This is a genomic window from Actinopolyspora mzabensis (genome assembly GCF_900101095.1).
Lineage (GTDB): Bacteria > Actinomycetota > Actinomycetes > Mycobacteriales > Pseudonocardiaceae > Actinopolyspora > Actinopolyspora mzabensis.
Map to the genome: position 1 here is coordinate 1 of NZ_FNFM01000012.1, position 57,671 is coordinate 57,671.

At 67.0% G+C, this 57,671-nt stretch carries 38 protein-coding genes (1 of these 38 running past the window's edge); 22 read left to right on the forward strand and 16 right to left on the reverse strand.

All coding sequences use genetic code 11. From position 1 onward, the window contains the following. The 4 genes from trxB to BLR41_RS19175 all read right to left on the reverse strand — a co-directional run. Positions 1–1,007, reverse strand: a 1,007-nt coding sequence (trxB, locus tag BLR41_RS19160) for a thioredoxin-disulfide reductase (RefSeq protein WP_143013133.1), incomplete at its 3' end; no start/stop codon positions are given. Continuing rightward, the gene (locus BLR41_RS19165; RefSeq protein WP_092631067.1) at positions 1,004–1,423 is read right to left on the reverse strand and encodes an arsenate reductase ArsC; all 420 of its coding nucleotides are present in this window, start codon (positions 1,421–1,423) and stop codon (positions 1,004–1,006) included. The genes trxB and BLR41_RS19165, both read right to left, overlap by 4 nt. Before the next feature lie 30 nt (positions 1,424–1,453). Further along, positions 1,454–2,512, reverse strand: coding sequence for an ACR3 family arsenite efflux transporter (gene arsB / locus BLR41_RS19170; protein ID WP_092631525.1), 1,059 nt, complete (start codon positions 2,510–2,512; stop codon positions 1,454–1,456). Between the two features lie 167 nt (positions 2,513–2,679). Next, positions 2,680–3,042 (reverse strand): ArsR/SmtB family transcription factor, encoded by a 363-nt coding sequence (locus BLR41_RS19175; RefSeq protein WP_092631070.1) that lies wholly within the window; start codon positions 3,040–3,042, stop codon positions 2,680–2,682. 85 nt (positions 3,043–3,127) lie between these two features. Between BLR41_RS19175 and BLR41_RS19180 the strand changes: the two genes are divergently transcribed. From BLR41_RS19180 to BLR41_RS19235, 12 genes are all read left to right on the forward strand, one after another. Beyond that, positions 3,128–3,568: an ArsI/CadI family heavy metal resistance metalloenzyme gene (locus tag BLR41_RS19180; protein WP_092631073.1), complete on the forward strand. Its 441-nt coding sequence runs from the start codon at positions 3,128–3,130 to the stop codon at positions 3,566–3,568. Positions 3,569–3,862: 294 nt separating this feature from the next. Continuing rightward, positions 3,863–5,695 (forward strand): NB-ARC domain-containing protein, encoded by a 1,833-nt coding sequence (locus tag BLR41_RS19185; RefSeq protein ID WP_176798063.1) that lies wholly within the window; start codon positions 3,863–3,865, stop codon positions 5,693–5,695. Between the two features lie 226 nt (positions 5,696–5,921). Next, positions 5,922–7,316, forward strand: coding sequence for an alpha-amylase (locus tag BLR41_RS19190; RefSeq protein WP_092631078.1), 1,395 nt, complete (start codon positions 5,922–5,924; stop codon positions 7,314–7,316). 413 nt (positions 7,317–7,729) lie between these two features. Continuing rightward, on the forward strand, positions 7,730–8,821 hold the full coding sequence (locus BLR41_RS19195) for a Gfo/Idh/MocA family protein (protein ID WP_342745399.1): 1,092 nt from the start codon (positions 7,730–7,732) through the stop codon (positions 8,819–8,821). Continuing rightward, a complete protein-coding gene (locus BLR41_RS19200; RefSeq protein ID WP_092631081.1) occupies positions 8,818–9,738 on the forward strand; it encodes a DUF6807 domain-containing protein in 921 nt (306 codons plus the stop codon). The genes BLR41_RS19195 and BLR41_RS19200 overlap by 4 nt, the downstream gene beginning before the upstream one ends. A 9-nt stretch (positions 9,739–9,747) precedes the next feature. Further along, positions 9,748–10,491, forward strand: coding sequence for a cupin domain-containing protein (locus BLR41_RS19205; RefSeq protein WP_092631084.1), 744 nt, complete (start codon positions 9,748–9,750; stop codon positions 10,489–10,491). Further along, positions 10,491–11,798: an ABC transporter substrate-binding protein gene (locus tag BLR41_RS19210; RefSeq protein ID WP_092631088.1), complete on the forward strand. Its 1,308-nt coding sequence runs from the start codon at positions 10,491–10,493 to the stop codon at positions 11,796–11,798. The genes BLR41_RS19205 and BLR41_RS19210 overlap by 1 nt, the downstream gene beginning before the upstream one ends. Further along, positions 11,795–12,772, forward strand: coding sequence for a carbohydrate ABC transporter permease (locus BLR41_RS19215; RefSeq protein WP_092631091.1), 978 nt, complete (start codon positions 11,795–11,797; stop codon positions 12,770–12,772). Before BLR41_RS19210 ends, BLR41_RS19215 begins: the two co-directional genes overlap by 4 nt. Positions 12,773–12,774: 2 nt before the next feature. Then, complete coding sequence (locus BLR41_RS19220; RefSeq protein WP_092631094.1) at positions 12,775–13,641, forward strand: carbohydrate ABC transporter permease; 867 nt, start codon at positions 12,775–12,777, stop codon at positions 13,639–13,641. Between the two features lie 7 nt (positions 13,642–13,648). After that, positions 13,649–14,260, forward strand: coding sequence for a hypothetical protein (locus BLR41_RS19225; RefSeq protein WP_092631097.1), 612 nt, complete (start codon positions 13,649–13,651; stop codon positions 14,258–14,260). A 72-nt stretch (positions 14,261–14,332) separates the two neighbouring features. Beyond that, positions 14,333–15,484: a Gfo/Idh/MocA family protein gene (locus BLR41_RS19230; protein ID WP_092631100.1), complete on the forward strand. Its 1,152-nt coding sequence runs from the start codon at positions 14,333–14,335 to the stop codon at positions 15,482–15,484. 40 nt (positions 15,485–15,524) lie between these two features. Continuing rightward, positions 15,525–16,613, forward strand: a complete 1,089-nt coding sequence (locus BLR41_RS19235) for an ABC transporter ATP-binding protein (protein WP_092631103.1) — start codon at positions 15,525–15,527, stop codon at positions 16,611–16,613. A 421-nt stretch (positions 16,614–17,034) separates the two neighbouring features. Here BLR41_RS19235 and BLR41_RS19240 read toward each other — a convergent pair whose 3' ends face one another. After that, a complete protein-coding gene (locus BLR41_RS19240; protein ID WP_092631106.1) occupies positions 17,035–18,066 on the reverse strand; it encodes a LacI family DNA-binding transcriptional regulator in 1,032 nt (343 codons plus the stop codon). Between the two features lie 255 nt (positions 18,067–18,321). Between BLR41_RS19240 and BLR41_RS19245 the strand changes: the two genes are divergently transcribed. The 3 genes from BLR41_RS19245 (at position 18,322) to BLR41_RS19255 (ending at position 21,649) form a co-directional block, all read left to right on the forward strand. Further along, entirely contained in the window at positions 18,322–19,485 is a 1,164-nt protein-coding gene (locus tag BLR41_RS19245; protein ID WP_218120255.1) for a dihydrodipicolinate synthase family protein, read from the forward strand. Next, complete coding sequence (locus BLR41_RS19250) at positions 19,482–20,309, forward strand: sugar phosphate isomerase/epimerase family protein (protein WP_092631112.1); 828 nt, start codon at positions 19,482–19,484, stop codon at positions 20,307–20,309. The genes BLR41_RS19245 and BLR41_RS19250 overlap by 4 nt, the downstream gene beginning before the upstream one ends. A gap of 329 nt (positions 20,310–20,638) precedes the next feature. Continuing rightward, positions 20,639–21,649, forward strand: coding sequence for a glycerate kinase (locus BLR41_RS19255; protein WP_176798064.1), 1,011 nt, complete (start codon positions 20,639–20,641; stop codon positions 21,647–21,649). A 163-nt stretch (positions 21,650–21,812) separates the two neighbouring features. On the opposite strand, the gene BLR41_RS19260 is transcribed toward BLR41_RS19255, so the two are convergent. Continuing rightward, entirely contained in the window at positions 21,813–24,554 is a 2,742-nt protein-coding gene (locus BLR41_RS19260) for an exo-rhamnogalacturonan lyase family protein (protein WP_092631119.1), read from the reverse strand. A gap of 437 nt (positions 24,555–24,991) precedes the next feature. Beyond that, positions 24,992–26,038 carry a substrate-binding domain-containing protein gene (locus BLR41_RS19265; RefSeq protein ID WP_092631121.1) on the reverse strand — a complete coding sequence of 349 codons (1,047 nt, stop codon included), beginning with the start codon at positions 26,036–26,038 and terminating at the stop codon, positions 24,992–24,994. Between the two features lie 487 nt (positions 26,039–26,525). On the opposite strand from BLR41_RS19265, the gene BLR41_RS19270 reads away from it, so the two are divergent. The 7 genes from BLR41_RS19270 to BLR41_RS19300 all read left to right on the forward strand — a co-directional run bounded on the left by BLR41_RS19270 (position 26,526) and on the right by BLR41_RS19300 (position 35,450). Beyond that, the gene (locus BLR41_RS19270) at positions 26,526–28,574 is read left to right on the forward strand and encodes a bifunctional aldolase/short-chain dehydrogenase (RefSeq protein ID WP_218120256.1); all 2,049 of its coding nucleotides are present in this window, start codon (positions 26,526–26,528) and stop codon (positions 28,572–28,574) included. Positions 28,575–28,676: 102 nt separating this feature from the next. Further along, complete coding sequence (locus tag BLR41_RS19275; protein ID WP_092631124.1) at positions 28,677–30,173, forward strand: rhamnulokinase; 1,497 nt, start codon at positions 28,677–28,679, stop codon at positions 30,171–30,173. Between the two features lie 154 nt (positions 30,174–30,327). After that, positions 30,328–31,065, forward strand: coding sequence for a (Fe-S)-binding protein (locus BLR41_RS19280; protein WP_092631127.1), 738 nt, complete (start codon positions 30,328–30,330; stop codon positions 31,063–31,065). Beyond that, positions 31,062–32,516, forward strand: coding sequence for a LutB/LldF family L-lactate oxidation iron-sulfur protein (locus BLR41_RS19285; protein ID WP_092631130.1), 1,455 nt, complete (start codon positions 31,062–31,064; stop codon positions 32,514–32,516). The genes BLR41_RS19280 and BLR41_RS19285 overlap by 4 nt, the downstream gene beginning before the upstream one ends. Beyond that, positions 32,513–33,160, forward strand: a complete 648-nt coding sequence (locus BLR41_RS19290) for a LutC/YkgG family protein (RefSeq protein ID WP_092631133.1) — start codon at positions 32,513–32,515, stop codon at positions 33,158–33,160. Before BLR41_RS19285 ends, BLR41_RS19290 begins: the two co-directional genes overlap by 4 nt. Positions 33,161–33,517: 357 nt before the next feature. After that, complete coding sequence (locus BLR41_RS19295; RefSeq protein WP_092631136.1) at positions 33,518–34,753, forward strand: hypothetical protein; 1,236 nt, start codon at positions 33,518–33,520, stop codon at positions 34,751–34,753. A 295-nt stretch (positions 34,754–35,048) separates the two neighbouring features. Continuing rightward, entirely contained in the window at positions 35,049–35,450 is a 402-nt protein-coding gene (locus BLR41_RS19300; protein WP_176798065.1) for a DUF4405 domain-containing protein, read from the forward strand. A gap of 17 nt (positions 35,451–35,467) precedes the next feature. Here BLR41_RS19300 and BLR41_RS19305 read toward each other — a convergent pair whose 3' ends face one another. The 9 genes in view from BLR41_RS19305 to BLR41_RS19345 are tightly spaced (at most 37 nt apart) and all read right to left on the reverse strand, a layout consistent with a single transcriptional unit that may run on beyond the window. Next, a complete protein-coding gene (locus BLR41_RS19305; protein ID WP_092631142.1) occupies positions 35,468–37,003 on the reverse strand; it encodes an MFS transporter in 1,536 nt (511 codons plus the stop codon). 37 nt (positions 37,004–37,040) lie between these two features. Continuing rightward, positions 37,041–37,658, reverse strand: a complete 618-nt coding sequence (locus tag BLR41_RS19310; protein ID WP_092631145.1) for a class I SAM-dependent methyltransferase — start codon at positions 37,656–37,658, stop codon at positions 37,041–37,043. Positions 37,659–37,686: 28 nt separating this feature from the next. Beyond that, positions 37,687–38,436 (reverse strand): thioesterase II family protein, encoded by a 750-nt coding sequence (locus tag BLR41_RS19315; protein ID WP_092631148.1) that lies wholly within the window; start codon positions 38,434–38,436, stop codon positions 37,687–37,689. Next, a complete protein-coding gene (locus tag BLR41_RS19320; RefSeq protein WP_092631151.1) occupies positions 38,433–39,638 on the reverse strand; it encodes an acyl-CoA dehydrogenase family protein in 1,206 nt (401 codons plus the stop codon). Before BLR41_RS19320 ends, BLR41_RS19315 begins: the two co-directional genes overlap by 4 nt. After that, positions 39,635–40,855, reverse strand: a complete 1,221-nt coding sequence (locus BLR41_RS19325; protein ID WP_143013135.1) for an FAD-dependent oxidoreductase — start codon at positions 40,853–40,855, stop codon at positions 39,635–39,637. The genes BLR41_RS19320 and BLR41_RS19325 overlap by 4 nt, the downstream gene beginning before the upstream one ends. Positions 40,856–40,860: 5 nt before the next feature. After that, positions 40,861–45,228 carry a non-ribosomal peptide synthetase gene (locus BLR41_RS19330; RefSeq protein WP_092631156.1) on the reverse strand — a complete coding sequence of 1,456 codons (4,368 nt, stop codon included), beginning with the start codon at positions 45,226–45,228 and terminating at the stop codon, positions 40,861–40,863. Beyond that, a complete protein-coding gene (locus BLR41_RS19335; protein ID WP_092631159.1) occupies positions 45,225–48,473 on the reverse strand; it encodes a non-ribosomal peptide synthetase in 3,249 nt (1,082 codons plus the stop codon). The genes BLR41_RS19330 and BLR41_RS19335 overlap by 4 nt, the downstream gene beginning before the upstream one ends. Beyond that, positions 48,470–56,050 carry a hybrid non-ribosomal peptide synthetase/type I polyketide synthase gene (locus BLR41_RS19340; protein WP_092631162.1) on the reverse strand — a complete coding sequence of 2,527 codons (7,581 nt, stop codon included), beginning with the start codon at positions 56,048–56,050 and terminating at the stop codon, positions 48,470–48,472. Before BLR41_RS19340 ends, BLR41_RS19335 begins: the two co-directional genes overlap by 4 nt. 13 nt (positions 56,051–56,063) lie before the next feature. Beyond that, on the reverse strand, positions 56,064–57,671 hold the end of the coding sequence (locus tag BLR41_RS19345) for a non-ribosomal peptide synthetase (protein ID WP_176798066.1). It continues 4,521 nt past the right edge of the window; only the last 1,608 of its 6,129 coding nucleotides appear in the window; the start codon falls outside the window, past its right edge; the stop codon is at positions 56,064–56,066.

A 57,671-nucleotide genomic window follows, 5' to 3' on the forward strand; every position in this document is an offset into this window, starting at 1 on the left:
GCTGCCGCGGTGTCGGCTTCGGTGGCGGCTCCGTAGCCACCGCCGACGAGTTCCGGTGCGACCTCGGCCGCCTCGGAGGCTTCGTGTTCGGCCAGCCAACGCTCCGCGTCGATGGCCGCCGAGCAACCCGAACCGGCAGCCGTGACAGCCTGCCGGTACGTCTTGTCCACCAGGTCACCCGCGGCGAACACACCCGGGATGTTGGTGGCGGTGGAGGGATGCCGCACCTGCACGTAGCCCTCCTCGTCCACCTCGACCTGGTCGGTGACGAGCTTGCTCCGCGGATCGTGCCCGATCGCGACGAACATGCCCGTCACCGGCAGCTGCGACTCCTGCCCGGTCACGGTGTCACGCACGGTCAGCCCGGAGACGGTCCCGTCCCCGTTGACCTCGGTGACCACGGTGTTCGTGCGCCAGTGGATCTTGTCGTTGGCCCGTGCGCGTTCCAGCATGATCTTGGAGGCGCGGAAGTCCTCGCGACGGTGCAGGATGGTCACCGAGTTCGCGAACCGGGTGAGGAAGGTGGCCTCCTCCATGGCGGAGTCACCACCGCCGACCACGGCGATGTCCTGGTCGCGGAAGAAGAACCCGTCGCAGGTGGCGCACGCCGACACACCACGCCCCAACAACCGGTCCTCACCGGGTACGCCGACGTAGCGCGCCGCCGCCCCCATCGCCAGGATCACGGCCCTGGCCCGGTACTCCACACCGCCGGAGGTGACGGTCTTGATCTCCCCGCCGAGATCGATCTCCTCGACGTCGGCGGTCTTGAGCTCCGCCCCGAAACGCTCCGCCTGCGAGCGGAACTGCTCCATGAGTTCGGGGCCCATGATCCCGTCGCGGAATCCGGGATAGTTCTCCACATCGGTCGTGGTCATGAGTTCACCGCCGTACTGGGTGCCCTCGAAGACCAACGGTCGCAGCTCCGCCCTCGCCGCATACACCGCAGCCGTGTACCCGGCAGGACCCGAGCCCACGACGATCAAATTCCGCACGTCGCCAGTCACCGGTTGGTCTCCTCTTCTCCCACGAGCTCGCCCAGCAGCTGCCGCACGCGGGTGTCGATGTCGTCCCTGATGGGGCGAATCCGTTCGGCGGTCTTGCCGGCCGGGTCGTCGAGCTGCCAGTCGAGGTAGCGCTTGCCCGGGAAGACCGGGCAGGCGTCTCCACACCCCATCGTGATGACCACGTCGGAAGCTGCCACGTCGTCGCTGGTCAGCTTGGTGGGGAACTCGCGGGAGACGTCGATGCCGAGTTCGTTCATGACCTCGACTACGGCGGGGTTGACCTCGTCGGCCGGGGTGGATCCGGCCGAGCGGACGGCCACGGCCCCCTGGGCGTGGTGATCGAGCAGGGCGGCGGCCATCTGGGACCGTCCGGCGTTGTGCACGCAGACGAACAGCACTTCGGGTGTGGCGGACACGGATCGCTCCTCTGATCGCGTTCGAGTGGGTCAGTGCTGCCGGGAAGTCCCGGCGGCGACGGACGGGATTGGCGGATCGTCGCGGAACCAGCGACGAGCGGCCAGGCTGACGTAGACCAACCCGACCAGCACGGGAACCTCGATCAGGGGGCCGACCACACCGGCCAGCGCCTGGCCGCTGGTCACACCGAAGGTGGCGATGGCCACGGCGATCGCGAGTTCGAAATTGTTGCCCGCGGCGGTGAACGCCAGCGTGGTCGAGCGTTCGTAGGACATCCGCAGTCCCTTGCCGATGGCGAAGGTTCCCGCCCACATGACCACGAAGTAGACCAGCAGCGGCAGCGCGATGCGGGCCACGTCGAGGGGTTGACTGGTGATCGCCCCGCCCTGCAACGCGAACAGCACCACGATGGTGAACAGCAGGCCGTACGGGGCCAGCGGGCCGACCCTGTTCAGGAATGTCGCCTCGTACCAGGCGCGTCCCTTGGCGCGCTCGCCGAGACGCCGCGACAGATAGCCCGCGAGCAGCGGGATGCCGAGGAAGATCAGCACGGACTGCGCGATCTGCCAGGCCGAGACGTCCAGTCCCACCTGCGCCAGGCCCAGCCAGCCGGGCAGCACACTCAGGTAGAACCAGCCGAGACCGGCGAAGGCGATGACCTGGAACACCGAGTTCAGCGCCACGAGCACGGCGGCGGCCTCCCGGTCACCACAGGCCAGGTCGTTCCAGATGATGACCATGGCGATGCAGCGCGCCAACCCGACGATGATCAGCCCGGTGCGGTACTCGGGCAGATCGGGCAGGAACGTCCAGGCCAACGCGAACATCACGGCCGGTCCCACCAGCCAGTTGATGACCAGCGAACTGACCAGCAGCCGCCGGTCGCCGGTGACGGTGTCCAGCCGGTCGTAGCGCACCTTGGCGAGCACCGGGTACATCATCACCAGAAGTCCGACGAAGATCGGCAGTGAGACTCCGGAGACCACGTGCAGTGAGTTCAACGCCGTGTTCAACCCCGGCACGAAGCGGCCTGCCAACAGTCCCAACAGCATGGCCGCACCGATCCAGAGGGGCAGGAACCGGTCCATAACCGACAACCGCCGGGCCACGGTGGTCTCGGACGATTGCTGAGCCGTGTCCGTCACGGCGTCACCTCGCAGGTATCCCGATCGTGGTCGTACTGGGAATTCGACGGCACGGTTCGCCGGGAGGCCCCGGCGGAGCCGGCCGTTCGAGAGAGTCAGCTGTTCGAGACTCAGGCCGATGTGGACACGGCAGGGGCAGGACCGAGAACCGCCGACAGCTGTTGCAGCGTCTCCGGGAGCACCCGGTAGTAGACCCAGGTGCCGCGCCGCTCACCGGTGATGGCGCCGACCTCGCGCAGCACCTTGAGGTGGTGCGAGATCGTCGGCCCGGACAGCTCGAACGCGCCGCTCAGATCGCACACGCACGCCTCCCCGCCCGTGTGGGCGGCGATCAACGACAACAGTCGCAACCGGACCGGATCGCCCAGCGCCTTGAACACCGCCGAGAGATCCGTGGCCTGCTCAGCCGACAGTGGTTCCCCGGTCACCGGGGAACAGCACCAGCGTTCCGCACCCTGCCCCTGATTTGACATGCTTCTATATTGACAGAAGTCAAATCAAGGCGCAAACTACGAGTCGTCCAACTGATTAGATAAATATCTAACCAAGGGAGGGATCATGTCCCGCCTTCAACTCGCTCTGCGTGTCGGGGACCTGCAGCGGTCGATCGACTTCTACACCAGGCTGCTCGGCACCGAGCCGGCCAAGCTGCGCCCCGGCTATGCCAACTTCGCCGTGACAGAGCCACCGCTGAAGCTCGTACTGCTGGAAGGTGAAGCGGAGCAGGACACCGTGCTGGACCACCTCGGCGTCGAGGTCGCCGACAGCGACACCGTCCACGAGGCCACGCGACGGCTGTCCGAACTCGGCCTGTTCACCCGTGTCGAGGACGACACGACCTGCTGCTACGCAACCCAGGACAAGGTGTGGGTGCACGGCCCCGGCCGGGAACCATGGGAGGTGTACACCGTCACCGACGAGTCCCCCGAGTCCGGGCACAGCGGTTCGAGCGAGGACGAAACCGTCTGCTGCGGCACCCCGGCGGAAGCAGCCGGGTGATCGAGGTTTCCGTTCACTCCTGACGGGGTGCTCGGTCGGTGGAGACCCCGATCGACACCCCTCGGGCCGCCAATCTCTCGCGAAATCCCCGAAAGCCACGCCACGTCGCCAGGGGGCGACCACGACCAGCGCAGAAGAAGATCGCACCGATTTCCGGACTCGCCGGTGGAAGTGCTTGTTCGAGACCGCCGAACACATTTACCTGAAAGGGGAGACGAACGGCGGGATTGTCCCGAGTGACCGGTTGCTCGTACGGGCGGAGTCGGATGTATGCCACGAAGTGTGGAGCCGAGCGTGACAGGGGAGATCGCCACCGGGGACATCGCTGCCCGCGGCGTTGCCAACGATGTGGCCCGTACCGGCGCCCCCGTCACGCGCCACGACGAAGCGTCGGACCAGGCCTGCACCGCCGGAGTTCTCGACAGACGTTCCCCCGCTAACCTCCCCGGCCGGCTCGACGTGGTGCCCGTCGTCGCCCATCAACTGCCGCCGCCCTCCGGACTCTTCGTGGGACGCACATCCGAACTCAACCGCATGGAGGCATGGCATCGGGAGAACTCCGAGCGCGCACTGCTCGTGGCGCTGACCGGCCCCGGCGGTATCGGGAAAACGACACTGGCCTGCCACTGGCTGCGGCAGCACGAGCGGAGGTTCCCGGACGGCCAGCTCTACGTCGACGCGGGAACCCGCTCCGCCGAGCACCCCATCGCGGCCGCGGAACTGCTCGGGCGACTGCTGCGGGCGCTGGGTGTGCCGCCCGAACGAGTTCCACTGGAGATGGCCGAACGATTGAGCTGGTATCGCTCGATCACCGCGGGACGATCCCTCTCGGTGCTGGTGGACAACGTCGTCTCGACCGCACAGGTAAGGCCGCTGTTGCCGGAATCGGCGACGAGCACGTTGCTCGTCACCAGCAGGAGTCGCCTGGTCGGCCTGACGATGGAGGGCGCCAGGTTCATGGAGCCGGCGCCGCTGAACGCCGAGGACGTGGTGCACATCCTCTCCCGCAGGCTCGGCCGGTCGCGGGTGTTGCGGGAGATGGGCAACGCCCGGCTGCTGGCCAAACTGTGCGCGGGCTCCCCGCTGGCCGCCACGGAGATATCGGCGTGGCTGGCGGCCCGGCCCAACCGGTCACTGGCCCACGCGGCCAACATGGTGCGGGAGCAGCGAAAACGGCTGACGACGCTCCCCCAGAGCGAGGACTTCGCGGCGCACGCCGTGGTCGACATCTGCTACCAGGGGCTGTCACCGCAGGCCGCCACGCTCTACCGCAGGCTGGCGCAACACCCCAGGGGAGATCTTCCCGTCGCGCTGACCCATCACCTCGCCGGGATCGAGGGCAACGATTCCGAACGGGTGCTGGCGGAGCTACGGGACGCCAAACTGCTGGGAGCCGGTGAGCAGCGGTACTGGTTCCACGACCTCGTCCTCGCGCACGCGAGGACGATGAGCCTCGGCGAGGACTCACCCGGAGTCAGGCGCCGTACACTGCACAGCGTCATCGACTGGTACATCGGCCGGGCCGTCGAAGCCGATCTGGTCATCACTCCCCGCCGCCCCAGATTCGGCCGGCACTACCCGAACCGGGCCAACGACTGGCCCGCGTGGGAAAGCCCCGAGTCGGCGCTGGACTGGTTCGAACGCGAACGCGGCAATCTGCGGGCGGTCATCATCGAAGCCCACCACAACCAGTGGGACGAACCGGTCTGGCAACTGTGCGAGGCGATGTGGGGATTCTTCTTCCACCGCAAGCACTATCGGGACTGGATCGACTCGCACCGCCTCGGCATCGAGGCCGCGGCCCGCCTGGGGCATCCGCTGGCCGAGTCGCGACTCCGGTGCCAGCTCGCCTTCGCCTACCTGGATTTGGAACACTTCGAGGAGGCCATGGACGTGTGTCTTCCGGCACCCCGGTTGCCCGAGGCCGGCTGGGACAGTGCGGAACTGGCCACGACACTGTCCGAACTCACCAGCGCGGCGCGACGGGGAAACGGTCACTACGGCGCGGATCCGAACACTTCGGACGAACGAGCCGGCAAACGGAAACTCGTTCGAATCCCTTCCGCTACGCTCTCCCGTGACCACGTGCCACGAGCCGAAACGACGGGCAGCCACCGTATCGGATGAGCACAGTTCGATGAGCCGACCTCTGCCCCACCACCGCTCGAGCCACGAGCCGACTGCACGCCGAAAAACGCACGTCAAAAAGCAAGATTCGTTCAGATCTTGACTGTTCGCGTAATCCGCTGCACCGTTTCAGTGATCTGCCACAAGATCGATTACGCAACGAATCAAGATCTTTTACGCAGCGTCGGAATCGGGGAAAACCGGTTTCCGCTGTGCCGGAGGAATCATGCTTCGAAAATCCCTGGGAGCCGCGCTCGCGTTTCTGGCGGGTACCGCCCTGGCTGTGGCCGTACCTACCCAGGCACGAGCCGAGCTACCCGGTGACAAGGACGTCACGGCCGTACTGTTCGAGTGGAAGTACGACTCGGTGGCCGAGGAATGCACGAACCGGCTCGGCCCGGCCGGATACGGCGCCGTACAGGTTTCCCCACCGCAGGAGCACATCCAGGGGTCACAGTGGTGGACCTCCTACCAACCCGTGAGTTATCGGATAGCTTCCAGGCTCGGCGACCGCACCGCCTTCGCCGACATGATCGAGACCTGCCACGCGGCCGGGGTGAAGGTCATCGCCGACGCGGTGATCAACCACATGTCCGCGGGTTCGGGCACCGGAACCGGCGGCTCCTCCTACGAGAAGTACAACTACCCCGGAATCTATTCCTCCAATGATTTCGACAACTGCATGTCCTCGATAAATCAATCGGACTACACCAGCGACAAGTGGCGGGTGCAGAACTGCGAATTGGTGAGTCTGGCCGATCTCGACACCGGCGAGGAATACGTACGTGGCCGCATAGCCGACTATCTCAACGATCTGCTGTCGCTGGGAGTGGACGGTTTCCGCATCGATGCGGCCAAGCACATGCCGGCCACCGATCTCGCCGACATCAAGTCCCGACTGAGCGATCCGGACGTCTACTGGAAGCAGGAGGTGATCTACGGTTCCGGTGAGGTCGTCTCCCCCACCGAGTATCTCGGAACCGGCGACGTCCAGGAGTTCCGCTACGCCCGCGATCTCAAACGTGTGTTCGACGAGGAGAAGCTCGCGTACCTGCACAACTACGGTGCGGGCTGGAATTACATGGAATCCACCCAGGCGGCCGTCTTCGTCGACAACCACGACACCGAACGTGAGGGCGACACGCTCAACTACAAGGACGGAGCCAACTACACGCTGGCCAGCGTCTTCATGCTGGCCTGGCCCTACGGATCTCCTGACGTGCACTCGGGTTACGAGTTCAGCGACACCGACGCCGGTCCGCCCAACGGCGGGACGGTCAACGCGTGCTGGCAGGACGGCTGGAAATGTCAGCACGCCTGGCCGGAGATCGAGTCGATGGTCGCCTTCCGCAACGCCACCCACGGCACGGCGGTCACCGACTGGTGGGACAACGGCAACGACGCCATCGCCTTCGGGCGGGGCAGCAGTGGGTTCGTGGCCATCAACCACGAGACCACCTCGCTGAGCCGGACCTTCCAGACCTCGCTGCCCGCGGGCGAGTACTGCGACGTGCAGCGCGACACCACCGTCACGGTCGACTCCTCCGGCCGGTTCACGGCCACCCTCGGGGCGAACACGGCACTCGCGTTGCACGTGAACGCACGGACCTGCGGGAGCTGACCGGGTTTTTCTCCGGTTGGCCATACCGCTTCAGTAGAGCCGGGGCTCACGCACCGTTCACGCGGACGGACGTGAGCCCCGGCTCTTGCTTTCGTGGCGAGTCCCATCCGACCGCTACCGCGACATCGAACGCCTGCCACGCGGCGCGTATTCACGGAGACGACCGGTCGCGTCGAAGCCTGCGAAGCACTCCCCGAGAGGTTCTCCCCGCACCGCAGGCCAACTCCCAGCGTGACGACGGAGCCTGCCCCTTCCGCGAAATTCAACGCTCCCCTTGTGGTCGGCGTTACAGCCGGGTTAATGTCTCGCAACACAAGAAAGCGCTTTCCAACTTTCCGTTCGAGGTGACAGGGCCTCGACACACCAGAGAGGAGAAAGCCACGTCCCCCGCCGACCACCGCTTACGGGCCGCGATCATCGGAACCGGCGCCGTAGCCGCGCACCACTTGTCCGCAATGTCCGAACACGACGACATCGAAACCGTGGCAGCCGTCGACGTCGAACCCGAACGGCTGCACGCCTTCTGCCGTTCCGGCGAACACGAGCTGCGTGGCTACACCGATGTCGACGAGATGCTCTCGGCCGAACGCCCCGATCTCGTCTCGGTCTGTACCCCACCCGCCTCACACGTGGAGCTCGTCACCAGCGCCCTGCGCAGCGGTGCCTGGGTGTGGTGCGAGAAACCACCCTGCCTGTCACTTGCGGGTTACGAGGAGATGACCGCGGCGCAGGGAACCGACGGCCCCTACGTCTCCTTCGTCTTCCAACAACGATTCGGTTCGGGAGCACGGCACGCCCGTGAACTGCTGGCAACGCGGGAGCTTGGCACTCCGCTGGTCGCGCACTGCCAAACCACCTGGTACCGCGATTCCGAATACTTCGCCGCCCCGTGGCGCGGGAAGTGGGAAACCGAGGGCGGCGGCCCGGCCATGGGTCACGGGATCCACCAGCTCGACCTGCTGCTGCATCTGCTCGGACCGTGGCTCGAAGTGCGTGCCATGACCGGACGGCTCTGGCACGAGGTGGACACCGAGGACGTCTCGACCGCGTTGGTGCGGTTCGAGTCCGGGGCGATGGCCACCGTGGTCAACAGCCTGCTCTCCCCCGACGAGATGAGCAGGATCCGCCTGGACTGCTCCGAGGCCACCGTCGAGCTCACCCACCTCTACGGCCACCGCAACGAGGACTGGCGCTACACCCCGGCCCCGCACGTCACCGACGAGGGGCGGATCGAACGCTGGCGCAACCCGGAACACGACGAACCCAGCTCCCACGGCGCCATGCTGCGGGAACTGGTCACCGCGATGCGCGAGGGCGCACGCCCGCCCTGCGACGAACGGGAGGGCCGCAGAATTCTGGAACTGGTCACCGCGCTGTACAAGTCCGCGGCCACCGGCCGGGAGGTGCGCTCGGGCGAGATCGGCCCGGACGACCCGTTCCACACCGTGATCCACGGCGGTTTCCCCGAGAGACTGACCGGCGACGGAGAGACGAAACGAGCATGAGCCATCCGATCACCGTGACCCATCGGCACGGCGAGAACATCACGGTCGCCACTGCGGGGACCGAGATATTGAACTACGTGTACAAACCGGACCCGGTCGAGTACGAATCGCGGAAACCGTACGTACACCCGCTGCGCACCCTCGCCGGAAACACCGTCACCGGATACCGGCCGAACGACCATCGCTGGCACAAGGGTCTGCAACTGACGGCCAGTCACGTTTCGGGCCAGAACTTCTGGGGCGGGCACAGCTACGTCACCGGTGAGGGCTACCGGGAACTGCCGGAACGGATCGGCTCGATGCGCCACGACGAGTTCGAATCGTTCGAGGTCGAGCCCGACGAGCTGCGGTTCACCGAACGGTTGCACTGGCTGCACAACGACGGAACACCCTGGGGACGAGAGCACCGCAGCATCAGGGTGCACTCCGTCGAGCCGGCACGGGGCAGCTGGGCGCTCGACTGGTCGATCCGCCTGGTCAACGTGCGCGAGCAGCCGCTGCGTTTCGGCAGCCCGACCACCGCCGGACGCGAGATGGCGGGCTACACCGGGCTGCACTGGCGTGGCCCGCGCGAGTTCACCGGGGGCGACGTACTCGGCCCGGACGGGTTTTCCGGCGAGGACGGGATGATGGGCCGCCAGGCGCGTTGGCTGGGATTCGTCGGGGAGCACGACGAGGTCGACCGCTGTTCCACGGTGGTCTTCGAGCACGCTCCCGCGAACGAACACGCCATTCACGAGTCCCACTGGTTCGTGCGCTCGGAACCCACCCCCGCGGTGGCACTCTCCTGGGCCTTTTTCGAGGAGTTCGAACTTCGGCCGGGCGCGGACTTCTCCTACACCTATCGAATCCTGCTGGCAGACGGAGCCAGGGATCACGAACAGATCGAACGAGAACTCGACGAGCACTCCTGGTAGGAGGTCGGCATGACCGAGGACCGGCCGATACCGCTTCCCGGAGCGATCGGCATTTCCCATGTGGACTGCTACGACTGGCCCGCGGCGGATGGGCTCGGCGGTGGCAGTCCGCACATGCACCTGGCCTGCACGGAGGCCTATGTGGTCATCGAAGGCAGTGGCGTGGTGCAGACCCTGAGTTCTGCCGGTTACCGCGAGGACGAGCTCACAGCCGGAGCGGTCGCGTGGTTCGAACCGGGAACGGTACACCGCATGGTGGGGCACGAAAAGCTGCGCGTGACGGTTTTGATGCAGAACAGCGGGCTGCCGGAGGCAGGTGACGCGGTGTTCACCTTCCCCCCGGAAATCCTGGCCGATCGGGAGGCCTACGCCGCGGCCGCGACACTGCCTCGGGATTCGGACCCCGAGGACGCGGCCCGCCGTCGCAGGGATCTGGCGGTCTCCGGCTACCTGCCGCTGCGGGACGCGCTGCATGCCGGGGACCCCGAACCGTTGCGCGAGTTCCATCGCGCGGCCGCGGCACTGGTCGCGCCCAGGGTGGACCACTGGAAGAAGCTGTGGCGCGACGGCGCGCGGGCCGCCGCCGAGCTCACCGGCGCCCGGCTCCACGCGCTCGCCGAGGGCGACGCGGCAGAGCTGGCGAACTCGCGGGTGCGGCTGGCCCATCCGTCCAGGCAGGGCGGATACGGCATGTGCGGCAGACGCGACGAGTACGAGATTCCCGGCACGACCGTCGCGTACGGAGGCGAGTGATGCGGCAGCGAGCGAGGAGAGCCCCGAAGCCGACACCGGTCGGTAAGATCCCCGTGCTGACGACGGCGGTACTGCTGTTGTGCGGCCTGCTCGCCGGTTGTGGCGCGAGCGCCGACGGCGCGGCGGGCGGCAAGGTCGAACTGCAGTTCAGCTGGTGGGGAAACGCCGACCGGGCCGAGGTCACCAACGAGGCCGTCGAGCTGTTCGAGCAGCGCAACCCCGACATCGAGGTGCAGACCTCGTTCTCCAGCTACAACTCCTACATCCAGAAGCTGGCCACCCAGGCGGCCGGTGGCAACGCACCCGACGTGATGCAGCTGGACTACCGGCAGATCAGCCAGTACGCCTCGGCGGGACTGCTGCTCGACCTGGACGAGCAGTCCGCCATCAGCACCGAGAACGTCACCTCGGCGATGCTGCGCACCGGCCAGTCGAGCGGCGAGCAGTACGCCATTCCGATGGGTCGGACCTCGCAGGTGCTGGTCTACGACTCCGCCGCGTGGCAGCGGGCCGGGGTCGCGGAGCCGGAGTACGGCTGGACCTGGCAGGACTGGAGCCGCGCGATGCGCAAGCTGGGCGAGGCCACCGACGAGACGGGAGCCACCGATCCGGGGTGGAGCGAGGACTGGTTCGAGGTGTGGCTGCGTGGCCGCGGCAAGGGCCTCTACACCGACAGCGGGAAGCTGAACTACGACGCGGCGGATCTCGCCCGGTTCTGGCGCACCACGAACGAGCTCAGCCAGCAGGGCGCGGTCAGTCCGGCTCGGCAGACAACCCAGATCGACGGTTCCGCGGCGAACATGCCGTTCGGGCGGGGCAACGCGCTGTCCGGGTTCACCTGGGACTCGGCGGTGGGCGGTTTCCAGGCCCTGATCGGTGACAGCCTGCGGCTGGCTCCGCTGCCGGTCGGCCCGGACGGCACACCCGGGCAGTACTTCAAGCCTTCCATGCTGATCGGCGCCTCGGCCAACAGCCCGCACCCGGAGGCCGCCTCGAAACTCGTCGACTTTCTGATCAACGATCCCCGGGCGGGCGAGATCCTGGGAGTGAGCCGGGGGCTGCCCGTCAACCGGACGATCCGCGAGAACATCACCCCCACCCTGACCGGGTTGGACAAACGCATCGCCGAGTTCCAGGAAAGCCTGGACGGCAAACTGCTGGCACCGCCGAGCGCGCCCCCGCAGGGAGATCTGGCGCTGCAAACCGCATTCCAGCGCGACTACGACCATGTCGGATTCGAACTGCAGTCACCGCGAAGAACGGCTGAGCAGTTCCTCACCAACGCGAGATCGGAGCTGCAGCGATGAACGTCGAAGCACCTGATCAACAGGTGAGTCCACCACGCGAGAGACCGGGTTCCGAGTCCGCCGCGGCGGACTCCGCCACCCAGCGGAACCGTCCACGACGGCGTGAGGGGCCCGCCTGGGTCTTCCTGTCACCGTGGCTGTTGGGAGCGGCGGTACTGACGCTGACCCCGATGCTGGTCTCGCTGTACCTGTCTTTCACCCAGTACGACCTGTTCACCGCACCGGAGTGGGTGGGGCTGGACAACTACGTCCACATGTTCACCTCCGATCCCCGCTACTGGAGATCGGCGCTGAACACCCTAATCTACGTACTGGTGGCGGTACCGCTGCAGCTGGCGGTGGCGCTGGCCGTGGCCTTGGCACTGAACTCCATGGGACGCGGCAAGGGATTCTACCGCTCGGCGTTCTACGCCCCCTCGTTGCTGGGCGCGAGCATGAGTATCGCCCTGGTCTGGCGCGCGCTGTTCAACGACGGCGGCACGGTCGATGACATGCTGTCGACGTTCGGCATCGACATGGGCGGGTGGGTGAACCAACCGGGCTGGGCACTGCTGGTGGTCGCGTTGCTGACGATCTGGCAGTTCGGTGCCCCGATGGTGATCTTCCTGGCAGGCCTGCAGCAGGTGCCGCACGAGCTGTACGAAGCGGCCGAGGTGGACGGAGCGGGACGGGTCAGGCGGTTCCTGTCGGTCACGCTGCCGATGCTCTCGCCGGTGCTGTTCTTCAATCTGGTGCTGCAGACCATCCAGGCGTTCCAGGTGTTCACCCCGGCGTTCACGGTCAGCGGCGGTCGCGGTGGCCCCGCCGACTCGACGCTGTTCTACACGCTCTACCTGTACGACCGCGGATTCACCGCCTCGCACATGGGCTACGCCTCGGCGATGGCCTGGGTGCTGCTCGTGGTCATCGGAATCGTGACCGCGCTGCTGTTCCGCAGCTCGCGCTCCTGGGTCTTCTACAACGATAAGGGGTGACGATGGTAGCCGTCCGAGAATCCGCGCCGAGACGCCACATCGACTGGGGGCGCGTCGGGCTGCACGTCGGGTGTCTGGCCGTGTTGCTGGTCATGCTCTACCCGCTGGCCTGGCTGATCGCGACCTCGTTCAAACCCGCCGACGAGGTGATATCGAGCCTGCGGCTGCTGCCGAGCAGGCTTGCGATGAGCAACTACACCACCGCGCTGGAAGGTGTGGGCGGGGTGAGTGTGCTGCGGCTGATCGGCAACTCGCTGGTCATCTCCACGGGGGCGGTGTTGGGCAACGTGATCAGTTGCTCCCTCGCCGCTTACGCCTTCGCCCGACTGCGCTTCACGCTGCGGGGACCACTGTTCGCGCTGATGTTGGCCACGATCATGCTGCCGCAGCACGCGGTGCTGATTCCGCAGTACATCGTGTTCAACCAGCTGGGGATGGTCAACACCTTCTGGCCGCTGGTGCTGCCGAAATTCCTGGCCACCGACGCGTTCTTCGTGTTCCTGACCGTGCAGTTCATGCGCGGCATCCCCAAGGAGCTCGACGAGGCGGCCACGCTCGACGGATGCGGGCCGTTCCGAACCTTCTTCCGGATCATCCTGCCGCTGAGCAGGCCGGCACTGATCACCACCGCGATATTCACCTTCATCTGGACCTGGAACGACTTCTTCCTGCAGCTGATCTACCTGTTCGAGCCGGAGAAGTTCACGATCACACTGGCACTGCGCTCCTTCGTGGACACCTCCAGCCAGTCCGCCTACGGTCCGATGTTCGCCATGTCGGTGATCGCGCTGCTTCCCATCGTGCTGTTCTTCATGGCCTTCCAGCGATTCCTGGTGGAGGGCATGGCCAGCTCCGGGGTGAAGGGGTGAGCACCGAATGACAGCCACCGATGCGGGCGGACAGCGCGGGCCGTTCGGCGCGGGGTTCGAACTGTTCGCCGACATGCTGGCCATCGGCGTGGCCACCACGCTGGCCTCACTACCGGTGATCACCGCTCCCGCCGCGGTGTCCACCGGCTGCGGACAGTTGCGAGCACGTTCCGAGGGACGCCGCGCCCCCGACGAGGGCGGCTACTTCCGCACGTTGGCACGACGGCTGGGGAGCACACGGGGTCCCGCCGACCTGACAGCGGGTCTGGTGATGACGCTGCTCGGTGCGATGTTGGTCCTCGACCTACTACTGGTACGCGGCACGCAAGGGATTCCCGGCGCCGGAATCGTCACGGTGATACTCATGCTGCTGCTGGCGATGCTCGCGGCCGTCTGCCTGCGAGCGGTCGCGCTGCCCGAATCCGAGCACGGCTGGCTGGCGGCACTGCGCACCTCCGTACGGGCGAGTGTGCTGGATCCGCTGGGCAGCGTACTGCTGGTGGCAGCCGTGGCGGTGGCGGCACTGTGCGTGTGGATGATGCCCGTGCTCGCCGTGCTGATGCTCGGGCCGCTGATCCTGGCGGCCACGGCGGTCCGGGCACGCGTTCCGGCCCACTGACTTCGTCGCCCCGCGGGCCCCTCGGCCATACCCCCGAACACTCTCCGTTCCAGACAAGCAGAGGAAGAATTCATGTCGCGGAAAACACTGCGTATCGCGCTCAACGGCGTCACCGGGCGAATGGGGTACCGCCAACACCTGTTGCGTTCCATCCTGGAGCTGCGTGATCAGGGCGGCATCGAGATCGCCGACGGCGAACGGGTGATGCTGGAACCGGTGTTGGTGGGCCGCAACTCCGCCAAACTCGCCGAGATAGCCCAACAACACTCGATCGAGGAGTGGAGCACCGAACTCGACACCGTGCTCTCCGACGACTCGGTGGACGTCTACTTCGACTCCCAGATCACTTCGGCCAGGGAACAGGGGATCCGGGCAGCCGTCGCGGCGGGCAAACACGTCTACTCCGAGAAACCGGTCGCCGAGACCTCGGCCGGCGCCATGGAACTGGCCAGGCTCGCCGAACGGGCCGGGATCCGGCACGGCGTGGTGCACGACAAGCTGTTCCTGCCCGGACTGTTGAAGCTGCGCAGGCTGCTCGACGGCGGATTCTTCGGGCAGGTGCTGTCGGTACGCGGCGAATTCGGGTACTGGGTCTTCGAGGGCGACTGGCAGAGCTCGCAACGGCCGAGCTGGAACTACCGCAGCGAGGACGGGGGCGGGATCGTCTCGGACATGTTCTGTCACTGGCACTACGTGCTGGAGAACCTGTTCGGACGCGTGGAGTCGGTTACGGCAAGGGCCACCACCCACATCCCCCGTCGCTGGGACGAGCAGGGCAACGCCTACGAGGCCACCGCCGACGACTCCGCCTACGGGATCTTCGAACTCGCCGACGGGGTGATAGCACAGATCAACTCGTCGTGGGCGGTTCGGGTCAACCGGGACGAACTGGTGGAGTTCCAGGTCGACGGTACCGAGGGAAGCGCCGTGGCCGGGTTGCGCGGCTGCCGGGTGCAGCACCGGTCGATGACGCCGAAACCGGTGTGGAACCCCGATCTGCCCACCGGAGAACGTTTCCGCGAGCAGTGGTCGCAGGTTCCGGACAACGAGGAGTTCGGCAACGGTTTCAAGGCCCAGTGGGAGCGGTTCCTACACGACGTCCTGCGGGACAGGCCCCACCCGTACGACTTCTTCGCGGGTGCACGCGGCATCCAGCTGGCCGAAGCGGGGCTGCGTTCCTCCAGCACCGGACAACGGATCCGACTGGACAACCTCGAGCAGTGACGTCGAACAACCGCCAAACACACCCCGAAAAGGACGATCGATGTCGCGAGTGACCTATCACGACGCCGCACGTGTGTTCACCGGTAACTCTCCTGTCCGCGCGGTCGACAACCTGCGGCTGACCGTCGACGACGGCGAGTTCCTGGTGCTGGTCGGACCGTCCGGCTCCGGCAAGTCCACCGCGCTGCGCATGCTGGCGGGTCTGGAGGAGATCGACGAGGGCAGCGTGCACATCGGCGACACCGACGTGACCTCGATGCCACCCAAGTCCCGTGACATCGCGATGGTCTTTCAGTCCTACGCGCTGTACCCGCACATGACCGTGGCCGAGAACATGGGGTTCGCGCTGAAACTGCGCCGGATTCCCAAGCAGGACGTGCGGCAGCGCGTGGCGGAGGCGGCCGAGCTGCTGGACCTGACCGAGTATCTGGACCGCAAGCCCAGAGCGCTGTCCGGCGGGCAACGACAACGTGTCGCCATGGGCAGGGCCATCGTGCGGGAGCCCTCGGTGTTCCTGATGGACGAGCCACTGTCGAACCTGGACGCCAAGCTGCGGGTGGAGACCCGAGCCAACATCGCCGCGCTGCAGCGCAGGCTCGGCACGACCACCATCTACGTCACCCACGACCAGACCGAGGCCATGACGATGGGACACCGCGTAGCGGTGCTGGCGGACGGAGTGCTGCAACAGTGTGACACTCCCAGGGAGCTCTACGAACGCCCTGCCAACGCCTTCGTGGCGGGCTTCATCGGCTCACCCGCGATGAACCTGGAGACCGTGCCGCTGACCGCCGAGGGGGCCCGACTGGACGAGGTGACCCTGCCGATCCCCCGCGGAGCGATGGACTCCCTGGGCGGTGGCTCGGAGGTCACCGTCGGAATCAGGCCCGAATCACTGCGGCTGGTCTCCGACGAACAACCGGACAGCCTCGCACTGCACGTGGAGCTCGTCGAGGAGTTGGGAGCCGACTGCCTGATTCACGGCCGGACCGCTGTGGACGGCAAACGGCTGATCGTGCGTGCCGACGGGCGCAGGCCACCGGCACTGGGCGACACGGTGCACGTGGTGGTGCGCGACCCCGAGGAAATCCACCTGTTCGACGCCGGAAGCGGCAACCGAACAGCGTAGAACCTCGCGCTCCGCGAGCGCGACAGCCCCGGGCCGGTGACCAACGTGCTCCGTGGTCACCGGCCACGACACCCGCACTTCACCGGTACGGTTGTCCGGGCCCGTACCGCTGAGCGACCGTCTTGGAACTGCCACTCCGCACGCCCCCTTTCCTGGGCAGGGGCCCCGGGAAAGCCCCTCGTCGACGCCGAATGAGTTCACTGGTGCTTTCCTGTCGTGTCGTCGACCGGAAAGGGTTTTCTCCGGTTCCGACACGTCGAAAGCCACGTCACCAACACCCCCCGCGCGGGTCTCCAGTGCGCTCTCGCGAGGACTCCGGAGACGTGGCGCCGTACCTACTCGATGTCTCCGGACCCGCTCACGAGACGTGCGAGAGGTTCCGCCGAACGAGCGACCCGACAACCCGGGTGGAAAACTTCGATCAGCTCACCGGTGGTGTGCTGGCGCGAACTACCACCTCACCGCTGAACCGGCGGGTGCGGGAACGTTCGGCGGGCTCGTCGAGCAGGAAGCCCAGTGCCTGCTCACCGAGACGTTCCAGCGGGATCCGCACCGTCGTCAACGACGGCCACACGTCCCGCAGGCTGGCGATGTCGTCGAAACCCGCCACGGCCAGCTCGTCCGGCAACCGCACTCCCCGATCACGGAACGCCGACAGTGCCCCCACCGCCATGACGTCGTTGACCGCGAACACGCATTCGGGAGCACGCTCGCGTTCGAGCAGTTCCGAGGCCGCCTCGTAGCCACCGTCGCGGGTGAACTCCCCGTTGATCACGTCTCGCCCCGCCACCTCGATCCCGTGCCGACGCAGCCCTTCTCGGAAACCCGCCAGCCGGTCACGGGCGGTGAGCAGATCGGCGGGCCCGGCGAGAACGGCGAACCTGCGGTAGCCAAGGTTCACGAGTTCCTCGGCCAACGCGCGGGCCCCGCTCTGGTTCTCGACGATCACGGTGTCCGCGGGCAGGATGTGCTGCCCGATGGCAGCGGCCCGCCCGCCCGCGGCGGTGTACGCGTCCAGCTCGGCCCGCAACGCCTCCAGCTGCTCCTCATTGGTGGTACGACTACCCACCAGGACGACGCCGCGTGCCTGTTGACTGCGCAGTGAGGCGACGTACTCGGCCTCGCGCTCGAAGCGACGCTCCGTACTGGCCAGGGTAATGATCAGGCCGTGCGGCTCCGCGTGCCGAACGACGCTGGCGGCGATGGTGGAAAAGTACGGATCGGAGATGTCCGGAACCACCAGACCGACGACATCGGTGCCACCCCGCGCCATGGCCTGCGCGGGAGCGCTGGGCGAATAGTCCAGGTTCGCGGCGGCCTGCCGGACTCGCTCCCGCAGGTCCGCGCCGACGCTGCGCGTACTGCCGTTGAGAACTCGTGACGCGGTGGCCAACGAAACCCCGGCCTGACGCGCGACATCGACCAGGTTCACCTTGCCGGAACCACGCGGCATCGGTCCTCCCTCACCCTCGGGTGATCCGATGTTACCCGCTGGAAAACTCTTTCCAGCATGCTCCCCGAAGATTTCTTGCGTTCCCGGAGGGTTACTCCTAAGCTTCCGGAAAGCGCTTTCCTAGCTTGGTTGCTTCTTCCGGTGCCGGCCGCGACCGAGGTGCCTCGGGCGCGGCCAGTGCCGAAGCCGCTCCCCCGGCCACTGCGAGCAGAGCGCATCCCGACAACCCGACCAGAAGACTTCGACGAGGTATCCGTGTCGCGCACTATTCACCTGCCCCGCTCGGACGGTTCGCTCCACAGTCACCACCTGCACGAGCCGGTCACTCGCTCCCTTCCGACGGAACCGCCCGCCAGCCGTATCGCCTACGCCGCCGCCCACGTCGTCGCCGATCCGTTCGGGGAGAACACCCCCGGTTCTGCGGCCGAGATCGACTGGAACAGCACACTGGCCTTCCGCAGACACCTGTGGGAGTGCGGCCTCGGGGTCGCGGAGGCCATGGACACCGCCCAGCGCGGCATGGGCCTGGACTGGGATGCGACTCGTGAGCTGATCCGCCGCAGTGGTGAGGAAGCGGCCCGCGTCGGTGGACGCATCGCCGCCGGAGTGGGCACCGACCACCTCTCCCCCCAGGTCACCGATCTCGACGAGCTGATCGACGGATACCGCGAACAGCTCGACGTCACGCAGCGGGCCGGAGCACGTGTGATCCTGATGGCCAGCAGGCAACTGGCCGCGGCCGCGACAGGCCCCGCAGACTACCGAAAGGTCTACGACAAGCTGCTGGCCGAGGTGGAGCAACCCGCGATCCTGCACTGGCTGGGCCCGGCGTTCGACCCGGCGCTGGCGGGATACTGGGGCTCGAACGACATCGACGAAGCGGCGGACTCCCTGTTGGAGATCCTGCACGGTCATCCGGAACGCGTCGACGGCGTGAAGGTCTCACTGCTGGACGCCGAACACGAGATACGGCTGCGAGAACGACTCCCCGAAGGAGTTCGGCTCTACACCGGCGACGACTTCAACTACCCGAGGTTGATCAAGGGGGAGTCGGGCAGCCACAGCGACGCGTTGCTCGGGGTGTTCGCGGCCATCGCTCCCGCCGCCGCGGCGGCGCTGCACGCGCTGGACGAGGGGGACGAGGCGAGGTTCGACGAGATCCTCGACCCCACGGTGCCACTGGCACGGCAGTTGTTCGCCCGCCCTACCTACTACTACAAGACCGGCATCGCCTTCCTCGCGTGGTTGCGGGGCCAACAGCCCGGTTTCGGCATGGTCGGCGGGCTGCAGAGCGGACGGAGCATCGTGCACCTCGCGGAGGTATTCCGGCTCGCCGACCGGGCGGGCACGTTGCCGGATCCGGACCGGGCCGCCGACCGCATGCGCGGTCTGCTCGAGATCGCGGGGGTGACCCGATGACCGCGAACGGTATCGCACAGCTGTCGTTGAACCAGAAAACTCTGAACCGGTACTCGCTGCCAGCCGCCGTCGCGGAATGTGTCCGTGCCGGAATCCCGGCGATGGGGCTGTGGCGCGAACCGGTACAGCAGCACGGCGTAACCGAGGCGGCGGAGCTGGTGCGTTCGAACGGACTCCGAGTCTCCTCGCTTTGCCGAGGTGGTTTCCTCACCACCGATTCGCCCGAGGAACGAGCGGCGGCACTGCGGGACAACCGGCTCGCGATCGACGAGGCCGCCCAGCTCGGCGCCCCCTGCCTCGTCCTCGTGGTCGGCGGCCTGCCGAACGGATCCAAGGACCTCGCCGGGGCGAGGCGACGGGTGGTCGACACGCTGGCCGAACTCGCTCCCTATGCCGAACGGCGCGGGGTGCGGCTGGCGCTGGAGGCGCTGCACCCCATGTACTGCGCGGACCGAGCGGTGCTGTCCACACTCGAACAGGCACTTGACATCGCCGATCCCTTTCCCGAGAACCAGGTCGGTGTGGTGGTCGACACCTTCCACGTGTGGTGGGACCCGAAGTTGTTCGAGCAGATCGAACGAGCCGGTTCGCGCATCGCGTCCTTCCAGGTGTGCGACTGGCTGACCCCACTACCGGCGGACGTGCTGCTCGGCAGGGGGATGATGGGCGACGGCCACATCGACTTTCCGCCGATCCGGGAAGCCGTCCGGAGAGCGGGCTACACCGGCGACACCGAGGTCGAGATCTTCAACGACGAAGTCTGGGCCACGCCCGCCGACAAGGTGGTGGACACCATGATCGAGCGCTACCTCCACCTGGTCTGAGACAACCAGTGTGGCGTCAATTTCGCTCACCACCTGACCCCACCCGGAAATTGACGCCCCAGTGCGGCGGTGTGGCCCCGGCTCCGTCAATTTCCCGCGACTTGGTGCTCCCAAAGCCGAGCCCCGAGCACTACCGCAGTCCGAACTCCGACCACCCTCGCAGTCGGCGCCGCCGCGGGTTCTCCCGTGCGGCTCTCGCGAGGAAGGCCCGACGTGGCGTAGGTGGCTACTCGATGTCGGGGCTCCCGCAGCGAGAGCCGTGCGAGAGGTTCCGCCAAGCGAGTGCTAAGGCACGGGTGAGACCGATTTTCAACCTCCAGGAGGATTGGATGCGGGTATTGGCCGCTCCGGACAAGTTCCGCGGCTCCTTGAACGCAGCCGAGGTGGCAGCCGCCATCGCGGAGGCCGCGAGATCCTGCGGTTCGGAGTGCGTCGAGCTGCCGCTGGCCGACGGCGGCGAGGGCACGCTCGACGCGTTCGGCGGAGCCAATCGGTGGACCGAGGTGTCCGGCCCGTCGGGCGAGCGGGTCGAGGCGGGCTGGCGACTCGACGCCGACGGGCGGGCCGTGGTGGAGATGGCCCGGGCCTCGGGATTGGCTCTGGCCGGCGGCGCCGAGGGAAACGATGCCGAGAACGCGAGTACGCGGGGCACGGGAGAGCTGATCGCCGCTGCCCTGCGGGAGGGCGCACAGCGGGTACTGGTCGGCTTGGGGGGTTCGGCGACGACCGACGGCGGCTCGGGAGCGGTCACCGAGTTGGAACCGTTCGCACCGCTGAACGGCGCGGGTGGTAACCCCGAAGTGCTGGTCTGCTGCGACGTGGAGACCGTGTTCTCGGACGCGGCGCGGGTCTTCGGGCCGCAGAAGGGTGTCCGGCCGGAGCGGATCGAGCACCTGACCGAGAGGCTGCGCCGGTTGGCGACCGATTACCGAGATCGATTCGGAGTGGACGTCTCGCGGATCCCGGGCGGCGGTGCGGCCGGCGGACTGGCGGGTGGCCTCACCGCGCTGGGAGCGCGTCCGGTGTCCGGTTTCGACAGGATCGCGGCGGAGCTGGGGCTACGCGACGCGCTGGGGAGGGTGGACCTGGTGATAACCGGTGAGGGCAAGCTCGACCTCGGCTCGTTCGACGGCAAAGTGGTCGGCGGGGTGGCACACGAGGCACGGCGACACGATGTGGAGGTACTGGCGGTGGTCGGGACCGCGAGTACCGAGGCCGCGGCCCGGATCGCCACTCGCGACATCACCGCCGAGTTCGGAGGTCGACGAGCCTGGCGCGAGACCGCCGAGTGCGTGCGGCGGTGTGTGATCGACCGGCTGGGACCGGCCACCAAGAGCTGACGGTCGGCAACCGCTCTCCTTTTTCCCATGGTGCTGCCCGAGCGGCGTGGGTCTTTCCGGGGCCGATACCGCGGAAAATCCCCTGCCAACCAGACCGGAAGCCTTCGATCAGTACGGTGGGGACGGCAGTGGTGCCGTCCCCACCGCTTCCTGCGGAGGCGGATCAGGGCGCCTCGTCCGGGGCGATCGCCAGCAGTGAGATGATCGCCAGCCCGCGTTGGGCGGCGTCGTTGGTGGCGCAGGTGGCGAAGTCGCCGGACTGGTTGTGCGAGCGGTCGGTGGGGATCTCGTCCACCGGCGAGGCGACCGCGGCACCGTCCACCCTGACCGGTTCGGGCCAGGGCCGCCCGTTGGGATCGGAAGTGAAGCGCTGCCAGCCGCGACGGCGCAGCCACGGCTCCTCCAGCTGTTCACCGGCCCACGCGGTCACTCGGGAGTAGATCGTCTTGAACACACCGGGGTCGAAGTCGAACCCGAACCTGTCGATCTTCTCCGCTGCGGGAGCCTGCACGTAGCGGGCGAAGTCGACCAGGGTCCGCCGGAACTCGGGCACGTCGACGAGGTCGAGCGTCTCCCACAGGATCTGCTCCCCGCAGAAGGCCATCGACAGGTTGTAACTGCTCTGGTAATCCCCCTTGTCGAGGTTGGTCAGGTGGGCCGTCTCCGGATCGAATCCGACGGCCCCACCGGCCTCTCCGGTGAACAGTCCGGCGGGAAAGCCCGCGATGTCCCGCATACCGGTGACGATCCGGTCCCGCCAACGGGTCTCGCCGGTGCGTTCCCACTCGGTCAGCCAGTTGCTGACCAGCGCGTACCAGTCCGGGCCGATGCGTAACCGGGTCGGCACCCGGTCCTGCGAGGGCAGCACGTTGCGCAACGGCGGGACCCGAACCATGGTCTCGTCCGCCCGCAGCGAGGAACGCATCAGTTCCCCCAGCAGCTCGTCGGCGGTGAGGTAGTAGCAGAACCGCTTGGTGAACGACTCCGAGACCCGCGCCTCCTTGGCACCATCGCCCCAGTGCGAGACGTTGTGCCGCGAGCCCAGCCCGGCGAACCGGCCGGTGTGGTGCGTGTCGACCTCGCTGATGTGTTTGGTCATCGCGCGGGCCAGCCGGAAGGCGTTCGGATCACCGGAACGCAGGAAGGCGTACCACAACATCGCGTCGGTGCCGAGTTCGCCGTTGTCCCAGGCGTAACCACCCACGTCGTAGCGCCATTCGTGCCGATCGGAGTCGTAGGTGTGCATCACGTCGCCGTGGTCCCAGAAGCCGTACCACTGGCGCTGATCGACCTGTCCCGCGTAGAAGGCGACGTCGCGTTCGAGGGACTCCTCCAGCGCGGCCTTCGCACTGCTGCCGCGGTCGGGCAGACTCCACCGGCCGAACACCCCGGCACGGTGGTACCGCTCCGGACGGGCGACCAGTTGCGGAGGTGAGTCCACCACCTCGGACAACCGGACGATCCGCTCCCGCGAGGGGGTGGCATCCAGTGCCCACAACCGCATCTCGGTGGAGCGCGCGATTCCCTCCGGCGTGCTGAATCCCTCCTGCACGTCCTCGTAGGCCAGGCCCAGCCCGTGTGCCTCGGTGTCGTAGTGCCGCAGGTCCATGGCCTCGCCGTGCGGCGAGTAGGACCACAGGGTCACGGTCGCCGTGTCCCCCGCCGCGCCGCGCACGTCGAGCGAACGGGGAAAGCGCCGCCAGAAGTCGTGCATCCCCACCCCGAGTCCGCCGGAGACGCCGCCGACGTAGCCGAATCCCGAGGCACGGCTCCCCCTGCCCGCGTTCTTGAGCCAGCTCCCCTCCGCGGAGGTGCGTTTTTTCACCTCGAACCGCTCGGAGGATCCCTGGAACAGCGCGAAGTCGTTCCACAGCGCCAGGTCCCGATAGCCCTCCCGCACCTCCTGGGACCATTCGGCCGGGGGCGGGGTGGCCTTGCCCGCGTGCTGGGCGTGGCGCACCGCCTCACCGGGATCGCGCCGCAACCCGGTGAGCACCCGCACGGGCTCGCCCCACACCCCGCCCGAGGTGGTGCCGAACCGAATGTGCCGGTTGTGCGCGTCGTCGTTCATGGACACCCCGATCCGCAGCCCCATACCGCGGACGAAGACGTGCCGACTGTCGGCGTCCCAGTAGAAGTTGTGCACCAGGCTCATCGACTCGTCGCCTGCCGCGAGATACACCCGCATGGTCCAGGGCAGCATCTTCCGGCCCCCCGCGCCGCGGTTGCGACCGTGGTCGCGGCGGTAGCGCCCGGAAAGCCTGACCACCGCGCGCACCGGGCCGCGCTGCTCGATCTCGGCACTGTCGATCATTCCGGACCACTCGGTCCGCCGTGGTTCGGCGTGTTCCCCGTCGGGGCGGTCCTGCACCAGCAGCGCCAACCGCCCGTTCTCGGCGGTGACCCGGTCCCCGCGTCTGATCGACCGGATCGCGTGGGCTCCGTGTGTGCCCAGTCCGACCTCGACCGTGCCGTTGTTCAGCCGGATCTCGTCGCGGTGCTCGGACACGCTCACGGCGTTGTCCGGCGCGGCCGATTCTCCCGGCTTGAGCCGGTATTCCCCGGCGGCAGCGTTCGCGGCCGCGGTGTGCCCACTCCACTTGAGCGTGCCGTCGGGCCAGTAGGCCAACGGCCAGGACTGTACCGGGACGGGATCACCGTCGGCCGTGGTCAGGGCGAACGAGGTGTCCGCCGCCATCTCACCTCGGGACCACGGCACACCCCAGGTCGTGTTCACCGGGGTCTCGGGTGCCTTGCCGAGCCAGTGCAGCTCGGTGGGTTGGTCGGAGTCCGAACCACCTCGCGAGGCGGCGGCCTCGGAGCCACGGACGAACAACGGGGTCGCGGCGGTTACTCCCGCCCCGGCCAGAAATCCACGACGAGCGAACTCGGAACTCGCTGACACGAACAACCTCCGAACGAGGATCTGGAACTGTCGCCGAATGCGAAAAACGGGGGTGCGTTCACTGCTGAAATCCCGGCTGGGAAAGTCCGGATCGGTCGAGGTGGCAGATCTGCTCCAGCCGGACCATCGCCTGCTCCGGAGCGGCACCGCCGGTGTCGACGAAGAACTCGGCCATACCTCTCCGACCCCGTTTCCCACCCGCGTCGAACGGCACCGCGCGACGAACTCCACGGTGGATTGCGAACCGATTCAATGAAACGTTTTATGAAGCGAGACCGTAGAACCGAAATGTGGCCCAGTCAACACCCGGAAACACTCCGGACACGCCGCGGAATCGCGGCGACCGAGTCACGACGAGTTGATCGTGCTGGTCACCCCGAGGAACGAGCCCCCGCAGCCGCAGGAATCGATCTTCACGATGGCCGGGAGGACAGCGGTCACTGCCGTCGCGGCAGCGTGGAACGCCGGACGATGAGCTCGGGGGAGTAGATGACGCTCTCGTGCTCGTGCCCGGGGTCGCCCTCGGTCTCCCGCAGCAACATCTCGGCAGCGGTGGAGCCCATCCGTTCGGCGGGCTGGCGCACCGAGGTCAGCGGAACGGCGGCCGCCGCGGCGAACTCGATGTCGTCGTAGCCGACCAGGGCGATGTCCTCGGGCACCCGCACGCCCGCGTCGAACATCGCCTGCAAGAACCCGAGCGCCAGCAGATCGTTGGCGCAGAAGACCGCAGTGGGACGCGGCCGCAGCCCCAGCAGCCTCGCCCCGGCGTCCCGACCGGAGGCGACGTCGAGTTTGGCCGTTTCCAGCACCGTCAGGCTCTCCGGCCCCAGCCCGCCCGCTTCGATCGCACGACGGGCCCCCACGAGCCGGTCGGTGCACTGCGCCAGGTTCGACGGCCCGCTGATGTAGGCCACCCGTTCGTGGCCGGTCTCGAGGAGGTGGCGCACGGCCAACTCTCCCCCGGCGACGTCGTCGACCGAGACCGAGCAGGCGTCGTCACTGTCGACCACCCGGTCGACGAACACGTAGGGAATCCCGTGGCGCCGGAAGGTCAGTAGGTTCGCCCCGGTGGTGTCGGCCGGGGTCACCAGCACACCCCGCACTCGCTGTTCGGCGAACATGGACAGGTAGAGCGACTCGGCCTCCGAGTCCTGGGCACTGTGGCACATCATGACGCCGAGCCCGTGCTCACGCGTGGCGCGCTCCGCGCCGCGGGACATCGCGACGAAGAACGGGTTGCCGATGTCGAGCACCAGCAGCGCGACCATGCGGCTGTCGCCGGAACGCAGTTGGCGAGCCGACTCACTGCGCACGTAACCGAGTTCGTCGATGACCGCGCGGACCCGTGAGCGGGTGTCCGACGAGACGCGGTCAGGGCGGTTGAGTGCGTTGGAGACGGTCCCGATGGAGACGCCCGCCCGGTGGGCGACGTCCTTGATGCTGACCTCTCCGGTCCTGCGGTTGCTCTCCCCGCTCGACACCACGCCTCCCTTGACTCGGATGCACCCCCATCCTATCCTTCGCTCGAATGAAACGTTTCACCGCTGTCGTTCACGAACTCGGCACTGGCGGAACGCCCACCTCCTCACCACCGCTCAACCACCGGAGCAACCAGCGATGCCGGACGAGAACGCCGTGAAGGCGGCCCTGCGGAGCCAGCGGCCCCCCGAGCCCCGAGGTGCTGACGGAGGGCCGCAACACCGACGTACGGCCGTTGTGGCGGGCCCCCCGGAGGGAGATGGGGTCACACACCCGCCCCACCTCGGCCCACCGGGCCTCCGGAAACCGGGAGGAACCGGTCGCCGCACGCCGGGCGGACAACAGGCGGACTGGGGCGCATGAGCGGAATTCCTAACACCTCTCCGTCGAGACGCCGTATCGACGAAGGGCACCACCGACTCCCACCGTGGATCCCCGACACCGAGCAGGCACATCAGTGAGTCACTCACCAGGCACGAAAGGGCCGATTCGTTGAACGAGCAGCCATCCGAGAACGTGACCGACGAACTGCTGGACCGGTCCCACCGGCTCGGTGCGGATCCGCGCAACACCAACTACGCGGGTGGCAACACCTCGGCCAAGGGCACCGGTCGGGACCCGGTCACCGCCGAACCGGAGCGGTTGATGTGGGTCAAGGGCTCCGGCGGCGACCTGGGCACGCTGTCCGAGTCCGGCCTGGCCGTGCTGCGGTTGGAGCGGATGCGCGCGCTCACCGAGGTGTATCCGGGTGTGGAGCGCGAGGACGAGATGGTCGCGGCCCTGGACCACTGCCTGTACGGCAAGGGCGGTGCGGCACCCTCGATCGACACCGCCATGCACGGGCTCGTGGCGGCCGAACACGTGGACCACCTGCATCCCGACGCGGGGATAGCACTCGCCACCGCGGCCGACGGTCCGAAACTGACCGAGGAGTGCTTCGGCGACAAGGTGGTGTGGGTCCCGTGGCGACGTCCGGGATTCCAGCTCGGACTGGACATCGCCGAGATCCGGAACCGGCATCCGCAGGCGGTCGGTGTGATCCTCGGTGGACACGGCATCACCGCTTGGGGCGAGACGAGTCAGGAGTGCGAACGGAACTCACTGTGGATCATCCGCACCGCGGAGGAGTTCCTCGCCGAGCGGGGAGATCCCGAACCGTTCGGAACGACGATCCCGGGCAACGAGGCGCTGTCCGAGACCGAGCGGCACGCCCGGGCCGCGGCCCTCGCACCGGTGGTCCGCGGCCTGGTCTCCACCGACAACACCCAGGTCGGCCACTACGACGACCGGCGGGAAGTGCTGGACTTCCTGGCACGGGAGAAACACCCCCAGCTTGCCGACCTCGGCACCTCCTGCCCCGACCACTTCCTGCGCACCAAGGTGCGTCCACTGGTCGTGGACCTGCCGCCCACCGCTCCGCTGGAGGACGTGGTCGAACGGTTGCGGCAGCTGCACGCCTCCTACCGGCAGCGCTACAGCGAGTACTACCACCGGCACGCCGACACCGACTCGCCCGCCATGCGGGGAGCCGACCCGGCGATCGTGCTGGTGCCGGGTGTGGGGATGTTCTCCTTCGGCAAGGACAAACAGACCGCCCGGGTCGCCGGTGAGTTCTACGTCAACGCGATCAACGTGATGCACGGTGCGGAGGCGGTGTCGCGGTACCAGCCGATCGAGGAATCCGAGAAGTTCCGCATCGAGTACTGGGCGCTGGAGGAAGCCAAACTCGCCCGCATGCCCGCCCCGAAACCGCTGGCCGGTCGCGTGGCCCTCATCACGGGAGGCGGCTCGGGCATCGGCAGGGCCACCGCTCGCCGACTCAACGCCGAAGGGGCCTGCGTGGTGTTGGCCGACCGGGACACCGAATCGGCCGAGGAGCTGGCCACCGAACTCGGTGGCCCGGACAAGGCCGTGGCGGTCGGCGCCGATGTCACCGACGAGTCCGAGGTCGGCGAGCTGTTCGCGGCAGCGGCTCGCGCTTTCGGCGGGGTGGATCTGGTGGTCAACAACGCCGGAATGTCCATCTCCAAACCACTGCTGGAAACCACCGCGGCGGACTGGGACCTCCAGCACGACGTGATGGCGCGGGGCTCGTTCCTGGTGTCCCGGGAAGCGGCCCGCAGCATGACAGCGGCGGGTCAGGGCGGTGACATCGTCTACATCGCCAGCAAGAACTCCGTGTTCGCCGGGCAGAACAACGTGGCCTACGGAGCCACCAAGGCCGACCAGGCGCACCAGGTACGGCTGCTGGCCGCCGAACTGGGCGAACGCGGGATTCGGGTCAACGGCGTCAACCCGGACGGGGTGGTGCGTGGCTCGGGAATCTTCGCCGGTGGCTGGGGCGCGCAGCGAGCGGCCCACTACGGGGTGAAGGAAACCGAGCTCGGCGAGTTCTACGCCCAGCGCACGCTGCTCAAGCGGGAGGTGCTGCCCGAGCACGTTGCCGCGGCGGTGTTCGCGCTGGTCGGCGGCGACCTGAACCACACGACCGGAATGCACGTTCCGGTCGACAGTGGAGTGCCCGCCGCCTTTCTGCGGTGACGGCTTTCCTCGGGTGACACCACGGTGTCAAGCCCCCGCCCTGCCCGACCACACGGACCGTCCCCTCGGTCACCCGTCGACACCTTTGGGAACGAGATCGCGATGACGAGCAACGAGTTCAACTGCGCCGCTGTCGATCTGGGCGCCTCCAGCGGCCGTGTGGTGCTGGGCAGGGTGGGCAGCGACCTGCTGGAACTGACCGAACTGCACCGGTTCGGGAACAGTCCTTCCCGGGACGAGTCCGGGTGGCGCTGGGACATCGGCACGATCCACCACGAGGTACTGGCGGGGCTGCGCCGCGCCGCCGAGCACGGCCCCAGCTCGATCGGCGTCGACAGCTGGGCAGTGGACTACGGACTGTTGGACCGGAACGGCGTCCTGCTGGCCGAGCCACGGCACCATCGCGATCCCCGCAACGCGGAAATGATCGAACGGGTTCGGGAACGGGTCGACGACGCCGAGCTCTACCGCGTCACCGGGCTGCAGCAGCTTCCCATCAACACGCTGTACCAACTCGTGGTCTCCCTCGGGGAGGGCGAACTGGATTCGGCGGAGACCATGCTGCTCATCCCCGATCTGCTGACCTACTGGCTCACCGGGGAGATCGGTGCGGAGGTCACCAACGCCTCCACCACCCAGCTGTTCGACGTCCGCGGTGAGGACTGGGCGTACGATCTCGCGCGGCGGTTGGGACTTCCGACCCACGTCTTCCCACCGCTGCGCGCCCCGGGGGACTTCGCCGGAACGCCGCGGGCCGAGATCAGCACGCGCACCGGGCTCTCCCGTTCGGTACGGGTGACATCCGTGGCCTCGCACGACACGGCCTCGGCCGTGGTGGCCGTACCCGCGACCGATCGGCGATTCGCCTACATCTCGTGCGGCACGTGGTCCCTGGTGGGGCTGGAGTTGGACTCCCCCGTACTGACCGAACGCTCCCGCGCGGCGAACGTGACCAACGAACGCGGCATCGACGGCACCACTCGCTATCTGCGCAACACGATGGGGCTGTGGCTGCTGCAGGAGTGCCTGCGCTGCTGGCGGGAACGCGGACTGCGCGCGGATCTCGACGAACTGCTCGAGGGCGCCGCCCGCCAACCGGCGTTCCGCAGCGTGCTCGACACCGACGATCCGGCGTTCATCGCACCGCAGGACATGCCCACCACCATCGGCGCGGCCTGCGCCGAGGCCGGTGAGCCGGTCCCGGAAACCCCCGAGGCCACGGTGCGGTGTGTGCTGGAGAGCCTCGCGTTGGCCCACCGCCGGACGGTTCGCAGCGTGGCGGAGCTGGCCGACCGGGAGGTCGATGTCGTGCACCTGGTCGGTGGCGGCAGTCGCAACGAACTGCTGTGCTCGCTGACCGCCGACGCCTGCGACCTGCCGGTGATCGCCGGCCCCACCGAGGCGACCGCGCTGGGCAACGTGCTGATCCAGGCACGCGCGCACGGCATGGCCGGTGACCGGTCCGAACTGCGCGCGCTCGTGGCTGCCACCCAGCCGTTGCGGCGTTTCGAACCCGGTGACTCCGCGGGCGCGTGGGATGCTGTGGATCGCCGCGTCCGTGATCGCGCGGGCACCGCGACACGTGCGACAGTCGAATGAGGACAGCTTTTCGACGACGCCTTTCGGATGCTCGGGTGGTCGCCGAGTTCCCGGAACCGGCGATGACCCCCTCCTTCGGGCCGGGTACGCGATCGGGTCCCGAGCACGCGCACCAGGACTTTCGCGGGGTCTTACCAGAAAGGAAACCGCTGTTATGCGAGTAGCGCTGTTCGCGACCTGTCTCGGGGACACGCTCTTTCCCGGGGCGGTACGCGCCACGCTACGGGTGCTCGAACGGCTGGGGTGCACGGTGGAGTTCCCACCGGGACAGACCTGCTGCGGCCAGATGCACACCAACACGGGGTATCACGAGCAGGCCGTGCCGGCGGTGCGGAGCTTCGTCGCCGCCTTCGAGGGCTACGATCACGTGGTGGCGCCCTCCGGATCCTGCGTGGGCTCGATCCGGCACCAGCACGGCATCGTGGCCGAGCACAGCGGGGACCGGAAACTGTCCGAGGCCGTCGGCCGAGTATCGCCCCACGTCCACGAGCTCTCCGAGTTCCTGGTGGACGTGCTCGGAGTGACCGACGTCGGTGCCTACTTCCCGCACCGGGTGACCTACCACCCGACCTGTCACTCGCTGCGGATGCTGCGGGTGGGTGACAAACCGCGGCGGCTGCTGAGCGAGGTCCGCGGCATCCGGTTGCTCGAACTGCCCGAGGCCGAGCAGTGCTGCGGCTTCGGCGGCACCTTCGCCTTGAAGAATCCTGACGTGTCCGTGGCGATGGGGGCCGACAAGACCAGGCACGTGCGTGAGACGGGCGCCGAGGTGCTGTGCGCGAGCGACAGCTCCTGCCTGATGCACCTGGGTGGGCTGCTCGACCGACAGCGCGAGGGGATCCGCACGATGCACCTGGCCGAGATCCTGGCGGGAACCGAGGAGGACCGATGAGCGGAGTCGACCTGGGAATGCCCGCGTTTCCGGACGCGGCACGGCAGGCTGTGCGCGACGCCCAGCTGCGCCACAACCTCGGCAGGGCGACCAACACCATCCGGAACAAGCGTGCCGCGGTGGTCGACGAGCTCGACGACTGGGAGCAGCTGCGCGCCTCGGGGGCGGCGATCAAGGCGCACACCCTGAGCAGGCTGGACACCTACCTCGAGCAGTTCGAGTCCGCCGTCACGGCCGTCGGCGGAACGGTGCACTGGGCACGCGACGCGGCCGAGGCGAACCGCATCGTCACCGATCTCGTCCGCGAGACCGGCGAGACCGAGGCGGTCAAGGTGAAGTCGATGGCCACGCAGGAGATCGGGCTCAACGAGGCGCTGGCTTCGGCGGGTATCTCGGCGTGGGAGACGGACCTGGCCGAGCTGATCGTCCAGTTGGACGAGGACCGGCCCAGCCACATCCTGGTGCCCGCCATCCACCGCAACCGCTCCGAGATACGCGAGATCTTCCGTCGGGAGATGGCGGGTAGCGGCACTCCCGCGCCCACGGACCTCACCGCCGACCCGGTGCAGCTGGCGGAGGCGGCCCGCCACCATTTGCGGGACAAGTTCCTGCGGGCCAACGTGGCCATCTCGGGGGCGAACTTCGCGGTGGCCGAGACCGGCAGCCTCGTGGTAGTCGAGTCCGAGGGCAACGGGCGGATGTGCCTGACGATGCCGGAGCATCTGATCAGCGTGGTCGGTATCGAGAAGCTCGTGCCGAGTTGGCGGGACCTCGAGGTGTTCCTGCAGTTGCTTCCCCGGTCGAGCACCGGCGAACGGATGAACCCCTACACCTCCGTGTGGAACGGGGTGACCGAGGGTGACGGGCCGAGCAGTTTCCACGTGGTGCTGCTGGACAACGGGCGCAGCGAGGCGTTGGCAGACGAGATCGGCAGTCAGGCGCTGCGGTGCATCCGCTGTTCGGCCTGCCTCAACGTCTGTCCGGTCTACGAACGTGCCGGTGGCCACGCCTACGGCTCGGTGTATCCGGGACCGATCGGAGCGGTGCTGACACCGCAACTGTACGGCGTGGAGTCCGAGGACACCGCCTCGCTGCCGTACGCGTCCACGCTGTGCGGGGCCTGCTACGACGTCTGCCCGGTGGCGATCGAGATACCCGAACTGCTGGTGCACCTGCGCAACAGGACGGTGCGGGAGCGGAAGGGCTGGTTCGACCGACTGAGCAGCACGGCGATGCGGGGCCTGGGATGGGTCTTCGGCGACAGCAAGCGACTGGGGCGAGCGCAGCGGATCGCCTCGCTGGGCGGGAGACTGTTCGGCAGGCGCGGGATCGGCAGACTGCCGTGGCCGCTGTCGCGTTGGACCGACGCGCGCGACGCTCCCGCGCCCGCCCCGGAATCCTTCCGGCAGTGGTGGGAACGAAACAGGACAGGGAACGGTGACGAGCGTTGAAACGACCCTCCCGTGACGCGCGCGAGGCGGTACTCGGTTCCGTGCGTTCCGCACTCGCCGGTGGTCAACGCGGCTCGACCGATTCGATTCCTCGTGAGTACAGCGGGAAGCGCCACGTCGAATCCCTGCCCGACCTGTTCCGGGAACGGGTTGCCGAATACCGCGCCGAGGTGCGCACCACCGATTCCTCGGAAGCCCCGGAAGCGGTGTTGGGTGCCCTGGAAGCGGCCGCTGCGCGGCGGGTGGTCGTACCGGAGGGTTTCCCCGCGCGATGGTCGGAGCCGGTGGCCGAACGCCACGACGCGTTCGGGGACAGTCCCCGGTTGTCGACGGCGGCGCTGGAGAACGCGGACGCGGTGCTGACCACGTGCACGGTGGGAATCGCCACCACGGGCACGATGGTGCTGGACCACGGTCCGGGACAGGGCCGAAGGGCGCTGACTCTGCTTCCCGACACCCACGTGTGCCTCGTCGCCGCCTCCCGGATCGTCGACGACGTTCCAGCCGCGTTGGCGGAACTGGATCCGACCGGACCGATGACCTTCATCAGCGGCCCGTCCGCCACCAGCGACATCGAGCTGGAGCGGGTGGAGGGAGTGCACGGTCCCCGGAATCTTCACGTCGTCGTGGTCGGCGACGTGTGAACATCCTCCCGTCGAAACCGGCACGGTATCGCTCCGACGATGCCGTGCCGGTTTCGTGTGTCGCATCTCCGATGCGAACCGGGCCCACTACGCTTTTCGGATTCGTTGCGATGGGAAAAACGGTTCACAGCACACTAATCGTGTTATCCGGGGTTTCATCGAAGCACTCTTGACATTGTTACCCGTGGTGACTATACACTCACTGCCTACCTGGTAAGCGCTTACCAAAAAGCGGGAAAATCTTTTTCCCCGCCGACAACCACAAGAAGCCACTCAACGACGAACCCGACTGGAAGATCCGGGCGATTCCTGCCCGGCACAGTGCAGTGAGACTTCCGACGACCACGGGAACGAAAAATGAGAATCGGCACCTCACAAGCCGGTGCACGCGGCCGAACCCCGAAGATCCTGGGAATGGCCCTGCTGGCGACGCTGACCTTCGCGGCACCGGCATACGCCGACCGCGACGCTGGTACGGCGAACGAAACCACCGGCGACGTGTCCGCCTCGGTGGAGCCAACCGATACCGCCTCGATCCGGGCGACCTGCGGCAGCGGGTCCTACGACGCCGAGGTGTACTCGGACGGCGGCAACTGGGTCGCCCGCAACGGCTCAACGACGGTCTACAGCGGCGGGAACATGCGCGCGGCGACCCAGGCGGCCGTGAACAGCCTAACCACGGGCAGGCGGAGCAAGGAACGAGTGGTGCTGTGGAACTCCGGCACCATGAGCGCGAGCAGTTCCATCGACCTGCCCAGCTACACCGTCCTCGACTCGTGCGGGACGATCGACGTGACCGGCGGTGTCTCCGCCAACAACGCCGTGGTCCGGGGCCGTGACGCCGACCACGTCGAGGTACAGCACCTCAGCGTCACCGGGACGCCCTACTTCGGCGTCTTCTTCCGCAACGGCGACGACATCCACCTCGGCCAGCTCGACCTGCGACTGTCCGGCGGACTCGGCATCCGCATCGACAACCACGGTGACCGCGGTGAACTCACCACCAACGTGCGGATCGACGACGTCTACGTCTCCGGCACCGACAACCACGGCGTGGAGACCTACGGCGTGGACGGGCTGACCGTGGGCACCGTGGTGGCTCGGGACGTCGCCTATTCGGGGCTGCTGCTCAACGACACCACCAACGCCACAGTCGGAACGGTCGACGCCGAGAACGCGGGCACCGGTACGGGCTACGCCGCCTTCCGGATGGCCAACCGGAACGGACGCATCAACGGCAGCTACCCGACCAACATCCACGTCGGCGAGGTGATCGCCCGCGGCGGCGGCCGGGGAGTGTTCTGCGTGTCCGAGAGCGGCGGAGCCGTGATCGACAACGTCGACATCGCCAACACCGGCAACAACGCGATTCTCATCGAGAACTGCTACAACGTGGAAATCGCCGCGGAAAGCGGTCAGGTCACCGGACCCGGCACGATCCGACTGGCCGCGCGCTCGGAATTCCCGGTGACCAGAAACGTGACCCTGCACAATCTCACCGTCACCGATTCGGCAATCGTCGAGCACCCGTGCGGTGACAACATCACCATCACCAACAACACGCTGGAGAACTCCTACCGCGACGTGTGCTGACCCGCGCGGCACGTGACGACGTCCTGCCGAAACCGATCACCCGTGGGGCTGCCGCTCGGCAGCCCCACGTTTTCGAGTCACCCTCCGGTACCAACCGGGGGATGCCCTCCTCCGCCGCGAGTTCCCCCTTGCGGCGTTCCGATCCACTCAGACATCTCTCGGGGTGCCGTGGGGGCGATGCCGGATATCGCTCATCTTCGCAACCGGTCATCATCGAGTCATGGTCGATCATTCTCGACAATCGCGACGTGCAGGTACGGGTGCGCGCGTCCGTGGCGGCTGGATCTATCCCGGAATGCTGTTGTCACTGCTGGTGAGCATAGTACTGATCGGCACGCTGCTCTTCGGGATAAGCGTGCACAGCGTGACAGGCTCGATATTCGTCGCCCTGGTGATGGTGCACCTGACCACGCAGCGAGCGTGGTTCACGGGACTAGCTCGGTCGATGCGTACGCGGAAGCGGTTACCACCGGGAGCGCGCGGAAAACTCATCCGTGACTCATGTCTGCTCGGCTGTGTGCTGTTGCTGACGGTCACCGGGCTGCTGCGCTGGAACGGAGTTGTGGAAGCCAGACCATGGCACAGTTCGGCGATGTTTCTGTTCCTGGGAGCTATCGCTTTCCACCTGGTGGCGAACCGGCGACCGCTACGGGCTCACTTCGCGCGGCTCGGATGGTTGCGGAACCAGCGGTCTTAGCTCCACCGGGCGACGACTCAAGCCGTGTGTTGCCGTTCGGTATCGGTCGACGATTCACCGGAATCGGACCGCTGGCGAACGAACACAACCGCCGTGACAGCACCGAGGAAATAGGCGATCGCGCCCAGCAGCAGTCCTCGGTGCATCCCGGCCACGAACCCCTGATTCAGCGCGTCCGACAGCGTTTGCGGGTCAACTCCCACGGGGACCTCCCCGGAGGAAGAACCCATCCGGGCATCCGACAGCCGGTCCCGCACCTCCTCCGAGAGTCCCGGCACGGCACGGCGAGTTGCCTCGTCGAGCTTGACGGTGACGATCGCGCCGAGCACGGCGATTCCCAGCAGACTTCCCACCTGTTGACTGGTGCTGCCCATCGCGGAAGCCGTACTGGTTCGAGGCAGTTCGACGCTGCCCATGAGCGCGGCGTTGGTCGGAGCCATGGTCAGGCCGAGACCGAGGCCGATCGGCAGCAGGGCGGGCCACCAGGCCGCGTACGGGGTGGCGACACCCACCCCCGTCAACGCCAGCAGCCCGCAGCCCGTAAGGGTCAGCCCGACAACCATCGGCGGTCGGGCACCGAACCTGCCTGCGAGTCGTCCCGCGATCGGAGCGGTGATCACGATCGCCACCATCAACGGCAGCAGGCGTAGTCCTGCTTCGCCTGCCGGATAACCCTGAATCTGCTGCAAAAACAGCGACAGGAAGAAGAACGAACCGAACAGTCCGAAACCGACCAGGAGAATGACGACGTTGCAGGCGGCGAAGGTCGGGCGGCGAAACAGCGCGAGCGGCAGCATGGGGTGTTCGCGTCGTGTTTCGACAAGCACGAACGCCACGCAACCGATCGCGGCCAGCGCCAACAGCGTCAGGATGAGTGGTGCGCGCAACCCCAGTCGAGCACCTTCGATCAGTGCGAAGGTCAGCGCTCCCAACCACAGGACGGCCAGAGCCTGGCCGAAGGGATCGAGACGACTGTGCCGAGGGGCTTTCGACTCGGTGACCGTCATCAGGCCCGCCATCAGACCAGCGGCAGCGACCAGAAGGTTGAGCAGGAAGATGCTTTGCCAACCCAGCGTGTGCACCAGAGCACCGCCCGCGATCGGGCCGACCACGAGTGCGAGCCCGGATGTTCCCGACCAGATTCCGATGGCCTTGGCACGTTGTGGTCCGTGGGGGAACGCCTGGGTGAGGATGGACAGGGTCGCGGGACCGAAAGCAGCCGCGCCCGCCCCCTGAGCGATCCGGCCGACGAGGAGCACATCGAGCTGTGGTGCCGCGGCGGAGACTGCCGAGCCGAGGGCGAACAGCGCCATGCCGGTGACGAAAGCGCGTTTGCGTCCGTATCGGTCGCCGATGGTGCCACCGGTGAGCAGCAGGCTCGCGTAGACGAGCACGTAGGCGTCGATGATCCATTGCAGATCGGACATGCCGGAACCGAGATCGCGGTGAATGGCGGGCAGAGCCAGGTTGACGACGGTAACGTCGAGAATGGCCAGGAACTGCGCGACGCACATGGTCACCAGAACCAGGCGGCGACGCTCCTCGTTCGGCACGGTATCTCCAGGGAATCGCTCAACTGGGCTGGGGTCGTTACTGGCGGGTCAGCAAGAAGCAGGCCGTGTTCTCATCGGCCGAGTGGTCGGGCAGGCGTTCGATGGTGAACGCGTCGCCGAACAGGTCGTGTTCCTCACCGGGACGGATGGCGCTGTGAAAGCGGGACACACCGTTGAATCGAAAGCGGGGTAATTCCTTCCCCGCGGTGTAGAAACACCAGAACACGACCATGGAACCTTCGTGGGTATGACGTTTGATGTTGGCGGCCATGTCCAGCCGGTCCTGCCCGGTTAGGTCGTCGAGGGTGCCGAAGTCCAGCACCAGGTCGAATGTCCCGTCCACACCGGGCAGTGTCGACGACCGCAAATCGCCGTGTACGAAGCGGCAGCACCGCGCAACATTCGCGTCGAAGGCCGCCTGTCTGGCCTTTCGCAGCGCGAGGGAAGTGAAGTCCACTCCGACGACGTCGAAGCCGCGTTCGGCCAGGTACACCGAACAGGTACCGCTGCCGCAGCCCATGTCCAGTACCGAGTGCTGTTCGACGGGGTTGATCCGTTGGGATTCGACGAGCTCGACCAGTTCCGGTCGCACCGGCCCCTCCCACGGGGCTCCGACTCGGTAGAGCAGGTTGTAGGTCCAGCGTTTGACGCTCACCTGGGACTCCTCGTTCTGCTGTGTTGGCTCACCCGTGACGAAGGGAGGCTTGTGCCGATTCGTCGGGATCGTCGATAGCGGTCAGGCGCTGCGAGATCTCGTCGAGCAGCGAGTGCTGGTGGTGGTGGAGAAAGAAGTGGTCACCGGGCATGATCTTCAGCTTGAATTCCTGGCTGGTATGGCCGGCCCACTCGGCCACTTCGGCTGTGGTGTACTCCCCGTCGTCGGTGCCTGCGAAAGCGGTCAGCGAGCAGTCCAACGGTGATTCCGAGACGTGGCTGTACGTGTCGGGAATGGCGAGGTCGGCTCGCAGGATCGGAATCAGCAGTTCCATCAGCCCCTCGTCGTCGAGGACTTCCTGTGGAGTTCCGTTGAACTCGCGCAGCCTGGCCCGGAACTGCTCGTCGGGCAGGCTGTGGTCCGGAGTCCCGTGAACGGGCAGGTGGGGTGCGCGGAAGGCCGAGACGAACAGGTGGCACGGCAGCAGCCGATGCTGGCGCAACCTTCGGGACAGTTCGAACGCGAGCAGGGCGCCGAGACTGTGACCGAAAAGCGCGAACGGGCGGTCACGTCGAGCGAGCACCGCGGGTAGCAGCTCGTCGAGCAGTGGGTCCAACCGCTCGTGCGGGGTTTCGTTGAAGCGGATTCCCCGTCCGGGAAGCTCCAGTGGAACGCATTCGACGTGCTCGGGAAGGCGCGATTGCCAGTCGGAAAAGATACGTGCCGATCCGCCCGCGTACGGCAGGCAGAACAGTCGCAGTGCGGGTGAGTCGCTCATGACGTCCCCACCGCACCGTTGGGGCCGGGGTCCGCGGCCTCGGCACTGGGCCAGGTCGAGAGGATCGTTCGGAACTGCATGTTGGAAGTGCCCTCGTAGATTTTACCGATCTTGACGTCGCGGTGGAACTTCTCGACGGGCGAGGCTGTGGTGAATCCGGTACCGCCGAGTGTTTCGACAGCTTGCGAGGTAATCCGTTCGGCCACATGTGACGCGAGGTACTTGGTCATGGCGGCGCCGCGTGCTTTCGCGCTCGGATCGACGTTGTCGATGTGCCGAGCGGTGTCGTAGAGCATCACCCGGGCGGCTTCGAGTTCGGCGGCCAATCCTGCCAGGGGAAACGCCACACCTTGGAAGTCGATGATCGGGTGTCCGAATTGGGTGCGCCTGCCCGCGTGGGCCAGTGCTTCGTCGAGTGCTCCGGCGGCAAGACCCACGAGTTGTGCGGCGATGCCGAGTTTGCCGATGTCGAGGGTGTCGAGCATCAGCATGTTGCCCTCGTCCAAGCGACCGAGCATGTTGTGCTTGCTCACCCGTACGTTGTCGAGAACGACCTCGCAGGTAGAGCTTGCGCGGATCCCCATCTTGTCGATGCGCTCACCGACCGACAGTCCGGCTGTATCGCGCTCGACGAGAAACGCGGACAGGCGTGGCGCCGGACCGTTGTCGCCGGTTCTGGCGAATACGAGGAACAGGCCGGCCTCGGCCGCGTTGGTGATCCATTGTTTGCGTCCGGACAGGACGTACTCGTCGCCGTCCGGATGAGCTGTTGTCGTCAGTGCGAAGGCGTCGCTTCCGGCGTGGTCCTCGGAGATGGCGTAGGCACCGACGGTGTCGGTCGCCAGCGAGGGCAGGAAGCGGCGCTGTTGGTCCCCGGTTCCGTGCCTGCGAAGCGCGTTGATCACCAGGGCGTTCTGCACGTCGACGAAAACGGCCACGGCTGGATCGACCCGGGCCAGCTCCTCGATGGTCACGAGCGCGTCGTACAGGTCACCTCCCGCGCCACCGTAGGCTTGCGGGGCTTCGATTCCCATCAGAGCGCCCGCGAACAGCTCGTCGATCACGCACTGATCGAGACGTGCGTCGGTATCCATGGCGCGAGCCAGCGGCCGTACGACGCGTTCGGCGCGCTCGCGCACCTGATCGCGCCAGCTGGATTTTTCCACGGTCGGTTCGTTCGTCGAGTTCGGCGCGACCGTCATCGCTCACCTCTCCCCACTCGCTCGTCCTCGCCGGGCGTGTTGGCCGACAGTTCCGGTGGCTGTTGCAGGCCGCTCCAGAGTTTCGGTTGACTGCGTGCCGCGAAGAACCGTCCGAGCGGTATGAACAGCCACCGCATCGGCCCGATGTTGTACTTCTGCAGCCCCCAGATCTTGAACACCTGGTCTTGTATCCAGCGCACACGAGGTTTGCGACGGTTTTCGTAGCTGCGCAGCCCCTCGACGGGATCGTCGGCGACAGCGAGCGCGTCGGCGAGCACGACCGCGTCCTCGATGGCCTGACAGGCGCCTTGTCCGAGAATGGTCGGCAGGGCGTGTGCGGCGTCACCGAGCAGGGTGACCGGCCCGTCGCCCCAGGTCTCGTTCCATTCGTGGTAGTGAATGTCGGTTCGGATGATGCGTTCCTCGGGCGTGTTGGCCACGAATTTGCGCGGCGGGCCTTCGAAGCCGTCGAGCATCCGCTGCACGCTGGCTTTCATCGTGCCGGGTGTGTCACGTCCGCCTTCCGGAGTCTGACAGCCGACGGTCCAGGCGAATCGTCCGTCGGCAACATGCCACCCCCCGCCGCTGACACCGTTGAGCCGCTGCATCAGGTACGCGGTGCCCTTCGGCACCCCACCGGAGCTGTCGCTGATTCCCCGATACGTGGATACGCCGGTGTAGGTAAGCCCGGTCTCTCCGTTCAGCAGCTGCTCCCGAATCGTCGAGCGCAAACCGTTGCCACCGATGAGCACCCGACCGCGAGCGCTGCCACCGCCAGCGAGTCTCAGCGTGACGCCGCTGCCGTCCGTTTCGTAACCGAGGCAGCGTTGATCGAGGTGCACCCGGACGCCGTGCTGTTCACAGGCCTCCATCAGCATCCGCACCAGGTCACCGCGGGCGATGCTGACGCCTGGCGTGCTGTTCGGCCAGGTGTGCTCCTGCACCTCGGTCAACAGCATGAGCCGGCGTTTCTCTCCGCGGTGTTCGGCCCGGATCACCGGGTCTCCCCTTTCGAGCAGGCGCTCGTGCAAGCCGAGCTCCGCCAACGCGGTCGTAGCGTTGCTCCAGATGGTCAGACCGGTTCCGGACAGCTCGATCTGCTTCTCGGCCCGACGCTCGTAGACCTCGACGGGAAAACCGTGCCTGCTCAGCGCCAACGCGGCGGTCAGGCCACCGATGCCGGCCCCCGCGATGAGGACCGGTTCGCGCTCCGGCATTTTGTTCACTCCTCTTCGTGGAACGTGCGGGGTTTCGGCAGGAAACCTGTCGATTGCAGGTAGCTCAGGTACCGCCGCATCAACGTGTGGTCCACGTGCGGGCGTTCGAACTGCTCGCCAAGCAGGGTGGCGGTGTTGGTGTCGTCCACTCCCGGATCGCGCAGACCTCGCTCGTGCTGGCGTATTCGGGTGGCGAACAACGAGGCCGTGGGGCCGAGATCGCTGTCGATGTCGCCGGCGGCTCGGTGTTGACATGCCCGCATCCACGCCTCAACCGAGTCCGACCGCACCGCGTAGCCCATCTCGGTGAGCACGTCGGTGAGCTCCCGTAGTGCGAACGGCCTCGATCCACGGAAGTGAAAGTTTTTTCCGGATGCTCGGGGCTCGCGGGCCAATCGGGCGATGACAGTCGCGACGTGGTCGACCGGCAGCAGGTCTGCGACGAGATCGACCTCGGGAACTGTGCCCACTTCGACGCAGGCGCGAAACACGCGAGCGGTGATGTCGTCGGTGTTCCACTGCCCGGTTCGGCTGTGGCCCGCCACTCGCCCGGGGCGGTACACCGAAACGGGGATACCGCGTTGCCGCGCGATGTCGACGACTCCCTCGGCGACCCATTTGCTCTGGTTGTAGCCGTTCTCCGGTGGTGGCTGCTGCGGTAGTTCGTGCTCTCGATACGGCTCCTCCCGATCGTGCTGCATGGGCAGAACCGAGAACGTGGACACGTGGTGCAGTGGCACGCAGCGGGTCTGCGCGGCCAGGCGCAGGACCTCACGGGTACCGCCCACGTTGCTGTCGGCCAGCGATCGGTACGGGCGCAGGAAGTTGACATCCGCTCCGACGTGGTAGATCTCGTCGACCTCCGCGGCGAGAGTGTCGAAGGTGGTCGGACTCAACCCCAGCAAGGGTTGGGAGAGGGTGCCGGCCACGGCGTGGATGCGGGGCTCGGACTGCTCGTCGCGCAGGCCGAACTCCGCCAGTCGGGCGAGCAGGCGGGTTCGGGCGTGCTCGTCGCTGTCGGCTCGGACCAGGCAGTAGGCAGTCGCGTCCGTTTCCCGTAGCACCCGGTCCAGCAGGAATGCTCCCAGGAATCCGGTGGCTCCGGTGAGGAACACCCGCCCGGGATCGTCGGTTCGTTGAGGCTGGCTCGCCGGCGCGATGGCAGGGTCCAGTGTGACGTCGTCACGTGGATCGACGGTGTTCTCGTCGTCCACGGGTTCGCTGCCGTCCGCTTCGACCAGCCGTGCCAGTCCGGCGACCGTGGGATGTTGGAACACCAACCGCACCGGAAGCTCCACACCCCATGTTTCGGCCGTCTTGGACCGCACGCGGGTCGCCGACAACGAATGACCGCCGAGCTCGAAGAAGTCGTCGTGCACACCGACGTCGTCACGTTCGAGCACGGTTTCGAAGATGCGGGTCAGTTCTTGTTCGAGCGGGCCGCGGGGGGCGACGTACCCCTCCCCCGTCCGGGCACGATCCGGCTGGGGCAACGCGGCCCGGTCGATCTTGCCGTTGGGTGTCAGCGGCATCGTGCGCAACACCACGAACCGGTTTGGAACCATGTACTCCGGCAGCGTGGTGCGCAGGTGTTCGCGCAGTCGACCGGTGAACTCATCCTCAGCGGTCTCGTGACCCCGCTCGCTGGCCACGTAGCCGATCAGACGTTGCTGTCCGGAGGCGTCGGCGTCGACGGAGACCACTGCCTCGACGAGGTCGGGATGCGCACGCAGCGCGGTTTCGATCTCGCCGAGCTCTACGCGGAAGCCGCGAATTTTGATCTGGTTGTCGCCACGTCCCAGATATTCGAGAGCACCGTTGTTGCGGAATCGCACCAGATCACCGGTACGGTAAGCTCGTTGCCCGCTCCCGGAGGGGTCGGATGTGAATCGCTCGGCTGTGAGCTCGGGACGGTTCAGGTATCCCTCGGCGGTGCCCGCACCCGCGATGACGAGTTCTCCCGGCACCCCGATCGGCGTCGTGTTGCCGTGCTCGTCGAGTACGTGCAACCGCGTGTTCGCGATGGGCCCGCCCAGCGGTATCCGGTTCTCGGACCCGTCGACCCGGTGTGCGGTGGACCAGACGGTCGTTTCGGTGGGACCGTACAGGTTCCACAGCACAACACCTCTCCCGAGAAGTTCACGCGCGAGTTCGACGGGCAACGCTTCCCCGCCGCACAGGGCGGTGAACGCTCGCTCCGGCTGCCAACCGGTATCGGTCAGCAGTCGCCAGGTGGCTGGAGTGGCCTGCATGAGGGTGGCCCCCGATAGGGACAACGCTTGAACCAGCGCGGGACCGTCCGCGCTGTCCTCCGCGGCTACCAGCGCGACCCGAGCGCCGACCAGCAACGGCAGGTACAGCTCCAACGCGGCGATGTCGAATGACGGAGTGGTGACCGCGGCGAGCACGTCCGCTCCGCTCATCCCCGGGCTGGAGGACATGGCGGTGAGGAAGTTGCTCAGTGCCGCGTGTGAGACGCGCACACCTTTGGGGCGCCCGGTCGAGCCGGAGGTGTAGATGATGTAGGCGAGCTGCTGTGCCCGGGGCGCCGGTTCGGGATCGTGGTCGCGCTCGCCGGTGTCCTCGTCGACGCACAGGAGCCGAGGGGATGGTGCGGGCAGCTCGTCGCGCAGCCCGGTAGTGGTCACCACGACGGGCGCTGCCGAATCTGTGAGCATGTGCGATACGCGGTCGGCGGGCAGTGCCGGGTCGATCGGCACGTAGGGGTTTCCCGCCTTGAGCACACCGAGCAGTGCGACGAGCAGGTTCGGGGTCCGATCGACGCACACGCCGATCGGCTCGAAGGGTTCGGTGGTAGCGCGCAGTCGGTGTGCGATCCGGTTGGCTCGTGCGTTCAGTTGCCGGTAAGTCAACTTTGCCGACCCGTCCGGCCGGGACACCGCCACCGCCTCGGGCTGCCTGCGTACTCGCTCCTCGAACAGTTCGGTCACACGTCGTTCGGGGATGGCCGTCTCCGGGCCCGCACCCCAGGCGCGCAGGGTGTCGCGTTCGGTCGGCGTGAGCAGCGGCAGCTCACCGATTCGCTGCTTCGGGTCGGTGGCCGCGGAGTTGAGCAGGGTGTGCAGGTGGGCCAACATGCGTTCGGCCGTGGCTTCGTCGAACAGGTCGGTGTTGTATTCGAGCTCGGCTCGAAGCCCGTCTTCGACCGGAGTGATGCTGAGGAACAGGTCGAACTTTGCCACCTGCGGGTCGAGGTCCAGTGGTTCGGCGCTCAGACCGCCGAAGCTCAGCTCGGTGGTCGGCACGTTGCCGAGCATGAACATGACCTGGAACAACGGTGAGCGGGACAGATCCCTGGCGGGTTGCAGCTCGTCGACGAGCTGCTCGAACGGCACGTCCGGGTTCGCGTAGGCCTGCAGACAGGTTTCACGTACCCGCGTCAGCAGCTCGGAGAACCGGGGATCGTCACTGAGATCCGCGCGCAGGATCAGATTGTTGACGAAGAAACCGATGAGGTTCTCGAGCTCGGGGCGGTCGCGTCCGGCGTAGGGCGATCCGACGGCTACGTCGGATTGCCCGCTGTAGCGCGACAACAGCGCGCTGAACCCGGCGAACAGGGTCATGAAGCGACTCGCACCGTGCTCGTCGCCGAGCTCGTCGAGCCGGTCCGTCAACTCGGTGGGTAGAGTCAACGAGGTGGTCGCGCCCCGGAAGGTTTGCACCGGCGGCCTGGGGTGATCGGTCGGCAGGTTCAGCACCGGCAGCTCGGCGAGCTGACCTCGCCAGTATGCGAGCTGATCGAGCACGGCGTCGCTGTGCTGCTGCTCCCCTTGCCAGGCCGCGTAGTCACCGTACTGCACGGGCAGCTCGGGAAGCCGCGGCGAGTCGCCGTCGAGCAGCGCGGCGTAGCAGTGGGCGAGCTCGCGGAAGAAGATCGTGCCCGACCACATGTCGGAGATCGCGTGATGGAAGGTGACCAGCAGGACGCGGTCGTCCTCGCCGACCCGGACGAGTGTCACGCGCGCCAACGGCGACCGGGACAGTTCGAACGGTCGTCCCAGGATCGTTCTGATCGTGGGGGCCAACCGCTCCTCGTCGAGATCGAGCGTCTCAACCGGCAGCGTCAGTTCCGGCCGCACGGCTTGCACCGGTTCACCGTCGAGTTCGACCAGCGCGGTACGCAGTGTTTCGTGGCGCGCCACAACGGTGTCCACCGCGCGTTGCAGGGTGGGCTCGTCGAGTCCGCCGCGCAGCCGAACCGCTCCGTGCCCGTTGTAGGCCGGCCCGCTGGCGGGATCGAGTTCGTGCAGAAACCACAGACGTCGCTGACCGAACGAACACGGCAGTACGTAACAACCGTCGAGCTGGTCGCGGTCGTCGCGAGATGGGCTGTCGGCACCTGTGCGAGTCACTTGCTCGCCTCCTGAGCCCCTGTCCGGTGGGCCACACGAGGCCGTGCCGCTATCGGCCCGGGCGCGGAACCCGATCGCTGCTCGGATCCCTCGTAGTTCACCACGAGCGCCAGTTCGGCCACGGTGCGGTGGTCGAACAGGTCGCGCACGGTCAGCTCCTTTCCGAATGTGAGGCGCAGCCTGCTGACCACGCGCGTGCCCAGCAGCGAATGCCCGCCGAGTTCGAAGAAGTCGTCGTGGGCGCCGACCTGTTGCAGTTCCAGCAGTTCCGACCAGATCCGCGCGATCTCGCGCTCGGTCTCGTCGCGTGGGGCGACGTATTCGTCCAGCGCATCCCGGCTTGTTCCGGGCGCGGGCAACGCCGCGCGGTCGACTTTGCCGTTGAGGGTCAGCGGGAGCTCGTTCACCGGTATCACGTGCGGCGGAACCATGTAGTCCGGCACGCGGCTGTGCAGGTATTCCCGCAGCTGTCGCTGCATACCTTCGTGGTGTGCCGGATCGGCCACGACGTAGGCGGCCAGCCGGGCATCACCAGCGGTCCGGGAGCGGTCGAGCACGATCGCGTCCCGCACGTGTTCGTGTTCGCGGAGGACCGATTCGATCTCGGCGGGCTCGACGCGGAAGCCGCGGATCTTGATTTGGAAATCGGCGCGGCCGAGCACTTCCATATCGCCGTTGTCCAGGTACCGGGCCATGTCACCGGAGCGGTACATGCGCTCGCCCGGTTCGAACGGGTTGGGCAGGAAACGTTGCCGTGTCTGTTCGGGGAGGTTGTGATACCCACGTGCCACCCCGGGCCCCGCGACGTGGAGTTCGCCCGCTACACCGATCGGCACGGGGCGCTGGTGGTGGTCGAGCAGATAGGTTCGCAGGTCCGGCAGCGGGCGACCGATGTTGCTGCGGACGGTGGATTCCAGTTCCTCGGCGGTGACGCGGTGGAAGGTGGTGTGCACGGTCGTTTCGGTGATGCCGTACATGTTGATCAGGTGCGGCCGCTGGTCGCCGTGTCGATCCGTCCAGGGGCGCAGGGAACGCACGTCCAGGTACTCCCCCGCGAAGATCACGTAGCGCAGACTCGAAGTCTCTGTCGTGTCTCGTTCTGAGTCGATGTCGACGAACGAGCGGAACGCCGAGGGCGTTTGGCTGAAAACCGTCACGGCCCGGTCGCGGACCAGTTCGTGCAACGCTTCCGGGGAACGGCTGGTATCACGTGGGACGACCACCAGCCTTGCTCCGTTGAGCAGCGCGCCCCACATCTCGAACACGGACACGTCGAAGGCGTAGGAGTGGAACAGCGTCCATACGTCGTCGTCGCGGAAATCGAATCGCTGTCCCGCAGCGGAGACGAGTCGGACGACGTTGGCATGGGTGACCGAAACGCCCTTGGGATTGCCGGTCGAACCCGAGGTGTAGATGATGTAGGCCAGCTCGTCGGAGGTGATCTCCGGAGCGGGGGCCGAGGTTTCCTGCGTGGCGATCGTCCCGGCGTCGGAGTCGAGCGAGACGACCAGGCCGTGGAATTCGGGAGTGCGATCCGCGGTCTGCCGGTGATTGATCAGGATCGTCGGATCGGCGTCGCGCAGGATCCGGCTCATGCGCTCCTCGGGCTGGTTCGGCTCCAGCGGTACGTAGCAGGCGCCGGTTTTGAGCACGCCGAGGATTCCGACGAGCGTGTGCGCCGAGCGTTCCACGCACAGCGCTACGCGATGTCCGGGGGCGGCTCCCCTGTCAACGAGGTGGCGGGCCAGTTGGTTGGCTCGCTGTTCGAGTTCGCCGTAGGTCAGGGTGTCGTCGCCGTCGACGACGGCCACCGCCTCCGGGGCGTCCCGGGATCGTGCGGTGAACAACTCGTGCAGGCAGGGTTCGGCCTGCTGCGTGACGGTGCGATTCCACTCGTGCAGCAGCAGCTCGCGTTCGTCCCCGGGCATCATCTCGACGTCGCGAACGGCGATGTCGGGGTTTTCCGCGATGTTGCGCAGCAACGTGCCGAAGTGGCGGAGAATCCGCGCCGCCGCCTCGTGATCGAAGCGGCGGCGGTCGTAGATCAGTCGCGGTGGCAGGTCCTCCTGGGGGAAGACCACCATGGTCAGTGGGTAGTGGGGACGTCCGTCGTAGCCGAAATCGAGCATCTCGGTGCCGTGCAACGCCATCTCGGGTGCGGGCGCGTTCTCGAAAGCCAGGTCGGTTTCGAACAGCGGGGTTCCCGAGGGAACGCCTGCCCATTGGTTGAACAGGTGCAGCGGCACTCCGTCGTGCTCGCGGGCTTCGGCCATCGCCGATTGCAGCTTGTCGAACCAGGTGACGAGATGTTCGTCCGGTTCGACCCGAGCACGTACCGGGATGGTGGTCAGCATCGGGCCGACTATGGTCTGTGCCCCGGCCAGATCGGAGGGTCGGTGTGTGGAGGTGGCGCCGGATATGACGTCGTCACGGCCGTAGTAGCGGGACAGCAGCAGCAACCACGCACCTTGCACGATGGTGTTGACGGTCAGCCGGTGCTGTTGGGCCACCGATTGCAGGTCGCGCACCACCCCACCCAGTGAGGAGTCCGGTACATAGCCGTGGGTGGATTCGTCGTCGGAGCCGGGTTCGGGTGGTGGACCGATTTCCAGGGCCGCGGGGGGCTCGAAACCGGCAAGCGCGTCTCGCCAGTACTTCTCCGCCGGAGTGTAGTCCTGCTGCTTCCACCAACCGACGTAGTCGCGGTACGGGCGTGCCTGGGGCAGCGTGATTTGGCTTCCCTGCGCGTAGGCGGCGTAGAGCGTGGCGAATTCCTGCAGGGCGAGTCCGAAGGACCAGCCGTCCATGACGATGTGCGGAAAGCTCCAGAAGAACCGGTACAGCTCCTCGTCGAGCCGGACGAGCTCGATGCGCATCAGCGGTGGAGATTGCAGGTCGAACCCCTCGCGCCGTTGCTGTCGCACGAGTCGTAGGTGCCGTTCGTCCTGCTGCCGGGGGTCGCAGTCGCGCCAGTCCCGTTCGGGAATGTGCAGGGTCACATCGGGATGTACGGCTTGCAGGGATTTGCCGACTTCTGCCCAGTGGAAGCCGGTGCGGAAGATGGGATGTCGGTCGACGAGGCTTTGCCAGGCGCGACGGAACGCGGACACGTCGAGCCGCCCACGCAACGTGAAATACAGTTGCTCGACGTAGACCCCCGAGTTCGGGTCAAGCAGGCTGTGGAAAAGCATGCCCTCCTGAATCGGTGCCAGTTCGTAGACGTCCTCTAACTGTCCGGGCTTCATTCGTCCTCCTCACCGCCCGTGGGCGACGCTGGGTCGGTGTTCGTGTCGGTGGCGAATGTGGTCAGGAACGCGGCCAGCTCCGCGTCGTCCAGATCGGCCAACGGGAAATCGGCGGCGCTGACACCACCGGCATGTGGGGAAGCGCAGTGTTCGGCGATGTCCACCAGCGCCTGTCGGAGCGCTCGCGAAACCCGGCAAGCCGTGTCCTCGTCGATGCGAGTGGTCAGTCTCAGCTGCAAGCGGTTCGCCATCAGACAGGGCGTGAGGATCAACGGATGCACTGCCAGGGACGAGTCGCACACCGGAATCGGAGGTTCGGCGTCCGGATCGGCATACTGCGCGGACATGCGCAGCACCCCGCGCAGCAGTATCGAGGTTTCCGGGGTTTCGTCGCACCGAGCGGCCGGTCCCGCGCCTCCGCGATAGCCGTGTTTGCTCCGGTTCAGCACCGAGTCGACGTCGGTGACGTCGTCGAGATCGACCACTACCGCTGCGGTACCGGAATACGGCCCGACCTCCGGTCGCGCCCTGTCGGGGTCGCGCAGGTCGTACTCGACGTCGGCGACGAATGGCCCCCCACCCGTTTCGGCTCCGACGGCGCGCACGAGTGCCGCCAGGCAGACCTCCTCGGGCGACATGCGGTAGGCCTTCCAGGCGTTGTCCAGCAACGTCGCGGTTCGCTCTTCGTCGAGTCCGCCGTCGATGTGCTGAACCGGTTCGTCCGCGGCGCTCAGGGACATCGAGGGGTCGAAGTCGAGCGCGTGGGGACTCGCCGAGGTCACCTCGACCTGCCGCAGGTGTGGTCGCGGCCACCGCGGTGATACATCCGTCGACGACGATGGGTCCGACGCATCGTCGTGGTCGTCGTGGCGCAGGGCAGGAAACAGCTCGTTGGTCAACGTGCCCCAGGAGACGGTGTCGACTGCCAGCTCGTGGACCAACAGCACCAGGCGTTTCGAGTCGGCCCCGAGATCGAACAACGCCGCCTTGACCAGCGGTCCCTCGACGATGTCGAGCTCGTCGACCATTTCCGCGACCATCTGTCGCATCGCCGGCTCGCGGCGCTGTTCGGGCAGCGCCGCCAAGTCGATCGGTGGTAGGTGGCAAGCTTGCGGATCGGTGTCGACGATCGTCGACGACCAACCGGAATCGTCCCGCGTGAACCGCTGTCGCAGCGCTTCGTGATCTTGCACCAGGTCGGTCAGCGCCTGCTGCCCGTGTTGTGCTGTCAGCCCCCGATCGAGGTCGAGTTCTAGTCGATGCACGCCCTTGGGGATTTCGTTCGGGCAACGTTCGAAAATTCGGTGCTGATGGGCGGTCAGAGCCCGCGCCCGGTCGGTATCGACCGCGGTGACACCACGTTCGGACAAGACCGCGGCCAACGCGGCGATGGTGGGTTGTTGGAACAGATCGGCGGGCGTGATCTCCAGTCCCTGGGCGTTGGCCAGGGAGATGATCTGAATTCCCTTGATCGAGTCGCCGCCGATCTCGAAGAAGTTCTGGTTGGCGCCGACGTGGTCGAGTCCCAGTGACTCGGCGATGATCGACGAGAGACGTTCGGCCAACGGCCCGGTCGTGGTTTCCGCCTCCTGCTCGTTGTCCTCGGCGGCGGGGTCCGGCAGCGCGTTCCGATCGATCTTGCCGTTGGCCGTCAGCGGCAGTCGATCGAGCACGGTGATCGCGGCGGGAACCATGTAGTTCGGCAACGTGTCGGTTACCGTGCGCAGCGCGAGATCGGACAGCTCCTGGTCGGTGGTTTCGTCTCGCTGCTCGGCGGGCGCTTCGGGTACCAGATACGCGGCAAGCCTGCGATGGTGGCGGTCAGTGCCTACGGCAGCGGCGATGGCGGTGTGCACGCCGGGACACCGCAGCAGGGCGGACTCGATCTCGCCGAGTTCGATGCGGAAACCGCCGATCTTGACCTGGAAGTCCTCTCGCCCGAGGAACTCGATGTCACCGTCGGGCAACCGCCTGCCGAGATCGCCGGTGCGGTACAGCCGCCTGTCGCTGCGGGGATGAGTGAGGAAGCTTTCGGCGGTACGGCCGGGGTCACGCCAGTAGCCCTCGGCGACACCGGTCCCACCGATGTAGAGCTCACCCGTGGTCCATACCGGACACTCCTCGAGCCGTTCGTCGAGGACGTGCACGGTCTGGTTCCGCAGCGGGCGTCCGTACGGTATGGAATCCCAGGTGCGGTCCACCTGCCCGATGGGATAGTGAATGGACCACACCGCCGCCTCGGTGGCACCACCGAGGCTGATCACCTCGATGCCCTCCCCCACTGCTCGCAGCCGATCCGGCAGGTCGATCGGTATCCAGTCACCGGACAGCAGAGCCAGCCGCAACGGCAGGTGTGGCGGATCCTTCAAGCCCGCGAGGTGATCGGCGAACATCTGCATCAGCGCAGGCACCGAGTTCCACAGGGTGACTCGATGCTCGATGACGAGTCGCAGCCACCGGTCGGGACTTCGCCCCGCTTCCTTTTCCGGCAGCACCACGGCTCCACCCGCGCCGAGCACCCCGAAGACGTCCCAGACCGACAGGTCGAAGCTCAACGAGGACAACCCGAGCACCCGGTCGTCGGAACCGACCGCGTAGCGCTCGTTGATGTCGACCAGTGTGTTCAACGCGGCGCGATGCGAGAGCATCACACCCTTCGGGTTTCCGGTGGATCCGGAAGTGTAGATCACGTACGCGAGGTCGTCGGGCTGTTGTACCGGCTCGGGGGCGTCCTCGTCGGGCGTTTCGACGGCCAGATCCACCGAGATGCCGCGCACGCCCTCGGGCCATTCGCGATCGGGCCCGTCGGCTCGGGTGAGCACGATGCGGGTTTGACCGTGTTCCAGCAGGTGGTCCTGTCGCTCGACGGGCAGATCCGGATCGACCGGCAGGTACGCCCCACCGGCCAGCAGCACGCCGAGCGCGGCCACGAGCTGTTCGCAGCTCTTGTCAGCGGCGACGGCAACGAGCTGGTTTGGACCGACACCGAGTTCGCGCAGCCTGCGGCCGATGCGGCATGCGTGCCGGTACAACTCGCCGAAGGTGAGTTCGCGGTCGGGTTCGATGACCGCGACCCGCTCGGGATGGCGTGTTGCCTGCTCCACGAGCGGGGTGAACAGCAGGCCCCGCGGTACCGGTCCCGCGGTGTCGTTGACCGTGTCGATGAGTTCGCGCTGGTGTGCGGGCAGCAGCGCGCCGGGATCCCGGTCGAACATGCTCTCGTCCTCGGAAAGGGCGAGGACGAGGTCGCGGAACTGCTCGAACATGTCGTCGAGCACACCCGCCGGGAAGAGCTGTTTGACGCCGTGCCAGCTGAGCTGCATCCCCTCGGCCACTTCGAGCACGCCGGCGTCCATCCACACCTGAGGTGTTTGCGCGATCTCGTGGGTCATCTCGCCGAGCCAGCCGAACATCGACTCATCGCCGGGTTCGGTCTGCTGTACCAGGGTGCTGGTGAATACCACCGGCATCGCGGCTCCGCTGGTGCCGCCGTCGCGGCGGGCCATCTCGCGCAGGATCTCCACCCCGTTGAGATAGCGATACTCCAGGTCCTGCCAGGCCTGTTCCTGGAGTCCGCGAGCCACCGCACCGATACCAGGACCGCCCGCGAGATCCACGGGTAACAGGTCGAAGGAGGCGAACTCGCCGACCAGTTCGGATACCTCGTCGTGCACTTCGAGGCGATTGGTGAGCGTGACGTTGAGCGTGAATCGGGGGTCGCGTGCCCAGGTGGCGAGCACGTGGGCGTAGACCGCCAGCAGCGCCGCCGAGGCGGTGGCGCCGTGTCGCGCGGCGTGGGCGACGAACGCGTCCCAGCGTGCGCGGTCGACGACGGCGCGACGTGCGGTGAACTCGGTGCGGGTCAATGAGGCCGGTGCGGTGGCCAACGGCAGATCAGGGCCGGCGGGAAGATCGCGTACTCGTTCGCGCCAGTAGGTCAGCGACCGTTGGTACAGCGGAGTTTCGCGTATTCGCGACGCGGCCAGCGCGTAGTCGCGGAAGGACAGCGACAGCGGAGCGAGCTCGTCCGGACCGTGCTGGTAGATCTTGCGCCAGTCGCGCATCAGGATGCGCAGACTTCCGATGTCGGCGATGAGCAGATCGAAACCGAGGTGCAGGCGGGCCCCGCCCTGGGGCAGCAGGCTCACGCGGATGTCGAACAGTGGCCAGGTGGAGCTGTCACGAACCTCGTGCGAGAGGCGTTCCCGCAGTTCGTCGAGTGCGCTTTCGCACTGTTCGTCGGTCTGCTGCCGCAGGTCGAGCTTTTCGAACCGGTAGGGTCCTACGTCGGGCAGGATGCGTTGGTTGCCGTCGGACTGGATGACCGCGCGCAGCATGGTGTGGCGGTCCAGGAGTTCGTTGAAAGCACCTTCGAGCTTGTCGAGATCGATGCCGTCGAGATCGACTTCCCAGTAGGCGTGGGCGGCCACGTCGCCGACGTTGAAGCTGCCCATCCTGCCGATCCACTGTGCCTGCTGGATCTCGGTCAGCGGGAACGGCTCGTACAGGTTGTCCGGATCGACCGTTGCGGCGGGCAGCCCCACTTCGTGCGTGCCGGTCGTTACCGAGCTTTCCGCGATGGTGGCCGCGAGCCCGGCAACGGTGGGTGTCTCGAAAAGTGCCCGCGGAGTGATCTCCGCACCCAGTTCGGTGTTGATTCGGGCGAGCACCCTGGCAGCCAGCAACGAGTGACCACCGAGCTCCACGAAGGGATCGTGTGCGCCGATCGGGCCGACACCGAGCATGTCCTGCCAGATTCGAGCGATGTGTTGTTCGCGTTCGTCGCGCGGCGCCTCGTAGTCGGTGCTCACCGCGGGTCTGGGATCCACGGTGTCCAGGACTAGCCCGTCGTTGTTGTCGGTGTCGTCGGCGACTTCGATGTCGGCGGCCGGATCGCCGGCCGGGCCGGTGCCGTGCGCCGGTTCGATCCAGTAGCGACGCTTTTCGAAGGGATACGTGGGCAGAGCGACACGTCGACGTCTTTCCGGGTGCAGCGCAGTCCAGTCGAGCTGGTAACCGGCCAACCAGAGCCTGCCCAGGCTGTGCAGCAGGAACTCCTGCTCCGCCGGATTCTCGCCCGGACCGGGCAGGCTGGGAACGATGGTGTGGCCGCTGCCGAGGCCACATGCGCGGGCCAGCGTGCCCAGGGTGTTGCCGGGGCCGACTTCGAGCATCACGGTCGGTCCGGACTCCGACGCTCGTGCGATGCCGTCGCCGAAACGAACGGTCTCGCGCACGTGGCGAACCCAGTAGTTCGGATCGGTGGCCTGGTCCGCGGTCACCCACTGCCCGGTGCTGTTGGAGGTGTAGGGCAGCTGCGGCGGGTGGAACCGCAGTTCCGCGAGTTCAGCGGCGAACGGTTCCAGGATAGGTTCCATCATCGCCGAGTGGAAAGCGTGCGAAGTGCGCAGCTCCCTGGTGGGAACCTCCTCGCTTTCCATGAGCCGCTTGAACTCGGCGACGTCTTCGTGCTCACCGGAGATCACGCACAGCTCGTCGGCGTTGACGGCCGCGAGCGCGAGTCCCTCGGGCAGTCTGCTTCGAAGCTGCCGTTCGGGCAGGCCGACCGACAGCATCGAGCCGGTGGGCAGATTCCCCATCAATGCGCCACGTGCCGCGACGAGCCGTAGTGCGTCGTTCAGGCCGAGCACACCCGCGCGGCAGGCGGCGGTGATTTCGCCGACGCTGTGGCCGACCATCGCGTCGGCTCGCACTCCCCAGCTCTGCAGCAGCTCGGCGAGAGCGTACTCGATGGTGAACAGGGCGGGCTGGGCGATCTCGGTGCTTTCCAACCGCGCGGCGACTTCATCGGTGTCCGTCGCCCCACGTTCCAACGGAAACAGCACGTCGCGCAGGTCGAAACCCAGTTCTGCGGTCAGCAGCTCGGCACAGCGGTCGACGCAGGAGCGGAACACCGATTCGGTTCGGTACAGCTGCAGTCCCATGTTCGGGTACTGGGTGCCCTGACCGGGGAACAGCAGTACGACACGGGGCTCGGCGGTGGGGGTCTGGGTCGTGACACGACCGGGGTCGGCGTGGCGCAACGCGTCGGCGGCATCGGCCCTGTCACGCGCCACGAGGATGCGCCGGTGTTCGAAGTCGGCACGTCCCGTCTGCAGGGTGTGCGCGACGTCGGCGAGCTCGTGTCGGTCGCCTTGTTCCAGCGCCTCGGCCAGTGCCGTGGAGTACTCGTCGAGAGCTTGTCCGGTTCGCGCCGACAGGGTGACGACCTGCACGTCTCGCTGCGGCTGAGGGGAGGCGCTCTCGGTGGGTGCTTCCTCGAGGACGAGGTGGGCGTTGGTACCGCCGATACCGAAGGAGCTGACGCCGATGCGACGCGGGCCCACATCGCTAGTCCACTTCCGCGAAGCGGTGTTGACGTGCAGCGGTGTCGCGTCGAAGTCGATTTCGGGGTTGGCCTCGGTGAAGTTGATGCTGGGTGCGAGTTCGCAGTGGCGTAGCTGCAGAATCGCCTTGATCAGGCCGGTGACACCGGCGGTGCTGTCCAGGTGGCCGATGTTTCCCTTGACCGAGCCGAGTGCGCAGTCCGCCGGGGCACTGCCCGCGGTTCGGAACACCTCGTCGAGCGCGCGCACCTCGATGGGGTCTCCGAGCAGCGTGCCGGTGCCGTGTGCCTCGATCGCGGTGATCGTGGCGGGGTCGATCTCGGCCACGCCGAGCGCGGCGGCGACGACTTGGGCCTGCCCCTGCACGCTGGGCGCGGTGTAGCCGATCTTCGCCGCACCATCGTTGTTGACCGCCGAGCCTTTGATGACGGCCTCGATGTGGTCGCCGTCGGCGAGAGCGTCATCGAGTCGTTTGAGGACGACGGTGCCCACACCATTACCGGCGACGGTTCCGCTGGCACGGGAGTCGAACGGGCGGCAGTGGCCATCCGCGGCGAAGATCATGCCCTCGCGGTGGAAGTAGCCGGCGTGCTGTGGGCAGCGGAGCGTGACACCGCCTGCCAGTGCCATGTCGCATTCGAAGCCAAGCAGCGCCTGGGCAGCCGTGTGCACCGCGGTCAACGACGAGGAGCAGGCGGTCTGCACGCACACCGCCGGACCGTCCACATCGAGCTTGTAGGCCGTGCGGCTGGCTACGTAGTCCTTGTCGTTGGCGATGACCAGTTCCAACGAGTCGCCGCCCGGTGGAAGGCCGCGACCGGCGGTCAGGTTGGCCATCAGGTATGTCGACAGGTTGGCGGCGGCGTACACACCGATCGAACCGTCGAATCCGGCGGCGGTGTGTCCGGCGTCTTCCAACGCTGCCCACGCGTTTTCCAGGAACAGGCGTTGCTGGGGGTCGAGGATGGCCGCTTCTCGCGCGTTGTAGCCGAAGAACGGGGCATCGAACCGGTCGAAGTCCTCGAGGACCGAAGCGGCCCTGATGTAGTTCGGCGCGTCGAGGTGCTCCTGCGGCACACCGTGCGCCAGCAGCTGCTCGTCCTCGAAGAACGTGATCGATTCGACACCGTCGCGCAGATTGCGCCAGAACTGGTTCAGATCGCGCGCTCCGGGGAACCGCCCGGCCATCCCGATGACTGCGATGTCGTTGCTGAGGTCGGTGGATGTCATGCGTGAAGGCCTCCTACGCCCGGCCTTGCCGGCTGCCGCGCCTGCGACGCGTGGATCTGCGATTGGCACGTTCGAAACCGGTGCTCGCCGATGCGCCGGCCGCGCCCGAAGAGTCGTCGTGTTCGGCGAGATGTTGAGCCAGCCTGCGAATGTTGGGGTGCTCGAACATGGTCATCAGCGGGTAGTCCCGGCCGAGCTCTTCGCGCAGGTGCCGGTGGGCTCGGACCACGATCACGGAGTCGGCCCCGAGATCGAAGAAGTTGTCCAACACCCCGATCCGGTCGGTGTCGAGCACGCGCTGCAGGACACTTGTGATGGTTCGCTCCAGCTCGTTGGCGGGTGGTGTGTGCTCGGCTCGCGCGGTGTCCCCGTCCCCGGCGTGGTCGTCGGCGAGCCGGCGCAGCGCCGTTCGATCGAGTTTGCCGCGCGGGGTGAGCGGTAGACGATCCAACAGCGACACCGTCGCCGGCACCATGTAACGCGGGAGGCGCTCACCGAGATAGCTGCGCAGTTGCTCGGCCGTGTCGGTGTTCCGCTCGTTACCGGCAGCGTCGGTGGAATCCGATACTCCGGTTGCCTGTACGCGCGCGCCTCCGATGAGGCCGTGCAGCACGGTGTGGCCGTCGTCGAGGTCGAACGCCTGCCTGAGCTCGTGCGTTTCTCGAATCAGGCCGACCTGGCACAGCCCGATGTCGCAGTCGGCCGCGGCCTCTTCGAGAAGCTGCGAGATCAGTCCCGCTTCGATCAGGCAGAAGTCCCGACTGCGGCTGCCGTAGAGCGGTTCGATGGCGCGGTTTTGTGCCACCAGCACCACGGTGAACGCCGACTTCCGGAACAACGCTCGGTTGTCCGGCACGTGAATGTCGGGGTTCAATCGGGTGTCGGACACCGTGACGAGCCGGTGCGCGACCGGATCGTGGTAGTAGGTGCCACCGCCCAGGCCCTCGACCCCGCCCGGTGCTGTGTAGACGTAGGTTTGCACCGGGTACAACGATCCGGCCGAACCATAGCGGTACTTCGGAAGTGGCCCTTCGCCCAGTCCTCTGAGCCTTTCCAGCAGTCGGGCGAGGTCTTCCAGCGGAACCGCGCGATCGCCGAATTCGCGATGGCTGGACCTGGTCGCCGTTTCACCGTCCGCGGCTCCGTAGAAATCGGTGAGTTCGGTGACCGATCCGTCCAGGTCGGTACGGCGTCCGGGCAGGGCCAGCTTGTGCTCCAGGCGTGCGGCGGGATCGGTGATTTCCGCCCCCAACACGTCTTCACCATCGTCGCCGGTGACCTCGTCGCGCTCGTCTTCCGGCACCACGAACGCCACCAGTCGCCGGTGCTCGTTGCCCGCGGCGGTGACGGCGGCCGCCCGCACGGCTTCGTGGCGTACCAAGGTGGACTCGATCTCGCCTGGTTCGATTCGGAAACCACCGACTTTGAGTTGATCGTCGCTTCTGCCGAGGATCTCCAGCTCACCGGTGTCGAGCCAGCGCCCCGTATCGCCCGAGCGATAGAGTCGTTCTCCGGTGCGGGGATGGGTGATGAACGCGGATCGGGTGCGTTCCGGATCTCGCCAGTATCCCTCAGCCAGTCCGATTCCCCCGATGTACATCTCACCGGGACACCACAGCGG

Coding starts and splice junctions, on each gene's coding strand:
- arsB (WP_092631525.1), bottom strand. CDS start 2,512: ATGGACCGGTTCCTGCCCCTCTGGATCGGTGCGGCCATGCTGTTGGGA.
- BLR41_RS19175 (WP_092631070.1), bottom strand. CDS start 3,042: ATGTCAAATCAGGGGCAGGGTGCGGAACGCTGGTGCTGTTCCCCGGTG.
- BLR41_RS19180 (WP_092631073.1), top strand. CDS start 3,128: ATGTCCCGCCTTCAACTCGCTCTGCGTGTCGGGGACCTGCAGCGGTCG.
- BLR41_RS19190 (WP_092631078.1), top strand. CDS start 5,922: ATGCTTCGAAAATCCCTGGGAGCCGCGCTCGCGTTTCTGGCGGGTACC.
- BLR41_RS19200 (WP_092631081.1), top strand. CDS start 8,818: ATGAGCCATCCGATCACCGTGACCCATCGGCACGGCGAGAACATCACG.
- BLR41_RS19205 (WP_092631084.1), top strand. CDS start 9,748: ATGACCGAGGACCGGCCGATACCGCTTCCCGGAGCGATCGGCATTTCC.
- BLR41_RS19210 (WP_092631088.1), top strand. CDS start 10,491: ATGCGGCAGCGAGCGAGGAGAGCCCCGAAGCCGACACCGGTCGGTAAG.
- BLR41_RS19215 (WP_092631091.1), top strand. CDS start 11,795: ATGAACGTCGAAGCACCTGATCAACAGGTGAGTCCACCACGCGAGAGA.
- BLR41_RS19220 (WP_092631094.1), top strand. CDS start 12,775: ATGGTAGCCGTCCGAGAATCCGCGCCGAGACGCCACATCGACTGGGGG.
- BLR41_RS19225 (WP_092631097.1), top strand. CDS start 13,649: ATGACAGCCACCGATGCGGGCGGACAGCGCGGGCCGTTCGGCGCGGGG.
- BLR41_RS19230 (WP_092631100.1), top strand. CDS start 14,333: ATGTCGCGGAAAACACTGCGTATCGCGCTCAACGGCGTCACCGGGCGA.
- BLR41_RS19235 (WP_092631103.1), top strand. CDS start 15,525: ATGTCGCGAGTGACCTATCACGACGCCGCACGTGTGTTCACCGGTAAC.
- BLR41_RS19240 (WP_092631106.1), bottom strand. CDS start 18,066: ATGCCGCGTGGTTCCGGCAAGGTGAACCTGGTCGATGTCGCGCGTCAG.
- BLR41_RS19250 (WP_092631112.1), top strand. CDS start 19,482: ATGACCGCGAACGGTATCGCACAGCTGTCGTTGAACCAGAAAACTCTG.
- BLR41_RS19255 (WP_176798064.1), top strand. CDS start 20,639: ATGCGGGTATTGGCCGCTCCGGACAAGTTCCGCGGCTCCTTGAACGCA.
- BLR41_RS19275 (WP_092631124.1), top strand. CDS start 28,677: ATGACGAGCAACGAGTTCAACTGCGCCGCTGTCGATCTGGGCGCCTCC.
- BLR41_RS19280 (WP_092631127.1), top strand. CDS start 30,328: ATGCGAGTAGCGCTGTTCGCGACCTGTCTCGGGGACACGCTCTTTCCC.
- BLR41_RS19285 (WP_092631130.1), top strand. CDS start 31,062: ATGAGCGGAGTCGACCTGGGAATGCCCGCGTTTCCGGACGCGGCACGG.
- BLR41_RS19295 (WP_092631136.1), top strand. CDS start 33,518: ATGAGAATCGGCACCTCACAAGCCGGTGCACGCGGCCGAACCCCGAAG.
- BLR41_RS19300 (WP_176798065.1), top strand. CDS start 35,049: ATGCTGTTGTCACTGCTGGTGAGCATAGTACTGATCGGCACGCTGCTC.
- BLR41_RS19315 (WP_092631148.1), bottom strand. CDS start 38,436: ATGAGCGACTCACCCGCACTGCGACTGTTCTGCCTGCCGTACGCGGGC.
- BLR41_RS19320 (WP_092631151.1), bottom strand. CDS start 39,638: ATGACGGTCGCGCCGAACTCGACGAACGAACCGACCGTGGAAAAATCC.
- BLR41_RS19325 (WP_143013135.1), bottom strand. CDS start 40,855: ATGCCGGAGCGCGAACCGGTCCTCATCGCGGGGGCCGGCATCGGTGGC.
- BLR41_RS19335 (WP_092631159.1), bottom strand. CDS start 48,473: ATGAAGCCCGGACAGTTAGAGGACGTCTACGAACTGGCACCGATTCAG.
- BLR41_RS19340 (WP_092631162.1), bottom strand. CDS start 56,050: ATGACATCCACCGACCTCAGCAACGACATCGCAGTCATCGGGATGGCC.